Annotated in this window: 52 protein-coding genes and 1 tRNA gene (1 of these 53 running past the window's edge); 19 read left to right on the top strand and 34 right to left on the bottom strand. The window is 62.8% G+C overall.

Annotated features, from left to right (window positions below; translation table 11 throughout):
* The 3 genes in view from recC to recD are tightly spaced (each overlapping or abutting the next) and all read left to right on the top strand, a layout consistent with a single transcriptional unit that may run on beyond the window.
* Positions 1–1,272: the end of an exodeoxyribonuclease V subunit gamma gene (gene recC, locus HDE78_RS17515; RefSeq protein ID WP_179481866.1), read on the top strand. Its footprint begins 2,241 nt before the window's first position; the window shows 1,272 of its 3,513 coding nt (coding positions 2,242–3,513); its start codon lies off the left edge, out of view; it ends in the stop codon at positions 1,270–1,272.
* Positions 1,269–4,928: a UvrD-helicase domain-containing protein gene (locus HDE78_RS17510; RefSeq protein ID WP_255457883.1), complete on the top strand. Its 3,660-nt coding sequence runs from the start codon at positions 1,269–1,271 to the stop codon at positions 4,926–4,928. Before recC ends, HDE78_RS17510 begins: the two co-directional genes overlap by 4 nt.
* Positions 4,925–6,775 (top strand): exodeoxyribonuclease V subunit alpha, encoded by a 1,851-nt coding sequence (gene recD, locus HDE78_RS17505; protein WP_179481864.1) that lies wholly within the window; start codon positions 4,925–4,927, stop codon positions 6,773–6,775. Before HDE78_RS17510 ends, recD begins: the two co-directional genes overlap by 4 nt.
* A 43-nt stretch (positions 6,776–6,818) precedes the next feature.
* Here the strand turns inward: recD and HDE78_RS17500 are convergent, their stop codons facing one another.
* The 14 genes from HDE78_RS17500 to murJ form a co-directional block, all read right to left on the bottom strand.
* Positions 6,819–7,412 carry a type IV pilin protein gene (locus HDE78_RS17500; RefSeq protein WP_304624692.1) on the bottom strand — a complete coding sequence of 198 codons (594 nt, stop codon included), beginning with the start codon at positions 7,410–7,412 and terminating at the stop codon, positions 6,819–6,821.
* A gap of 4 nt (positions 7,413–7,416) precedes the next feature.
* Positions 7,417–10,737 carry a PilC/PilY family type IV pilus protein gene (locus HDE78_RS17495; protein WP_179481862.1) on the bottom strand — a complete coding sequence of 1,107 codons (3,321 nt, stop codon included), beginning with the start codon at positions 10,735–10,737 and terminating at the stop codon, positions 7,417–7,419.
* A 174-nt stretch (positions 10,738–10,911) separates the two neighbouring features.
* Positions 10,912–11,595 carry a PilX N-terminal domain-containing pilus assembly protein gene (locus HDE78_RS17490; protein WP_218862498.1) on the bottom strand — a complete coding sequence of 228 codons (684 nt, stop codon included), beginning with the start codon at positions 11,593–11,595 and terminating at the stop codon, positions 10,912–10,914.
* A gap of 1 nt (position 11,596) precedes the next feature.
* The gene (locus HDE78_RS17485) at positions 11,597–12,655 is read right to left on the bottom strand and encodes a prepilin-type N-terminal cleavage/methylation domain-containing protein (RefSeq protein ID WP_179481860.1); all 1,059 of its coding nucleotides are present in this window, start codon (positions 12,653–12,655) and stop codon (positions 11,597–11,599) included.
* Positions 12,652–13,224 carry a type IV pilus modification protein PilV gene (pilV, locus tag HDE78_RS17480; RefSeq protein WP_255457882.1) on the bottom strand — a complete coding sequence of 191 codons (573 nt, stop codon included), beginning with the start codon at positions 13,222–13,224 and terminating at the stop codon, positions 12,652–12,654. Before pilV ends, HDE78_RS17485 begins: the two co-directional genes overlap by 4 nt.
* A gap of 4 nt (positions 13,225–13,228) precedes the next feature.
* Positions 13,229–13,921: a GspH/FimT family pseudopilin gene (locus HDE78_RS17475; protein ID WP_255457881.1), complete on the bottom strand. Its 693-nt coding sequence runs from the start codon at positions 13,919–13,921 to the stop codon at positions 13,229–13,231.
* 163 nt (positions 13,922–14,084) lie between these two features.
* Positions 14,085–14,160: transfer RNA gene (locus tag HDE78_RS17470), tRNA-Thr, on the bottom strand.
* Between the two features lie 144 nt (positions 14,161–14,304).
* Positions 14,305–15,267: a 4-hydroxy-3-methylbut-2-enyl diphosphate reductase gene (gene ispH / locus HDE78_RS17465; protein WP_179481858.1), complete on the bottom strand. Its 963-nt coding sequence runs from the start codon at positions 15,265–15,267 to the stop codon at positions 14,305–14,307.
* Between the two features lie 114 nt (positions 15,268–15,381).
* Complete coding sequence (lspA, locus tag HDE78_RS17460) at positions 15,382–15,882, bottom strand: signal peptidase II (RefSeq protein WP_179481856.1); 501 nt, start codon at positions 15,880–15,882, stop codon at positions 15,382–15,384.
* A gap of 61 nt (positions 15,883–15,943) precedes the next feature.
* On the bottom strand, positions 15,944–18,799 hold the full coding sequence (ileS, locus tag HDE78_RS17455) for an isoleucine--tRNA ligase (RefSeq protein ID WP_179481854.1): 2,856 nt from the start codon (positions 18,797–18,799) through the stop codon (positions 15,944–15,946).
* A gap of 113 nt (positions 18,800–18,912) precedes the next feature.
* Positions 18,913–19,338 (bottom strand): PIN domain-containing protein, encoded by a 426-nt coding sequence (locus HDE78_RS17450; protein ID WP_179481852.1) that lies wholly within the window; start codon positions 19,336–19,338, stop codon positions 18,913–18,915.
* Positions 19,331–19,558, bottom strand: a complete 228-nt coding sequence (locus tag HDE78_RS17445) for an AbrB/MazE/SpoVT family DNA-binding domain-containing protein (protein ID WP_179481850.1) — start codon at positions 19,556–19,558, stop codon at positions 19,331–19,333. Before HDE78_RS17445 ends, HDE78_RS17450 begins: the two co-directional genes overlap by 8 nt.
* Positions 19,559–19,644: 86 nt before the next feature.
* Positions 19,645–20,598 carry a bifunctional riboflavin kinase/FAD synthetase gene (locus HDE78_RS17440; protein ID WP_179481848.1) on the bottom strand — a complete coding sequence of 318 codons (954 nt, stop codon included), beginning with the start codon at positions 20,596–20,598 and terminating at the stop codon, positions 19,645–19,647.
* A 61-nt stretch (positions 20,599–20,659) separates the two neighbouring features.
* Entirely contained in the window at positions 20,660–22,267 is a 1,608-nt protein-coding gene (gene murJ, locus HDE78_RS17435; RefSeq protein ID WP_179481846.1) for a murein biosynthesis integral membrane protein MurJ, read from the bottom strand.
* 252 nt (positions 22,268–22,519) lie between these two features.
* Between murJ and rpsT the strand changes: the two genes are divergently transcribed.
* On the top strand, positions 22,520–22,783 hold the full coding sequence (gene rpsT, locus HDE78_RS17430) for a 30S ribosomal protein S20 (protein WP_072760571.1): 264 nt from the start codon (positions 22,520–22,522) through the stop codon (positions 22,781–22,783).
* Between the two features lie 108 nt (positions 22,784–22,891).
* On the opposite strand, the gene HDE78_RS17425 is transcribed toward rpsT, so the two are convergent.
* The 3 genes from HDE78_RS17425 to HDE78_RS17415 are packed head-to-tail and all read right to left on the bottom strand — an operon-like array spanning position 22,892 to position 25,286.
* The gene (locus tag HDE78_RS17425) at positions 22,892–23,209 is read right to left on the bottom strand and encodes a DUF6587 family protein (protein WP_179481844.1); all 318 of its coding nucleotides are present in this window, start codon (positions 23,207–23,209) and stop codon (positions 22,892–22,894) included.
* A complete protein-coding gene (locus tag HDE78_RS17420) occupies positions 23,206–25,047 on the bottom strand; it encodes a ferrous iron transporter B (RefSeq protein ID WP_179481842.1) in 1,842 nt (613 codons plus the stop codon). The genes HDE78_RS17425 and HDE78_RS17420 overlap by 4 nt, the downstream gene beginning before the upstream one ends.
* A complete protein-coding gene (locus tag HDE78_RS17415) occupies positions 25,044–25,286 on the bottom strand; it encodes a FeoA family protein (RefSeq protein ID WP_179481840.1) in 243 nt (80 codons plus the stop codon). Before HDE78_RS17415 ends, HDE78_RS17420 begins: the two co-directional genes overlap by 4 nt.
* Before the next feature lie 116 nt (positions 25,287–25,402).
* Here HDE78_RS17415 and HDE78_RS17410 point away from each other — a divergent pair, with 116 nt between their 5' ends.
* The 5 genes from HDE78_RS17410 (at position 25,403) to HDE78_RS17390 (ending at position 30,535) form a co-directional block, all read left to right on the top strand.
* Complete coding sequence (locus HDE78_RS17410) at positions 25,403–26,197, top strand: enoyl-CoA hydratase/isomerase family protein (RefSeq protein ID WP_179481838.1); 795 nt, start codon at positions 25,403–25,405, stop codon at positions 26,195–26,197.
* 175 nt (positions 26,198–26,372) lie between these two features.
* Positions 26,373–28,361 carry an acetyl/propionyl/methylcrotonyl-CoA carboxylase subunit alpha gene (locus HDE78_RS17405; protein ID WP_179481836.1) on the top strand — a complete coding sequence of 663 codons (1,989 nt, stop codon included), beginning with the start codon at positions 26,373–26,375 and terminating at the stop codon, positions 28,359–28,361.
* 50 nt (positions 28,362–28,411) lie between these two features.
* A complete protein-coding gene (locus tag HDE78_RS17400; protein ID WP_179481834.1) occupies positions 28,412–29,341 on the top strand; it encodes a hydroxymethylglutaryl-CoA lyase in 930 nt (309 codons plus the stop codon).
* A gap of 30 nt (positions 29,342–29,371) precedes the next feature.
* Positions 29,372–29,860, top strand: a complete 489-nt coding sequence (locus HDE78_RS17395) for a GNAT family N-acetyltransferase (protein ID WP_179481832.1) — start codon at positions 29,372–29,374, stop codon at positions 29,858–29,860.
* A 111-nt stretch (positions 29,861–29,971) separates the two neighbouring features.
* Positions 29,972–30,535 (top strand): GNAT family N-acetyltransferase, encoded by a 564-nt coding sequence (locus HDE78_RS17390; protein ID WP_179481830.1) that lies wholly within the window; start codon positions 29,972–29,974, stop codon positions 30,533–30,535.
* Positions 30,536–30,692: 157 nt separating this feature from the next.
* Here the strand turns inward: HDE78_RS17390 and HDE78_RS17385 are convergent, their stop codons facing one another.
* Together HDE78_RS17385 and HDE78_RS21135 are read right to left on the bottom strand one after the other, a co-directional pair.
* Complete coding sequence (locus tag HDE78_RS17385) at positions 30,693–31,049, bottom strand: RcnB family protein (RefSeq protein ID WP_179481970.1); 357 nt, start codon at positions 31,047–31,049, stop codon at positions 30,693–30,695.
* A 47-nt stretch (positions 31,050–31,096) separates the two neighbouring features.
* Positions 31,097–31,309 carry an RcnB family protein gene (locus tag HDE78_RS21135; protein WP_255457880.1) on the bottom strand — a complete coding sequence of 71 codons (213 nt, stop codon included), beginning with the start codon at positions 31,307–31,309 and terminating at the stop codon, positions 31,097–31,099.
* A 24-nt stretch (positions 31,310–31,333) separates the two neighbouring features.
* On the opposite strand from HDE78_RS21135, the gene HDE78_RS21130 reads away from it, so the two are divergent.
* The 6 genes from HDE78_RS21130 to kynU all read left to right on the top strand — a co-directional run bounded on the left by HDE78_RS21130 (position 31,334) and on the right by kynU (position 37,675).
* Positions 31,334–31,510, top strand: coding sequence for a hypothetical protein (locus HDE78_RS21130; RefSeq protein ID WP_255457879.1), 177 nt, complete (start codon positions 31,334–31,336; stop codon positions 31,508–31,510).
* Between the two features lie 178 nt (positions 31,511–31,688).
* Complete coding sequence (locus HDE78_RS17375; protein WP_179481826.1) at positions 31,689–32,456, top strand: SDR family NAD(P)-dependent oxidoreductase; 768 nt, start codon at positions 31,689–31,691, stop codon at positions 32,454–32,456.
* A gap of 130 nt (positions 32,457–32,586) precedes the next feature.
* The gene (gene yeiP / locus HDE78_RS17370) at positions 32,587–33,150 is read left to right on the top strand and encodes an elongation factor P-like protein YeiP (RefSeq protein ID WP_179481824.1); all 564 of its coding nucleotides are present in this window, start codon (positions 32,587–32,589) and stop codon (positions 33,148–33,150) included.
* Between the two features lie 168 nt (positions 33,151–33,318).
* A complete protein-coding gene (locus tag HDE78_RS17365; RefSeq protein ID WP_179481822.1) occupies positions 33,319–35,424 on the top strand; it encodes an FUSC family protein in 2,106 nt (701 codons plus the stop codon).
* Positions 35,425–35,677: 253 nt separating this feature from the next.
* Positions 35,678–36,202 (top strand): hypothetical protein, encoded by a 525-nt coding sequence (locus tag HDE78_RS17360; protein WP_179481820.1) that lies wholly within the window; start codon positions 35,678–35,680, stop codon positions 36,200–36,202.
* A 168-nt stretch (positions 36,203–36,370) separates the two neighbouring features.
* Positions 36,371–37,675 (top strand): kynureninase, encoded by a 1,305-nt coding sequence (kynU, locus tag HDE78_RS17355; protein ID WP_179481818.1) that lies wholly within the window; start codon positions 36,371–36,373, stop codon positions 37,673–37,675.
* A 211-nt stretch (positions 37,676–37,886) separates the two neighbouring features.
* On the opposite strand, the gene HDE78_RS17350 is transcribed toward kynU, so the two are convergent.
* Positions 37,887–39,443, bottom strand: coding sequence for a Cache 3/Cache 2 fusion domain-containing protein (locus tag HDE78_RS17350; RefSeq protein ID WP_179481816.1), 1,557 nt, complete (start codon positions 39,441–39,443; stop codon positions 37,887–37,889).
* A 445-nt stretch (positions 39,444–39,888) separates the two neighbouring features.
* Between HDE78_RS17350 and HDE78_RS17345 the strand changes: the two genes are divergently transcribed.
* A complete protein-coding gene (locus HDE78_RS17345) occupies positions 39,889–40,200 on the top strand; it encodes a hypothetical protein (protein ID WP_179481814.1) in 312 nt (103 codons plus the stop codon).
* Positions 40,201–40,314: 114 nt separating this feature from the next.
* Here the strand turns inward: HDE78_RS17345 and HDE78_RS17340 are convergent, their stop codons facing one another.
* From HDE78_RS17340 to HDE78_RS17275, 14 genes are all read right to left on the bottom strand, one after another.
* Positions 40,315–41,130, bottom strand: coding sequence for a transglycosylase SLT domain-containing protein (locus tag HDE78_RS17340; protein WP_255457878.1), 816 nt, complete (start codon positions 41,128–41,130; stop codon positions 40,315–40,317).
* Between the two features lie 597 nt (positions 41,131–41,727).
* On the bottom strand, positions 41,728–42,984 hold the full coding sequence (locus HDE78_RS17335; protein WP_179481812.1) for a glutamate-5-semialdehyde dehydrogenase: 1,257 nt from the start codon (positions 42,982–42,984) through the stop codon (positions 41,728–41,730).
* Positions 42,981–44,144: a glutamate 5-kinase gene (proB, locus tag HDE78_RS17330; RefSeq protein ID WP_179481810.1), complete on the bottom strand. Its 1,164-nt coding sequence runs from the start codon at positions 44,142–44,144 to the stop codon at positions 42,981–42,983. Before proB ends, HDE78_RS17335 begins: the two co-directional genes overlap by 4 nt.
* Positions 44,145–44,507 (bottom strand): cupin domain-containing protein, encoded by a 363-nt coding sequence (locus HDE78_RS17325; protein WP_179481808.1) that lies wholly within the window; start codon positions 44,505–44,507, stop codon positions 44,145–44,147.
* Complete coding sequence (argH, locus tag HDE78_RS17320) at positions 44,504–45,799, bottom strand: argininosuccinate lyase (RefSeq protein WP_179481806.1); 1,296 nt, start codon at positions 45,797–45,799, stop codon at positions 44,504–44,506. Before argH ends, HDE78_RS17325 begins: the two co-directional genes overlap by 4 nt.
* Positions 45,792–47,159, bottom strand: a complete 1,368-nt coding sequence (proS, locus tag HDE78_RS17315; RefSeq protein ID WP_179481804.1) for a proline--tRNA ligase — start codon at positions 47,157–47,159, stop codon at positions 45,792–45,794. The genes argH and proS overlap by 8 nt, the downstream gene beginning before the upstream one ends.
* 51 nt (positions 47,160–47,210) lie before the next feature.
* Complete coding sequence (argC, locus tag HDE78_RS17310) at positions 47,211–48,197, bottom strand: N-acetyl-gamma-glutamyl-phosphate reductase (protein WP_179481802.1); 987 nt, start codon at positions 48,195–48,197, stop codon at positions 47,211–47,213.
* Positions 48,198–48,201: 4 nt separating this feature from the next.
* Positions 48,202–49,518, bottom strand: a complete 1,317-nt coding sequence (locus HDE78_RS17305) for an acetylglutamate kinase (RefSeq protein WP_179481800.1) — start codon at positions 49,516–49,518, stop codon at positions 48,202–48,204.
* Complete coding sequence (locus HDE78_RS17300) at positions 49,505–50,644, bottom strand: acetylornithine deacetylase (protein WP_179481798.1); 1,140 nt, start codon at positions 50,642–50,644, stop codon at positions 49,505–49,507. The genes HDE78_RS17305 and HDE78_RS17300 overlap by 14 nt, the downstream gene beginning before the upstream one ends.
* Positions 50,644–51,852 (bottom strand): argininosuccinate synthase, encoded by a 1,209-nt coding sequence (locus HDE78_RS17295; RefSeq protein ID WP_179481796.1) that lies wholly within the window; start codon positions 51,850–51,852, stop codon positions 50,644–50,646. The genes HDE78_RS17300 and HDE78_RS17295 overlap by 1 nt, the downstream gene beginning before the upstream one ends.
* A 38-nt stretch (positions 51,853–51,890) precedes the next feature.
* Positions 51,891–52,376 (bottom strand): OsmC family protein, encoded by a 486-nt coding sequence (locus HDE78_RS17290; protein ID WP_255457877.1) that lies wholly within the window; start codon positions 52,374–52,376, stop codon positions 51,891–51,893.
* Positions 52,373–52,999, bottom strand: coding sequence for an FMN-binding negative transcriptional regulator (locus HDE78_RS17285; RefSeq protein ID WP_179481794.1), 627 nt, complete (start codon positions 52,997–52,999; stop codon positions 52,373–52,375). Before HDE78_RS17285 ends, HDE78_RS17290 begins: the two co-directional genes overlap by 4 nt.
* A 22-nt stretch (positions 53,000–53,021) precedes the next feature.
* The gene (locus HDE78_RS17280) at positions 53,022–54,029 is read right to left on the bottom strand and encodes an N-acetylornithine carbamoyltransferase (protein WP_179481792.1); all 1,008 of its coding nucleotides are present in this window, start codon (positions 54,027–54,029) and stop codon (positions 53,022–53,024) included.
* Positions 54,030–54,470: 441 nt separating this feature from the next.
* Positions 54,471–55,046, bottom strand: a complete 576-nt coding sequence (locus HDE78_RS17275; protein WP_179481790.1) for a glycine zipper 2TM domain-containing protein — start codon at positions 55,044–55,046, stop codon at positions 54,471–54,473.
* A 180-nt stretch (positions 55,047–55,226) separates the two neighbouring features.
* Here HDE78_RS17275 and cysS point away from each other — a divergent pair, with 180 nt between their 5' ends.
* The 3 genes from cysS to HDE78_RS17260 form a co-directional block, all read left to right on the top strand.
* On the top strand, positions 55,227–56,597 hold the full coding sequence (gene cysS / locus HDE78_RS17270) for a cysteine--tRNA ligase (protein WP_179481788.1): 1,371 nt from the start codon (positions 55,227–55,229) through the stop codon (positions 56,595–56,597).
* A 50-nt stretch (positions 56,598–56,647) separates the two neighbouring features.
* The gene (locus HDE78_RS17265) at positions 56,648–57,079 is read left to right on the top strand and encodes a SufE family protein (protein ID WP_179481786.1); all 432 of its coding nucleotides are present in this window, start codon (positions 56,648–56,650) and stop codon (positions 57,077–57,079) included.
* Between the two features lie 163 nt (positions 57,080–57,242).
* The coding region (locus HDE78_RS17260) for a transposase domain-containing protein (RefSeq protein ID WP_179481964.1) at positions 57,243–57,671 on the top strand (429 nt) is incomplete at its 3' end.

The following is a 57,671-nucleotide window of genomic DNA, read 5'->3' as shown; positions in this document are numbered from 1 at the left end:
AACCCCGCCGCACCGCTGGCCGAGTTGCTGCAGTTTCTGGATGAGCAGCACGGTGTCGCCGACGACGAGGACGTGGACCGGCCGTGGTGCATCCACCATCCACTGCAGCCGTTCGACGCACGCTACTACGAACGCGATGCACAGGGACGACCGTTGCACGATCCGCGATTGTTTTCCTACGACGAGGCCTATCTCGCCACGCCTTCGGCAGCGAGTATTCCGCGCTTTCTCCCGATGTCCGACTTCATAGCGAATCCGGATGACCGAGAACGCGCCAGCAGCGCCGACGTCATCCGTCACGACGTTTCGCTGGCTTCCCTGAAGCGCTACTGGCGCGACCCGGTGAAAAACGCCCTGCTGCGCGGGCACGGCATCAGCCTGCAGGCGCTGGAAAGCGCCAGCTGGCACGATCGCGAACCGCTCGAAACCGGGCTTGTCCGGATTGAGCGCATCGAACATCGGCTGCTATTCGATGCGCTGGCCGGAGGCGCTACCGAACTGCCCGCCGAGCCGCCGGCTTGGTTATCGCGTTCGGGCCTGTTGGCCAGCGGCGCGATTGGCGCCGAGGCTTATCGGCGGCAGCGCGCATCGCTGCAGCCCATGCTGCAGCACGCGCGAGACAAATTCGCAGACGGCATGGCCAGGCCTGCGACGCAGGCGATCGATCTGGATCTCGGCGACGGCGTGCGCCTGGCCGGCACGATCGACCGCGTGTTTCACGCGACGAACGGTGGGCTGCTGCTGTTCGACGCCAAGCCCGTCGGCAGCGTCGGATTGCGCGAGGCGCTGGCAATGTATATCGACTGGGCCGCGCTGCGGCTGAGCTCGAACGAGCCGCTGCAAGCCGCTCTATTGGCGAGCACACCCAGCGGCAAGATCGTCGATTCCCCCCTGCTCGATCCGATCGTCGCCAACGACACGGACGCACTGCGCGTGGGGCTTCGACGCTTGATCGATCTCGCGCACGCGGCCGACCGTCGGCCCCTGCTGTTCTTTCCCAAGACGGCCCTTGCCTATGCCCTCAGCGCACCCGACGAACGAATCTATAGAACCGCCGCCGTGTGGGAGGGCAACGACTTTTCCGGCATGGGCGAGCGCGACTATGCGCCCGGCTACGCGGCCCTGATCAGCCGCGGCGTGGATCTTTTCGACGAAAAAGGTGCGGCTTATCAAGCCTTCGTCGCGGCGACGAAGGCGGTGTGCGACGTCCTCGATCCATCGCACAGGCTGCTGTTCAAATCTGTCGACATCGTCAGCGGAGCCGAGGCATGAACCACGCTGAAAAAGTACAGGTCGAGGTGATGCCCGCGCTCGAATGGCAGCGCATGCCGCTGCACGGGCGCATTCTGATCGAAGCCAGCGCGGGCACCGGCAAGACCTGGAATATCGGCGTGATCTATCTGCGCCTGCTGCTGGAGCGTGATCTGCGGGTGGAGCAGATTCTGGTCACCACGTTTACCGACGCGGCCGCGCAGGAGCTGCGCGAACGGCTGCGCCGCCGCCTCATCGAGGCCGAGCGTTGGCTGTTGGGCACAGTATCGGACAACGTCGAGTCGATCGATGAAAACTCGCTGGAAAGCTATCTCGCGTCGCTGTGCACGGACGACGACAGCCGACGCCGCGCGCTGCGCAAGATCCAACTGGCTCGCGCCGACCTGGATCGCGCGCCGATCTCGACCATCCACGCGCTGTGCCAGCGCATCCAGCGCGACTATCCGCTGGAAAGCGGCGCAGCGTTCGCCAGCGACAAGCTGTTCGACGAGCAGCAGCTGCTGCGCGAATGCGTCGAGGATTTCTGGCGCCGCCGCTATCTGGTCGACGATATCGACCCGCGCGAGGCATCCCTGCTACTGAAGGACGGCCCGGAAAAACTGCTGTGGGATCTCGCCGTCGTCGCCAACAGCCCGGACGCGCGCATCGAATCCGGCGGCCTGCATGATCTGCAGGAGCGGATCGCTGCGCTGCGCACGGAAGCAACCATCGCCGAGCTGCTGCGACTGGCCGGCGACAAAAAGCTTTACGGCTCACGTAAAACAGCACTGGCCAAGCGACTCGAACGCCTTGCCTTCGCACTGCGCGACGAAACCGGCGTCGTGCTGGAAGAGGCACTGAAAAAAGAACTCGACGACAAGTTCGATCCGGAGAACGTGCTGGAGCAGGAGGCCTCCGACACCAGCGGCACACTCAACGCCCATCCACTGATCCGCCAGCTGCAGACCCTGCGCACGCTGATGCCCCTACTCACGATCTTCACCCGCGGCGCCGTGTTGGCGGACGCCGCGCTGGCCTGCCGCGATGAACTGCCGCGTCGCGCGCAGCAGCGGCACGTGCTGACCTTCTCGATGCTGATCGATGCGTTCTACCGGCGCCTGTGCGCCGAGCCGGCGGACCATAGCCTTGCCGACCGCCTGTTCGAAGCCTTTCCCGTCGCCTTGATCGACGAATTTCAGGATACGGATCAACGCCAGTTCGCGATCTTCGACCGCATCTATCGCGAACGCGGCACGCTGGTGATGATTGGCGATCCCAAGCAGGCGATCTACAGTTTTCGCGGTGGCGATATTGCTGCCTATCTGCGCGCCAGCACACGGGCGAACCATCGCTTTTCGCTGGCGACCAACTATCGCTCCAGCCGCGCCCTGGTCGAGGCGATGAACTCGCTGTACGGCCACACCGACGGCGGTTTCGATCATCGGGAGATTCACTATCAACCGGTGTCCGCCGCCGGCAGGACCGACGAAAAACCGTATACGGTGAACGGCGCTCCGATCGCGCGACCGCTGACGATCCACGACTTCCGCGGCGAAGCCGTCGACAGCAGAGGTCAGCCGCTGAGCAGCGTCACCGCACTCGAACCGCTGGCGCTGGACGACTGCGCCAATCGCATCGTCGAGCTTCTCAACGATCCGCTGCAGCAGATCGACGGCAGACGCGTGACGCCGGGCGATATCGCCGTACTGCTGTCGACCAACACACAGATCGTGGCGCTGCGCGCGCGGCTGGTCGCACGCGGCGTACCCTGCGTAGGTAGCGGTCGAGGCAATATTTTTGCGGGCGACGTCGCGCGCGATCTCGAGCTGATCCTCTATGCCGTACTGCACGCCGACGACGATACGGCGGTGCGCGGCGCACTGGCAACCCGTTTGCTGGGCGCCACGCTGGAACAGTTCAACACATGGCAGATCGAGGCGCAGGCGTTTGAAGGCGAGCTCGAGCGCTTCGAATCCTGGCGCGCGCTCGTGCGCGCCCGCGGCGTGCTGGCGCTGATCGAGGCGTTGCTGGCCGAACGCGGCACCGCGCTGCTGGCCTTGCCCGAGGGCGAGCGCGTCGTCACCGACCTGCGTCATCTGGGCGAACTGCTGGCGGCGGAAGAAAGCGCATTGCAGGGCCTGGACGGCCTCTACGCATGGTTGGCGGAGATGCGCCAGGAAGGCAGCGACGGCGATGCCGAGGCTGCCGACGAGCGCCAGCTGCGCATCGAAAGCGATGCCCGGCGCGTGCAGCTGCTGACCATCCACGCCAGCAAAGGGCTGGAGTTTCCCATCGTCTTCCTGCCGCTGATCTGGCGCGTCGGCGATCGCAGCGGCGCACGCGCGCCGGGCGTCCTGCGCTATCACGATGACGCGGGTGCGCGCTGCATCGATCTGGGTTCGCCCGACTTCATCGATCGCCTGAGCCTGCATTTTCGCGAGGATCTGCAGGAGCGCCTGCGCCTGCTCTACGTGGCGCTGACCCGCGCCATCCACGCCGTGCACGTGTATTGGGTCGATCGCGGTCGATGGCCAAGTCCGGATCCGTTGGCGTGGCAGGTCGCTGCCATCGACCCGCTGATGGCGCAGGCCCGGCATCGACTCGGACTCGACGAAGGCGAGGCGTCGCTGCAGGCGATGGCCGACAGGCTTTCCGGCATCGCGCTGATGCCTCCGTTCAACGACGTACCCCGGCACTATCAAAAGCCCGTCGAATCGAATGCCACGCGCGCCACGCAGGCACCGCTGCCGCGCCTGCGTGCCTTCCAGTGGCTGCACAGCTTCAGCGGCCTGACCCGCTACGCGGCGGCGGCCATCAGCATCGACGGCAGCGGCGCGGCCGACGAAGCCGGTGCGGACGTCATCGATGCGGAAGCACCCTCGCTGATCGAGATCATTGACGACGCACGCCTGCTGGCGCTGTATCCGCTGCGCGGGCCGCGCTTCGGCGATGCCGTGCATCAGGTGCTGGAGCTGGCGCGACAAGGCCCGGTGTGGCCGGAACAGCGTGCGTTACTGAATACTCAGCTCACCGCGCAGGCGATCAAGGTCGATACCCTGTCCTCCGATGAGGCATTGGAGCGCGTCGGCCGCATGGTCGATCGCGTGCGCCAGAGCGATCTCGGCGATGGGCTGCGGCTCGGCGATATCGCGGCAGACCAGCGCATCGTCGAATTCGAGTTCCAGTTTCCGGTGCGACGTGTGGCGGTCGTAAAGCTGAGACAGCTTTGCATCGCGCACGGCCAGCCCGATGTCGTACCGGCCAGCCTCGATGCCACCACGCTCAACGGCATGCTCACCGGCTTCGCCGATTTGATCGTGCAGTGGGACGGCCGCTTCCACGTACTCGATTACAAAACCAACTGGCTGGGCGCACGCCTGCACGATTACACCGGTGCCTCGCTGGATGCCGCCATGGCCGAACACCATTACCCGCTGCAGGCCTTGCTCTACACGGTCGCCCTGCACCGCTATCTCCGGCAGCGCATGGATGGCTACACGGCCGAACGGCATCTGGGCGACAGCTGGTATCTGTTTGTGCGCGCCATCGGCCTGGATCCTGCCGAAAAGCCCGGTCTCGGCGTGTGGCGTCACCGTTGGCCGCCGACGTTGATCGAGGCATTGGACGATGCCTTTGCCGGCACCAAGTCCGCCGACGAACAAGGGATTGCCGCATGAACGCTTACGCGACGGATACCGGTGCAACGGAAGAGCGCGTTATCGACCAGACCTTGGCGCAGTGGGTGCTGGCTCGCACGGGTTCCGCCTTGCTGGCGAGCGCGGTGCGCGCTGCGAGCACCGCCGAAGGTCAGGGTCACTCGTGCGCGTGGCTGGTCGACCCCGTGACCGATGTCGGGTTCGATGCCGATGCGCTGAGCGCACTGCGCGATCAGCCATGGGTCGGCGACGGCCAGCGATTTACGCCGTTCGTCCTCGATGCGCAAAACCGCTTCTATCTCTGGCGCAACTGGCAGCACGAATCTAAGCTGGCTGCGGCGATTCGGCAACGATGCTACGACCGCACCCTGCCGATCCCCGCCGAAACCTTGGCGACCGATGTGACCACGCTATTTGCCGGCGCTGCGTCAGGCACTGACGACTGGCAGCGCGCCGCCGTAGCCGCCGTGGTCGGAACGCGCTTCTTCGTGCTCACCGGCGGACCGGGCACGGGCAAGACGACGACGGTAATGCACATGCTGCTGATGCTGCTTCGCCATGCCAATGCAGCCGGGCTGCCCGCCCATCCATCGATCGCGCTGGCCGCGCCAACAGGCAAGGCTGCGCAGCGCCTGGCGCAGGCGGTCGCCAAGAGCAAAGCGGATCTGCAGACGGCGTGGCACCCTGCCGAACACCACGCGTTCCGCGAACTTCTGCAAGCCATTGCGCAAGCCGACGCGCGCACCCTGCACCGCCTGCTCGGCTATCGGCCGATGGACAATAGCTTCAGCCGCGATCGCCAGCATCCGCTCGCCGAAGATATCGTCGTGGTCGACGAAGCGTCGATGGTGGATCTGGCCATGATGCGCCAGCTGCTGGAGGCGCTGCGTCCCGAGGCCGTGCTTATCCTGCTCGGTGATCCGAATCAGCTCGCCTCGGTCGATGCCGGTTCGGTGCTGGCCGATATCGTCGCCAGCGCGCCGATCAACCGGTTTCCGTCGGCCATGCATCGCCTGCTTGGGCCGCTGCTAACCACGGCACCGGAAACCACGGGCAGCGACGCAGCGCTTGCCGGGCATGTCGTGACGCTTACCCATACGTGGCGCGCCGGCAGTGGGCTGCAGCGCGGCGTCGAGTCACTGCGCACGGCGCCCGACCCGGCATGGCTGGACAACCTGCTGACACAGCGCAGCGACGGCGATCTGCATCTGCGTCGCTGCGATAGTATCGACACCTTGCGCGCAAGCGTGGATGCGTGGATCGCGCGCCATGCCGATATGTTGCAAATGCTACTCGGCGAAAATGCCACGCCAGAAACGGCGCTGCAAGGCCTGCATCAACTGCAAATCCTCTGCGCACTGCGCGACGGCGCATTCGGCGCGCAAGGCATCAATGCCCTGATGACGCGTCGACTCGGCGCACGCTTCGATCTCGACGTGACCCACGCCTGGTATCACGGCCGCCCCGTCATAATTACCCGCAACGATTACGCGCGAGGCCTGTTCAACGGCGATGTGGGCATCGCACTCGCCGGTGCGGACGGACTGCGCGTGTGGTTCGAACTCAGCGACCGCGACGGCAATAGCGGCCTGCGCAGCTTCTCGCCCCGCGCCCTGCCCGCCCACGACAGCGCCTGGGCCATCACCATCCACCGCAGCCAGGGCTCCGAATACCGCAGCGTCGCCGTCGTACTCCCACCGGACGACACCAACCGTATCCTCACCCGCGAACTCGTCTACACCGCCATCTCCCGCGCGCGCAGCCACGCTGAAATCTGGGCCACCGATGCGACGCTGATTGCATCACTAGCGCGTCCTGTGCGCCGGTTCGGCGGTTTACCGGAGAAGCTCGCACAACGGCTCTCTTAGCGGCTCTCTTAGCGCGAGCGATATCACTTTTGAAATGCGTCGATCAGTTGGCCCAGCACTGCGAAACGCCGCCCGTTCCAGAGGCATTGCGATTGCCCGCCTGATTCAGCGACAAGGTCCCACACTTGGCATCGCGAGTGGCCTGCACGCTGATTGGCGCGGCCTGCACCGAGTATGCTGAAGAGGTTGCCGAAGCCAATGTATAAGAATAATAAGAGCCAGTTTGCTGCGTTGACGCGCAATCAAAATTAAGAGTGCTGCCTGCCGTCAAAAATGGATTCGCGGCCCCCGTACCATCTGTTCTGTAATTAAGGCCTGACGTATAAAACCGCTCCATGTAATTGGCGTACTGCGACAGGCAACCCTCGGCTGCCACGCGGCGCGATTTTGTGATGTAGGAGACGTAGGACGGGTAGGCAATCGCCGAAAGAATCGCCACGATCGCCACCACAATCATCAGCTCCACCAGCGTGAAGCCGGCGGCACCGGCGATTGGCGGTGCTTTGCTGTCTGAAAACATTTTCATCGGATGTATCGCTCCATCGTTTTGCCGCTGACACAAATTCGTGCCGGTTGCATATTCGAGCCGCTTCCGGCGTTCCAAACTCCCCGACAAAAGCGACAGGGAGCTGCCCATTTCATCAATACCTGATTTCCTTCCAGGACACGCGTGACGATGCACCATCGCGCGGATAGTACCTGCTCACCGCAGCAGTACCGTTGACAGTCTGGCTCACCAGATAACTCTGCCCGTTATACGAGATCGATGACGGACTACCCACACCGTTGAGCTGGATACCACCCACTGTCGAACCATTGACCGTACCCGTGCTGCCATTGGAACCCGGGAAGAAGCTCTGCACAATGCCGCCGCCGGAAGCCGGGTCGAAGGCCATGGTCCAGCCGCTCTGCAAGCCGGCGTTGCAAGTGGAAGCTGAAACTGTCGGCGGGATGGCGGTGTTGACCACCACCGCCCCACCGATGATCGTCGGGCTGTAGATGATCTGCTCGTTGGTGGTCGGCAAATCGAACAGCCAGCCGTATTGGTTGTTGTTGGACGTGCAGGCGCTGCTGCCCTGCCAGCAAACCACCGTACCCACATTCAGATATCGATAGCCCAGCACCTGGCTGTTAGTACCCGAGCCGGTGGACGTCGAGGCGAGCGTCTGCTGCAGAAGCGCCGATCGACTGACGGTCTGCGGGCCTGCCAAACTCACGTATTGCGCGTTGGCAATGGCAGCCGCGTTCCAGGCAGTCATGTCCCAGTCCCAGATACCGTAGAACGTCTGGCTGCCGGTGGCATACACGTCGCCGCTGGTGCTGTTGAACGGCGTTTTCTGGCCCGTACCAAACATCACCATGACGCGATTACCCCCGCCTACCGTCACCGACGCAACAACGGGCGCGGTAGTGATCGGCTGCAGCAGCGGCGTGCTTGCGCCGCTCTTGGCCACATAAAGCGGCGTTATCGCGGTATTGCCGAATTTGGAGTACGCCCAGTTGCTGGCAGTTTTCGACGTCACGTCAAGGCGCCACAGATTTCCCTGCTGATCGCCCGCGTAGAGGTAATCCGTAATCTGGTCGCCGTCGAGATCTGCCGTGGCAACGTAGGCGATGCCATTGGCGCTTGACGCCGAACCAACGCCAGTGCTGTAAAACGTAAACGTGACGGCCCCGCTCGTCGAATCGACCAAACCGATGTAAATACCGGCCGCTTTTCCGCTTCCCAATCCATTGCCGAAGATGATTGCCCAGTTGCCGTTGTGCAGGCGGGTAATGACCGGAGTACCGACGGTCTGTCCCAGATTGGACAAACCGGCCGTGGCGCTGGTCCAGTCACCCATGACAACTTTGGACGCAGTGGCCTCGGTGAACTGGGTGGGGTCGGTAATATCAAGCGCATAAATTTCCGAGCCGCCGGTCCCCACGCCGCCGACCAGCCAGGTATGCCATTTGCTTCCGTAGAAAAGATCACCGGCTACCGGCGTGGCGTCTACGTAGTAATTGTGAACGTAGTTGGGGCTCGTGAGGTTGACTAGATTGGTGCTGTTGGTCGAATTAGCGAGCAGGCCGGCCGGCATGAATCCGAGGAGTTCGGAGCCATTGTTGGTCGACGCAGTGTAGGTGTTCGAGATCGCAGGGCCTGCAGCGAACGCGTGCAGAAAGCCGTCATTGCTTCCCGTGTAGACAATGTTCTGCCGCCCGCTGTTGGCAGTGACGAAGGCGCTGTACGTCTGGGCGCCGGAAGCATTTTCAGGCCTCACTGCGGAGCTTCCGACTAGGCTGTCCGTGAAAGCATCCGGATAATTATTAGCTGCCGGTGCGGCGACGAAGGTAGGGCTTGAATCGATGATATCTCCAAGTACCTGGGTTCTTGCTCGCAGCGAACCGGGTACAGGACTGTAAAGCTGTTCTGTCGAGCGATCGCCACGCAGCCAGCTGACGCGAGTGGACCCTGCGCCGTCGGTGCCGTTCAAGTTCGTCGCTTGAGTAGTAGTAAGGTTGCCCCATTGAAAGGCGACGCCGGTAGAGCCGTTCCAGGTCACGAGGTTGCGCGAAGACTGCGCGGTGACGGTCTTCGTATTGCCCGAAGAATCTGGCCCCAACGAAGGACAGGCACCGCCGGTGATATCGCAATTGGCGTCCCAGTTGGCTGTCGAGGATACGCTCAGCGAACCGTCGGATGCAGCCAATACTGAATTGGAGGTCACTGAGCCCCACCAGTTGTCTGAGGTGTACGTCGCCAGATAAACCGCAGCCCCCGCGTTGTACTGCCCGGACTGCACCGTATTGGCGCCAGCACTTGTATTGGATTGAAGCGGTGATGCCTGGAAGCAGGTTATTTCGTGAATATTCCAACTGCCGCCGGTGCCTGACGAAAAGCCGAATCGCAAAGAGGCAGGTAAAGGACCATTGGTGCTTGTGATGGAGTTGTTGACCAGCACCGGCTGGAAAACGCCGTTGTTATAGCTATAGGCAAAGTTCAGTAAGCCGCCCGCCGAAATTTGCAGCTTGTACGTGATGGGGGTTGCCTGGGCCCGTGTCGTCGCCGACTCGTTGGCGATCTTTGTGTTGTTCGGGAGCACGGCGTAGCCGCCGGCAATGGCGTTGTAGTTATATGGAATGTTGGCATACGTATTGGTGGTAGTCGTTACTTGGTTCCTTCCAAAGCCCGTGGTGGTTGTAATCGTTCCTGAAACATATTGCCCTGAGCTACATGCCGCCTTGGTTTTTGTGATATCTACGTTTCCGGAATAATAAGTGGGGTTTTGGGCCTTCAACCAAGTCCAAGTCAAATTACCCGCGCCGCGCAAGCCAATTCTCTCTGGCTGATATTGGTCCTGCCCATTTGTATACGTATTGGTGCCGTTGGTAGTAATACCCGAATAATTAGTATTCTCAATACCTGTGTTAGTGTTATCTGCGTTATTTAGGAAATTGCCGTACTCGTCAATGCCAAGACCTAAGTAAGCATTAGCCAAGCCCTCATATTGGCTATTGGTATTAGAGCAGCTATAGCCAAGACTACCGCCGAGGCCACCTGCGACGGTGGGTACCGCCTGCGTTCCGTCCGTGAGAAAGAAAGTGATGCCGTCAGCACCGTTACCTGCTGTGCCTCCCGAGTTGCCACCGTAGGTATAGGTGGTAAACGTTACCTGCAGGCCTTGGGTTAGAGGAAAAGGAGCGAAATTCGACAGGATCGCGCCAGCTTGGTTGCCTGCCGCTGGCGTCAGCCGAAGCGCACCCGACCCATTCGCATCAAACGCGGGTGAACAGGCGGGAATGACGCCGGCCGTTCCACTAGCCCCGGTACCCGCCGTGAGGCAAGCGTAGTTAAGCGCATTCCAGGACAGCGTGCTGGCGTTGCCGGAGAAATTGTCGGTATACGTCACGGCACTGGCGGAGCCGGCAAAGAGCATGGCCGCCGCTATCGCCATCAATCTCAGATATTTGAATGACATGAAGCTTCCCCATGACTGTTGGATGCGACCAACCGGCGTCCGATCACGTGAATAAAGCGGTGCTCATCACGTACCAGAGATAATGTGCCTTGAATAAAACAAGGTGTTTGAACTTCAACCTGTGCGACGTTTGACCGGAAAAACGGCCAGCGGTAAAACCTGCGCCGACAGCGCCTAATGATTGACCTTGAAAATGGACTGCAGTGTCACCGACGCCCGATCCTGCACGGTTGCCGGACCACTGAGCGCGGTCAGTCGATAAAAATAGGCAGACGTCTGCGGATTAGCGCCATAACCCGTTACTCCGGAAAGCTGTTTCACCTTTGGCGCTGGAATGGTGAAAATTCCCAGATACTCGATGATGTATTGCGGCGCGCCGGCGGCCGCCGTGCCGGGGTTGAAATAGGCGCTGGGCACTTGCTGTATAAAGCCTGCCACTGTCGTGCTGGTATCGGTAAACGGGTTGGCAAGGCATTTATTCACCGGGACAGCAGTGGACGAGCAGTCGCGAATCGTGCTGCCGACGCCTGGTGGCGTGGTTGACTGCACAACGGCCTCCGCCTCGCGAAGCCCGGCCTCGGCAGCCTGGAAAGCGAGCTGCCTGTCGTAAAAGTTGGAGGTCATTTTTTGTTGCATGATGGTGCCGCGCACTGCCGCAAGACCCACCAGGGTAATGACGATAAGCAGAATCAAGGCCACGACCAAAGCCACGCCGCTTTGTTTGGAGCGGTGTATGTAAGGACGTCGTTCGGCCGCATTCTTCCGGCAAGACGAGGCGCCATTCGCATCGGCCAACAGCGCAAAAGCAGCGACAGGCCGTGGAGCGACGGAACCGTTTGAGTGGATCGGTGGGGTCATGTCAGTTCACCCGGTTGCGCAAGGTGCTTGTGGCAGTGAACGTTCGCGAAATAGCCGTCTGCGTCGTGCTGGCGCGCTGGTTTGTACTTTGGACCGTCAGCGTTACCTGCACGGAGTCCACCGCGGCCCAGTTGTTAATTGACGATGCGGTACCGAAGGTTAAATTTGGCGCCTGATGATATCGGAACGTCATGGCCGTCACATTGGGCACCATTTCCTGGGGCGTCATGGTTGGCGTCCCCCCGTTGTTCTCCAGATCAGCGCGATAAAGCGACGTACCTACCGTGGAGTTGGGGCTGTTGCCGATAAACCAGTTGGCGGCGGACAATTTTGCAACCGGCGAATTCGCAGCATAGGTGTAGCTGGTGCCGGCCGCGGTGCATACCGTGGGAAAGGCCAGCCCTGCGGAGCAGTTGCCCGGCGTTATTCCACCCGTGGCGGTTTTGAAAGAGAGCGGATTACCCGCGGGGGCGTTGCTAATCTGGGTAATTACCGCGTGGTTAGGATCGCAAACGATAATCACGTCACCCTGAGCAAGCGTCAGTGCGGAGGCCGGCTCGTTCAAGGTGAATGTTGACGTTGAAGGGGTATGTGTCGCCACGCTGACACTGGTGTCCGACGCGCCCAATAGCTCAATGGACTCAGTGTTAGGCGTCTGGGTTACCGTCGTTAAGGCGGGGCCTGGATCGCCCGAGCTATACCCGTGAATGACGTTGTTCCAATTGGCCCACCACACCGTGCCGCCATTGTTTGGGCTGTTATTCAGAACATTGGCGACGCTGCCCGAATTGCTGTAGCAACCGGTAAGCCCCGCTTCGCGGATATCGCGCGACATCAGGTCGAAAGCTATACGTGCCCCATCCTGCACATCGCCCAATGCCTGGTTGGTGCGATAGGTCTGCTGAGTCGCCAGAAAAACGCTGACCACGCCGCCGATGACGATGGCTCCGAGCAGCAGGGCAATCATCATCTCGATCAGGGTAAACCCGAAAACTGGCAAACACCGGTGATTGGGCTTGCGCCCACGCAAGCCATGCTGGTTTGAAGAACGCGCTGTCATAGATACGCCACCGTGCTGACCGTCTGCGCTTGCGCGCCACCCGAGCCGGATCGACTGTCGTCGAATACGATGCTCACAGAGCACTTACCGAAGCTGTCGCAATTGACTGCATAGGTGGTGCCGGTCGATACACCCAGACTGGCGCCCAACTGGGTGCACCACTGATTGGTCTGCACGCTAATCAGCGTACTTCCCGCTGCGGGACAACTACTGGTACTGACCGGGCCGTTGGTAGTTGTGTTGTACAGCCCCGCTTTCGCGTTCACGCTGTCAGCCCGCATGGCGTCCAGAATCGAATAGCTCGAGATGGTCGCCATGCTTCGCGCCATGGCGCTATTGCTCGTAGACAACGAAACCGCCTGCAGCGCAGCCACGCCCAGAAAGGCGATGGACAGCACAAGCACGGCGACCAAAACCTCGATCAAACCGACGCCGGATTGCCGCGCCATCAAGCTAATTGGGCAACGAGAGCGTAGTGCGATATGCAGCAACAGCTGCGCATGATCGGGAGCGCGAACGACCGTACTGTTTGAATACCGGCAAATGGAATTTTTGATCAGGCTGCTCATAAGCTTAGGGACAAGTTCCTGATGCGGTCGAAGTCTGCAAGATCGAACCGGCAGTCATTTTTATCGTGACGTGGTTATTGGTGCTCATGGAGGCGGTGCAGATATCGGCCACTGTGTTGGCGAAAAGCGTGCTGGTGCCTGGAATCTGAGCCAGTCCAGACCCCTTGAAGCGCAGCGCGTTAGCGCCAGCGCTGCTCAGCTGGATTGATCCCGTCAGACCACTTAACGGAGCCAGCACGGTGGCCGTGGTCGCTGGCGACGTTCCATTAAGCAGAAGCAAGACGGCGCCCGTTTGCGTTCCGCACGCGGTACCAAGCGTGTCCGTCGTGTTGATCACGGTCGTGCTTCCACAAAATTGGGTCGCAGCATTGCGCTTCACTGCTTCCATGCGAGCGGAATTGATTGCGCCAACCATGTCGTTGGCAGTCGTAGTGAGCCTGTTAGAGAGGATCAACCTGTTGAAGCTTGGTATGGCGATGGCCACAAGAATGACCATTACCGTCAAGGTAACCATCAGCTCTGTCAGGGTAAATCCACGAACGAATCGCCGCGTCGTGGCATTGGCAACCTCAATTCGCCGTTGTTCCGGCAAAACAGACGGTTTTTGACCCAAAGAATCGCCGTCGACAACCCGCTGATCCCGCGCACAGATCATACGGGATGAAACCGATTCGCTTTCGCCCCATGTGGTTTGCATATTTTCCCCTCTTGCCTAGGGAAGGTAATCGATCGCGAGATTTAGGCAAGGTCGCAGCTGACTAGCGGTAGAAAACGCCCGACAAGCGGCAGGTTGAGCGGTGGAAACCGGCAATATGTGCAAAAAAAACCGCGTCAACGGACGCGGATTTTAAATACTGAGATGGTGCCGGAAATAGGAATCGAACCTACGACCTACGCATTACGAATGCGCCGCTCTACCAACTGAGCTATTCCGGCGAGCAGCCGCAAATTCTACGGTGTGGGGTCCGATGGCGCAAGCCAGTCGGGTGATTGAATACGCGCTGGGCTGGGCAATTGGTGTGGGGTTTGCTGGCGAAAGCAGCATTCCAACAACACTCGAACCTTCGCAAGCCCTTCAGATCAAAGGCTGCCCAGCGCGCTCCCGCCAACCACGCGGAGTTCCTTGGGCAGGGCAAAGGTGATGTTTTCCGGCTCGCCGTCCAGTTCGCGAACATCGCCGACGCCCCAGGACTGCAGGCGGGCAATCACGTCGCGGACCAGTTTGTCCGGTGCCGAGGCACCGGCAGTGAGGCCGATGTGTTGCACGCCGTCGAGCCAGCTGCGGTCGATGTTTTCGGCGCCGTCGATCAGGAAGGATCGAACGCCCTGCTTTTCGGCCAGTTCGCGCAAGCGGTTGGAGTTGGAGCTGTTGACCGAACCGACCACCAGCATCAGGTCGACGGCGTCGGCAAGGCGACGCACGGCGTCCTGGCGGTTCTGCGTGGCGTAGCAGATGTCGTCCTTTCGTGGCCCTTCGATGTCGGGGAATTTTTCACGCAGGCCGGCGATGATGGCCTTGGTATCGTCGACCGACAGCGTGGTCTGCGTGACGTAAGACAGCTGATGCGGGAATTTCGGCGCCAGACTGGCGACATTTTCGATCGACTCGACCAGCAGAATCTCGCCCACGTTGGCCGGATTCCACTGCCCCATCGTACCTTCGACCTCCGGGTGACCGGCATGGCCGACCAGCACCACGCTGCGACCGATGCGACCCAGGCGCGCAACCTCCATATGCACCTTGGTCACCAGTGGGCAGGTAGCGTCGAAGACTTTCAGTCCGCGTTGATCGGCCTCTTCGCGCACCGCCTGCGAGACGCCGTGGGCGCTGAAAATCACCGTCGCGCCATCGGGTACTTCGTGCAGCTCTTCGACGAAAACCGCGCCGTCCTTGCGCAGCTTTTCCACCACGTAGCGGTTGTGCACGACTTCGTGGCGCACGTAGATGGGCGCACCCCAGGATTCCAGCGCGCGTTCGACAATGGCGATGGCGCGATCGACGCCGGCACAGAATCCGCGGGGATTGGCGAGCAGAATGTCCAAGGAGGGCCTCGCAGGCGTTGCATCGTGGGGCAGCGAACCATCTCGCCGCTATCGACCAAAATCCCTGCGGCACGCCGATCAACCGGCCGCTGCAGGAATCGAATCAGCGCTGAATTATCGCACGCCGCCTGCCGGCTTGCCGGCAAACAGCCCGAACGCCACCAGCATCACCGCACCCACCGTGATGCCGCAGTCGGCGATATTGAACACCGGGTAGCTCCACTGGCGGAAATACACCTGAATGAAGTCGGTCACCTGCGCGGCGTGCAGGCGGTCGATCAGGTTGCCCAACGCGCCGCCGACGATCAGGCCCAGCGGCGCCGCCGTGCGCCAGTCGCGGCGCGGCGTGCGTGCCATCCACACGATAAGCACCGCGCTGATGATCAGCGCCAGCAGTACGAAAAACCAGCGCTGCCAGCCTGCCCCGTCCGCCAGAAAGCTGAAAGCTGCACCAGTATTGAAGGCCAGCGTCCAGTTCAGAAACCCTGGTATCGCCGGATGCGGCAGCCCCATCGGCTGCAGCGCACTCACGGCCCACAGCTTGCTCAGCTGGTCGAGCGCGATGACGGCCACCGACAAAAGCAGCCAGACGAGTGCGTTGGGTTTCTTGCTCAAGGATGTGATCTCGGTTGACCTGGACAGGACATTGAACGCCATGGATGAGTAGGACGGATCGTCAGAACCAGCGGCGGTTTTCGCCCGGGCCTTCGATATTGCCGATACAGCGGCCGCACAGTTCCGGATGCTCGGCATGACTGCCCACGTCATCACGGCGATGCCAGCAGCGGACGCACTTCTCGGCCGGGCTGACCTCGGCGGAAATCCAGACGTCGGCACCCTCCAACTCCACCTTCACCGCATCCGCCGGATGCGACTCGAGCGAGGCCAGCGTCAATTCCGACGTGATGAAGAAGAAGCGCAGCTCGGCCGACGCTTCGGTAAGGCGCGCGCGCAGGGCGTCATCGGCATAGATAGTCAGCTTCGCCTCCAGCGCGGCGCCGATCCGGTCGGCCTTGCGCATGCCTTCGAGCACGCGCGACGCGCTATCGCGAAGCGTCATCAGGTCGGCCCAGTAGCGACGCTGTTCCGGCGCATTCTGCGTGGCAGAAAGACCCTCGTACCAGGTTTCGAACAGCACGCTGTCGCTGCGCTTGCCCGGCAGCTGTTGCCATATTTCCTCGGCGGTAAAGCTGAGCACCGGCGCCAGCCAGCGCACCAGCGCCTCGGCAATGCGGTACATGGCGCTTTGCGCGCTGCGTCGGCCCACGCTGTCGGTCGGCATGGTGTAGAGCCGATCCTTGGTGATGTCCAGATAGAGCGCACCGAGCTCGTTGGTGCAGTAGTTCTGCACGCGTTGCACGATCTCGGGAAAGTCGTAACGCTCGTACGCGGCGACTACGCCCTGCTGCACATCGCAAGCCTGCTGCACGGCCCACTGATCTAGCAGCAGGCTGTCTTCCACCGGCAGCAGATGCTTCTCCGGATCGAAGCCGTCGAGGTTGCCGAGCAGGAAGCGCGCGGTATTGCGGATACGGCGATAGGTATCGGCAACGCGCTTGAGGATTTCCTCCGACAGCGACATCTCGTTGCGGTAGTCGGTGGACGAGACCCACAGGCGCAGAATATCGGCGCCCATGCGATTCATGATGTCCTGCGGCTCGATGCCGTTGCCCAGCGATTTGGACATCTTGCGGCCGTTCGCATCCACGCTGAAGCCGTGCGTGAGCAGCTGCTTGTACGGCGGCTGGCCGTCGAGCATCGACGCGGTGAGCAGCGAGGAATGGAACCAGCCGCGATGCTGGTCCGAGCCTTCCAGATACAGATCGGCCGGAAACTTCAGCAGGTCGGCGTGCGACCCGCGCAGTACGTGCCAGTGCGTGGTGCCCGAATCGAACCACACGTCCAGCGTGTCGCGATTCTTCTCGTACTGATCAGCTTCGTCGCCCAGCAATTCGCGCGGATCGAGGCTTTGCCACACCTCGATGCCACCCTCGGCGACGCGATCGGCCACCTGATCGAGCAGTTCGGCGCTGCGCGGATGCAGCGCGCCGGTTTCCTTGTGCAGGAAAAACGCCATAGGCACGCCCCACTGGCGCTGGCGCGACAGCGTCCAGTCCGGGCGTTCGGCAATCATTTTCTGCAGGCGCTGCTTGCCCCAGGCCGGGAAAAACTGGGTTTGCTCGATGCCGGCCAGTGCGGTTTCGCGCAGGGTCTTGCCGCCGTCGTTCGGCACGATGTCCATGCCGGCAAACCACTGCGAGGTGGCACGGTAGATGATCGGCGTCTTGTGTCGCCAGCAGTGCATGTAGCTGTGCGTGTACTTGTGCTGATGCAGCAGCGAGCCGGCCTGCTCCAGCACTTCGACGATCTGCGGATTGGCCTTCCACAAAAACTGCCCGCCGAACAGCGGCAGCGACGAGGCGTAAACACCGTTGCCCATCACCGGGCTGATGATGTCGTCGTCCGCCATGCCGTGGGCCTTGCAGGAAATGAAATCCTCCACGCCGTAAGCCGGCGCCGAATGCACCACACCGGTGCCCGTATCGAGCGTCACGTAATCGGCGAAGTACACCGGCGCGGTGCGCGAGTAGCCCGGGTCCACCGCATACAGCGGATGGCGGAAACGCAGATCCGCCAGCGCCTGCCCCGGCACCGACGCAATGATTTGGCCGTCCAGACCATAGGTCTTCAGGCACTCCTCCACACGTTCGGTGGCGAGGATCAGCAGGCCGCGCGCGGTATCGACCAAGCTGTAGCTGAATTCCGGATGCAGGTTCAGCGCCTGATTGGACGGAATGGTCCACGGCGTCGTGGTCCAGATCACGATCTGGCCGGTGGGCTTGGGCAGCGCATCGAGCCCGAACGCCTTGGCCACGGCGGACGGATCGTCGAACGCGAAACCCACGTCGATCGCGATGTCGGTCTTGTCCTCGTATTCTACCTCGGCCTCGGCCAGCGCCGAGCCGCAGTCGAAGCACCAGTTGACCGGCTTCAGGCCGCGATAGATGTAGCCCTTGCGCAGCATCTGCGCGAGCGCGCGGATTTCGCCGGCCTCGTTGCCGTGATCCATGGTCAGGTAGGGGCGATCCCACTCGCCCAACACGCCCAGACGCTTGAAGTCGGCCTTCTGCTTGTCGATCTGCGCGGTGGCGTAGGCCCGCGCCTTGACCTGCACTTCGGCCGGCGGCAGACCCTTGCCGAACTGCTTCTCGATCTGGATTTCGATCGGCATGCCGTGGCAATCCCAACCCGGCACATACGGCGCATGAAAGCCGGCCAGCAGCTTGGACTTGACGACGATGTCCTTGAGAATCTTGTTGATCGCGTGACCGAGATGGATCACGCCGTTGGCGTACGGCGGGCCATCGTGCAGCACGAACATCGGGCGACCGGCGGTGACCTTTTGAATCTGCGCATAGCGATCCACCTTCTCCCACTCGGCCAGCCAGCCGGGCTCGCGCTTGGGCAGATCGCCGCGCATCGGGAAATCCGTCTGCGGCAGGTTGATGGTGCTTTTGTAGTCGTGGGTCATTGCTTCGCAGTCGTCAGGGTCGCGGTGGGTGCCGCTCGCGGCCAGTTAGGTATGGTGGGTGTGCAACGTCGCCCCATCGGAGAAGACGCGTTCAACCGACAAAGGGTAGCGGATCAGTCAGCGTGATGTGCTGGCGCCAGGAACGGATTGCAAATCTGCAAGCGGCCATCCATCACCAGACCATGCTGCATGTCTTCCGAATACAGGCGGCTGCAACCGGCTAGCAGGGCCGATGATGCAATCATTGCGTCGTAAACCGACAGCCCGTAGCGCTCCGCCAATCGCCGGCCGGTGTCATGGGTCTGTGTCGTCAGGGACTCCACTGAACAGACGGCGCGCAGGCCGGCGAGCATCTCGTTGGTTTCATCCCACGTCATGCCCAATTTGCGGCGCGTCACGCTGGTTACTTCATTCAGCACCTGCACGCTGATCAGTCCGCCGTCGGCGATAACCTCCTCGGCGCGGTCCGCTTTCACCGCGTCGGCCGATAGCAGATAGAGCACGACGTTGCTGTCGATGAAAGCCTTGTCTTCACTCATGGACCGCATCGCGATCAAACACGAAATCGGCCGGCAGCCGACCACGGAATTTGCGCAACCGCTGCAGCAGCTCGTGCTTGCCAGGCGTTTTTTTCACCTCGAAAGCGCGCGCGCCGGCCACATGGATTTCGACATCGTCGCCGTCCTTCAGCCTCAGCGCTTCGACCACCACCGCAGGCAGCCGGATGGCCAGACTGTTACCCCACTTGGACACTTGCATGGCAAACCCTCGTATGGATATACGTCAACTATTGTATATCTTGCCAAAAAGTGCAGCAAACGTCTGGTATGGCGTCTCCTGGCATGTCATGCCTCGGCCAGTCGCGGATTCATGCCCAGCAGCTCGCGCGCCATGCGGGCGTCGTGATCCATCTGCGCTTTCAGCGGTTCGAGTCCGTCGAATTTCATCTCGTCGCGCAGCTTGCCGACAAACTCCACCGACATGCGCTGGCCGTAGAGATCGCCATCGAAGTCGAACAGATGCACTTCCAGCAGCGGCTCGCTGACCTCGTTCACGGTCGGGCGCACGCCAAGGCTGGCGACGCCGGGCCAGCTGCATTCGCCCTCACCCAGGCCCACGCGCACGGCGAAGATGCCGTGCACGGGACTCACGCGCTGCTGCAGATGGATATTGGCCGTGGGATAACCCAGCGTGCGGCCGAGCTGATTGCCGTATTCCACCTTGCCGTCGATCACGAACGGCCGACCCAGCAGCGGCTCGGCGCCGGCAAACTCGCCGGCCGCCAGCAACATGCGCACGCGGCTGGCCGACACGCGTGCCCCGTCGAGTTGCACCGCCGGCATCACGCACGCCGAAAATCCCAGCTGCTCGCCAAGATTCGCCAATAGGGCCACGTCACCCTCGCGCTTGTGGCCGAAGCGGAAATCGTTGCCGACCCAGACTTCACGCGCCGCCAGGCGATCCACGATCACCCGGCGCACGAAATCTTCCGCCGACATGGCCGCCAGTTCCGCATTGAATCGCAGTAGCAGGGTGTCGGACATGCCCGCGGCCGCGAAACCACGCAGCTTTTCGCGCACGCTCGACAACCGCGCCAGCGGCTCGCGCGAAAAATACGCGCGCGGCAGCGGCTCGAAGCTCACCACGATCGGCTTGCCGCCGAGCGCCTTCGCCCGCTCGCGCACCTGCAGCAGCAGCGCCTGATGCCCCCGATGAATGCCGTCGAAGGCACCTATCGCGATCACGCTGCCGTTCGGCGCCAGACAAGGCCCCGCCACATTCCTGGAAAGTTTCATCATCGCCTGAGTATAACGGCTGCACGGGCCTGGCTCGACGGCTGGGGGCATTGGCATGGTGCCGTCAGGCACCGCGCAACTCGCTCATGCGGAAGCCACCAGCAACCATCGAAACGACGTATGCCGTGGCGCCCGCAACCACCAGCACGGCCAGATGCCAAACGCGAGTGAAGACCGGCGCATGGGTCCAGTCCGGCCACAGCAGGCGGCCCAGCACCAGCACCAGCACCATGGCCGCGCACGACATGCCCAGCCGCAGCCAATGCTTGAACCATCCTGGCTGGCGCTGATACACGCCGGCCAGCTTCAGCCAGCGCCACAGCAATGCAAACTGAAAATAGCTCGACACGACGCTGGCGATACATATCGCGATGTGCAGTCCCGGCACCCGCGCGATACCGGCCAGCCAACTGCCCTGCCGTAGCGCCGGCGAAGCCCACAGCTGGTAAAGCAACGCCACAAAGAGCGCGTTGAAAAGCATGTTGGTCACTAGCGTCAGAATCGCCGCCTTCATCGGTGTACGCGTGTCCTGCCGTGCATAGAACGCAGGCAGCAGGATCTTGACCAGCGCAAACGCAGGCAAGCCGCAGCTCAGCGCCATGATCGACAGCGTGGACATCCGCGCATCGAACGCCGTGAAACGGCCGTGCTCGAACAAGGTCGCCACGATCGGCTCGCTGAGGAAAAGCAGCGCCAGCATCGCCGGCACCGAAATCAGCAGCGTAATGCGCAGGCCCCAGTCGAGCAGTTTCGAAAAGCCCTCGACATCCTTGCTGAAATGATGGCGCGCCAGCGCTGGCAGCGTGACCGTCCCCAGCGCCACGCCAAACACCCCCAGCGGCAACTCGAGAAAGCGCGTCGATAGCGAAAACCAGCTTTGCGAACCCGTGATCAGTAGCGATATGACGATCGTATCCAGCAGAAGATTGACCTGCGACACCGACGAACTGAGCAGCGTCGGCGCCATCAACTGCGTGATCCTGCGGACCTGCGGATCGCGCCAACCCCAGCGCGGCCAGGACAGCAGACCAAGATCGCGCATCGACGGCAGCAAAAACACCAGCTGAAGAATGCCTGCCGCCAGCACCGCCCAGCCCATCGCCATGATCGGCGTATGCAGTCGCGGCGCCAGCCAGAGCGCACCGACGATCATGCAGATATTGAGAATCACCGGCGCCAGCGCCGGCAAGGCAAAGCGATTGAAGCTGTTCAGCACACCGGCAACCAGCGCCGTCATCGATACGAAAAACAGAAACGGAAACGTCAACCGCAGCAGGTCGATGGTGAGATCGAACTTGCGCTGCTGATCCAGTGCACCGGGCTCGAACAGCGTCGCTACCTGCGGCGCGAAAATCAGCCCCAGCGCGGTAATCACCAACAGCACGCCGCCGAGCGTGCCCGACACGCGCGAGACAAGTCGCTTCAGATCGTCCGTCGAGCCCGACTGTTTGGCAGCGATGAAGACCGGCACGAAGGCCGTCGAAAACGAGCCTTCGGCAAACAACCGCCGCATCAGATTGGGAATGCGAAACGCCACCCAGAACGCGTCGGTCGCGGCGTTGGCGCCGAACACCGCGCTGATCGACATGTCGCGGATCAGTCCGAACACGCGCGAAACCATCGTCATGCTGCTGAACGAGAGCAGCCCACGGAACATGCTGGGGGACTTCATGCGTCTGCTGTTACCTTGTGAATCGGCGAGTGGAATGCCCCGCCTTTGCCGGACATCGGCGCATAGTCTGACAGCCGCCGCGGGACGTACGACAGCCCAGTTGTGGCAAAATCCTGACGCGCCCGCTCGTGATACCGAACCCGATTGGCGTCGGCTGGGATCCGACCCCAGCTAAACGATTGACGCAGCGGCGAATCGACCGCATAATTGGCGTCTTTTTCCACACCTCTACACCGATTCCGGAGTTCTACCTTGGCCAACATCAAGTCCGCTAAGAAGCGCGCGCGCCAGTCCGAGCAGCGCCGTTTGCGCAATATCAGCGCACGTTCCATGGTCCGCACCGCCCTGAAAAAGGTCGTCAAGGCCATCGAGGCCAAGGACAAGGCGGGCGCGATCGCCGCGTTCACCGTCGCACAGCCGGTGATGGATCGTTACGCCGCCCGCGGCCTGATCCACAAGAACAAGGCCGCTCGCCACAAGAGCCGCCTCAACGCGAAGATCCGCGAACTGGCGTAAGCCACACTCGCTCATCGTGTCGCTAAAAAAGTCGGCGCAAGCCGGCTTTTTTCGTTGCAAAAAATCTGAATACCGGCAGCAACCCGCGTCACTACAATGCCGGCGGCACTACTTGGCGCGCGGCCGGAACTCCAGCGGCATGGCAGCCGTTTTGGCAGCCGCCGGCGGCTTCGTACCGCAAGCACCGCAGGTGCTGCACCCGTCGCTGCAGTCGCCGGTAGCCTGCTTGGGCTGCAGTCGCCGGCCCAGCCCCCGCAACCACCCTGCACGCTCCGGCCGGCTCAAACGGATGGATGCAGCCGCCAGCCAGCGATTGCTGACTTTCGGCGCCAGCTTGCGAACCACCACCAGTACGCTGATCAGCAAGACCACGCCGATCACTGCGTACTGCAAGAGCAGGCTGATATCGACATGGTTCGAGCTCATGCGAAAAGCCTCGCGATCTGATACGTCAGCAGCGACGCCACGTAGGCCACGACAAACATGTAGCCGAAGGAAATCGCCACGTTGCGCCACGAGTGGGTCTCGCGGCGGATTACCGCCAGCGTGGACATGCACTGCGGCGCGAAGGCAAACCACACCATCAGCGACAGTGCGCTGGCGACGGAAAAATTGGCCGCCAGGGCGTGCGCCAATCCGACCGTGTCGGAATCACCGCCGACGGCATACACCGTCGCCAATGCGGCCACCGCCGTCTCTCGCGCCGCGAACGCCGGAATCAGCGACAGGCTGATCTGCCAGTTGAATCCCAGCGGTGCGAAAATGTACTGCAGGTAATGGCCCATATAGCCGGCGATGCTGTAGTCGATAGCCGGCCCGGTGGCGCCCGCCGGCGGCCCCGGGAAGGTCGAAATCGCCCACATGATGATGGTCAGCGCCAGAATCACGCCGGTCAGCCGCTTCAGAAAGATCGAAGCGCGCTCCCACAGGCCGATGGCGATATCGCGCGGCTTGGGCATGCGATACGACGGCAGCTCCATCAGCAGCGCATGCTCGCTCTTGTCTCGATGGATGCGCTTGATCACCCAGCCCACCGCCATGGCGCCGAGAATGCCGGCGGCATAGAGCGCAAACAGCACCAGCCCCTGCAGATTGAAGATGCCCAGCACGTGGTGCATCGGTATGAATGCACCGATCAACAGCGCGTACACCGGCAACCTCGCCGAACAGGTCATCAGCGGCGCCACCAGAATCGTGGCCAGGCGATCGCGCGGATCCTGGATGCTGCGCGTGCCCATGATGCCGGGGATAGCGCAGGCGAAGCTCGACAGCAGCGGAATGAACGAGCGTCCGGTCAGACCCACCGACATCATCAGCCGATCGAGCAGGAAAGCGGCCCGCGGCAGGTAGCCGGACTCTTCCAGCAAAAGAATGAAAAAGAACAGCACCAGGATTTCCGGCAGAAAACCGATCACCGTGCCTATACCGCCGAACAGACCATCGACGACCAGACTCTTGATGGGACCGACCGGCAGGCTGGCTGCCGCATGATCGCCGAGCCAGCCGAAGCCGTCGCCGATCAGATCCGTCATCGGCTTGCCGGCGGCGTAAACGGCCTGAAATACCAAAAACATCACCACGCCGAGAATAAGCAGGCCGAACACCGGGTGCAGCGCCCAGCGATCGAGCGCATCGTCGAGCTCCGCCGTCTGGCGCGGCATGGATACCGTCGCGGCGAGAAGTTCCCGCACCTGCACGTGCAGGTTGGCGCGGCTGGGGCCATCGTCCAGCGAAGCCGCCGCAGCGACAGGCATGTCGCCATCTACGCGCTCGACCAGCGCGGCAGCGCCGCCACGCTTCACGGCCACCGTTTCCACCACCGGGATACCGAGCCGGCGCTGGAGTTCCGGCACATCGATGACGATGCCGCGACGGCGCGCTGCATCCATCATGTTCAGGGCGAGCACCACCGGCCGGCCCAGGCGCTTCACTTCCAGCACGAAGCGCAGATGCAAACGCAAATTGGTGGCGTCGGCCACGCACACGATCAGATCGGGAGCCGCTTCGCCGGGGTAGTTTCCCTCCAGCACATCGCGGGTGATCTGCTCATCGGGGCTGTTGGCGTCGAAACTGTAGGTGCCCGGCAGGTCGAGTATCTGCAGCACGCGGCCGGACGGCGTGGTGAAACGACCTTCCTTGCGTTCGATGGTGACGCCGGCGTAGTTGGCGACCTTCTGCCGGCCGCCCGTCAGCAGGTTGAACAGCGCGGTCTTGCCACAGTTGGGATTGCCGACGAGAGCAATGCGCAGGGCCGTGGCGCTCATGCCGCTTCCTGACGCACGGTGACACGGGCCGCTTCGGTACGACGCAGCGCGAAGCGCGTCGAGCCGATCTGAATCAGCAGCGGATCGGCGCCTACCGGACCGATGGCGACCACCCTCACCGGCTCGCCGTCGACAAACCCCAAATCGCGCAGACGTTGCGCAATCGGATCCGCCGCGTGGGCATCGTCGACGCGATCGACCACGGCGGGCGCTCCTTTGGGTAAATCGGACAGACGCACGGGCGCATCTCAAATAAGAATTGTTCGCATTGTAATCCTTTGTACGTTTTGCTGCAGCATGCCGGCAACGCATCGATAACGACCGTTTATGATGACGGTCTTTGCCGGGGTACCCCATGACCGATTCCGTTCTTTGCGAGCGCCACGGCGCCACCGCGTGGCTGACCCTGAACCGCCCGCAGGTGCATAACGCATTCGACGACACGCTGATCGCGGCACTTACCGAAGCGCTGGAAAACGTGGATGCCGATCCAGCCGTGCACCGCGTCGTGCTTACCGGCAACGGCAGCTGCTTCTCTGCCGGTGCCGATCTGAACTGGATGCGCGGCATGGCCAACGCCAGCGAGCAGGAGAACCTCGCCGATTCGCTGCGCCTGGCCAAGCTGATGCGCACACTGCAGTTTCTTTCCAAGCCCACCGTGGCGCGCGTCAATGGCGCCGCGTATGGCGGCGGCGTGGGTCTGGTGGCCTGCTGCGATATCGCCATCGGCGTGGAGACGGCCAAGTTCGCCCTGTCCGAGGTCAAACTGGGCCTGGTGCCGGCGGTGATCTCGCCGTATGTCATCGCGGCGATCGGTCTGCGCGAGTCGCGTCGACTTTTCATCACCGGCGAAGTCTTTGAAGCGGATACGGCCGCGCGCATCGGCCTGCTGCACGCCATGGTCGGCGGCAGCGAGCTGGACGAGACGATCGAACGCCAGCTCTACCTCTTGGCCAAGGCCGGCCCGCAGGCCCAGCGCGAGGCCAAGCAGCTGGCGCTGCGCGTGGGCGGCAGCGACGTGGCGCAGGCCGAACGCATCGATGCGGCCAACGCTGAACTGATCGCGCGGCTGCGCACTTCCGAAGAAGGCCAGCACGGCCTCAGCGCGTTTCTCGACAAGCGCGCGCCGCGCTGGGTCGTCCAGCACTGATCAGCGCATCGTTATCGGAACAGTCGGCTACACGCCAGGAACGTAAGCCTGGCGGTTCTGGAGCAGCCACGGCTTGAGCGACTTGTCCCGTCCATGCTGCGCCGCGCTCGGTTGCGACCACGGCATCTGATAACTTATCCGGCTTTGCTAGATCGCGCACACCCGAGGATTTTGCATGTTCGAGCGCGTACTGATTGCCAACCGCGGCGAGATCGCCTGCCGCGTGATCCGCACCTGCCGGCGCCTCGGCATCCATACGATTGCCGTGTACTCCGAAGCGGACGCCGACGCGCAGCACGTGCGGTTGGCGGATGAGGCGTGGCCGATCGGCGGGCCGCGCCCAGCCGATTCATATTTGCGCGGCGACGTCATTCTGGACGTGGCAAAAAAATCGGGCGCGCAGGCGATCCATCCCGGTTACGGGTTTCTCTCCGAGAACACCGCCTTCGCCCGCGCCTGCAGCGACGCCGGCATCGTCTTCATTGGTCCAAAGCCGGAAAGCATCGACGCGATGGGCTCCAAGGCCGCCGCCAAGGCGCTGATGGAAAGCCATGCCGTACCGCTGGTACCGGGTTACCACGGCGACAACCAGGACGTCGCCCACCTCGCCGAACAGGCGCGCAAAACCGGCTTTCCGCTGATGATCAAGGCCGCCTCGGGCGGCGGTGGCAAGGGCATGCGCATTGTGCGCGAAGAAAAGGAATTTGCCGACGCGCTGGCCTCGGCCCAGCGCGAAGCCGCCAGCGCCTTCGGCGATACGCGCGTGATTCTGGAGCGCTACGTCGAGCATCCGCGGCATATCGAATTCCAGGTCTTCGGCGATACCCACGGGCACGTGATCCACCTGAACGAGCGCGAGTGCTCGGCGCAGCGGCGCTATCAGAAAGTGCTGGAAGAGACGCCCTCGCCCTTCCTCGACGAGGCTCGTCGCAAGGCCATGGGTGAAGCGGCCGTGGCAGCGGCCAAGGCGGTCGACTACGTCGGCGCCGGCACCATCGAATTTATCGTCGCCACCAGCGGCGAATTCTTTTTCATGGAAATGAACACGCGCCTGCAGGTCGAGCATCCGGTGACCGAGATGACGCTCGGCCTCGATCTGGTCGAATGGCAGCTGCGCGTGGCCGCCGGTCAGCCGCTGCCACTGCGGCAGGAACAGATTCACGCCCACGGCCACGCGATCGAAGTGCGGCTGTACGCCGAAGACCCCGACCAGAACTTCCTGCCCGGCTCGGGCAAGTTGCAAACCTTGCGCCTGCCCGCTGCGTCGGAGCACGTGCGCCTGGACGGCGGCGTGGTCGAAGGCGATACGGTCACCATTTTCTACGACCCGATGATCGCCAAGCTGATCGTTTACGACATCGACCGCATGCAGGCGCTGCAGCGCCTGCGCGAAGCGCTGGCCCGCTGCGAAATCGTCGGTCCGAAGTCGAATATCGGCTTTCTCGAACGGCTGGCGCGTCATCCCATCGTGGTCGAGGGACGCATCGATACGGGTTATCTGGATCGCCATCTGGACGAATTTCTGGTCGGCGATATCTCGCCGTCCGATGCCGTGCTGTTCGCCGCGGCCACGGCCGCGCTGCTGCGGGATGAGGCCGATATCGTCGCCACGCCGGCCGATCCCCATTCGCCCTGGGCCCGCGCCGACGCTTGGCGTATCGGCCACGCCGGCACGCGTGCGATCGCGCTGACGCTGCGCGACCGGCGCTACGATATCGAAGCCCGAGGCTACGACGGTCATTACCTGCTCCAGCATGGCGACGTGCCATGCGAGGTACATGGCGCGCGGCTGCAGAGCGACGGGCTGAGCGCACGCTTCGATGGCGAATCGCTGCGCCTGCCATTGCGCGTGGATAAGGATCACGTACTGCTGCACGACGCCGACGGCCAGCGCTACAGCTTTACCCGCGCGATCGCCTTTGCCTGGACGGCCAAGGACGCCGCCGGCAGCAATCAGGTCATTGCGCCCATGCCCGGCCGCATCGTGCTGGTGAAAGCCAAGGCCGGCGACAGCGTCGAACAGGGCGACGAGCTGCTGGTGATGGAGGCGATGAAGATGGAACTCGCCTTGAAGGCCCCGCGCGCCGGTATCATCGACAGCATCCTGGCGGCTCAGGGCGAGTTCGTCGACGCCGACACCGTGCTCGTGCGCTTCGCCGACTGATCCTGTCCGCCACCCGCATTGCACGCCACCAAGACACGTCCGGATCATGCATGAACTTCTCTGATAACGTCCGTGCCGAAAGCGTACGGACCAACCACGTCCAGATCGTCGAAGTCGGCCCGCGCGACGGCCTGCAGAACGAGAAGGCGCTGCTGCCGGCAGCGATAAAGGTCGAACTGATCGACCGACTGTCGGCAACCGGTCTGAAAACGATCGAAGCGACCAGCTTCGTCAGCCCGAAATGGATACCGCAGCTGGCCGATGCGGCGGACGTCTTTACGGCCATTCGCAAAGCAGAGGGCGTCAGCTATCCGGTGCTGGTGCCGAACGAACAGGGCTACCGACGCGCACGCGAGGTCGGGGTGCGCGAAATCGCCATCTTCACCGCAGCCTCGGAAACCTTCAGCCGCAAAAACACCAACGCCTCGATCGACGAATCGATGGCGCGCTTCGTGCCGGTGATCGAGCAGGCGCAGGCCGATGACGTCACCGTACGCGGCTATATCTCCACCGTACTGGGCTGCCCGTACGAGGGGGACATCGCGGTGAGCGACGTGGTGCGCGTCGCCGTACGGCTTTACCAGCTCGGCTGCCGCGAGATCTCGCTGGGCGACACGATCGGCGTGGGCACGCCGGCCAAGGCGCGGGCGATGCTGCGTGCCGTCGCGCAGGAGGTACCGATGGATGCGCTGGCCGTGCATTTCCACGACACCTACGGCCAGGCGCTGGCCAATATTCTGGCCTGCCTGGAAGAAGGCGTGCGGGTCATCGACAGCGCCGTCTCGGGCACCGGCGGCTGCCCCTATGCCAAGGGCGCCACCGGCAACGTGGCCAGCGAAGACGTGATCTACATGCTGCATGGCATGGGCATGACCACCGGCGTCGATCTCGACCAGATGATCGCCACCGGCGCCTGGCTGGCCGGCCAGTTGGGCAAGCAAACGGCGAGCCGGGTCACCCGCGCTCGCACCGCCAGCTGACACCCCACTCCACAGCCAATGAGCGTTTCTATGCCCACCTCGTTCTCGATCCGACCGATCAGCACCGGCGACAACGCCGCCATGGCCGCCGTCATCCGCACGGTCATGCCGGAGTTCGGCGCTGATGGCCCAGGCTTTGCCATTCACGATACGGAAGTGGACCATTTGTACGAGGCTTACACCCAGCCGCACAGCGCCTATTTTGTCGTCGAGCGCAACGGCGCGGTGCTCGGCGGCGCAGGCATTGCGCCATTACAAAACGGCGAGCCCGATGTGTGCGAGCTACGCAAAATGTATTTTCTGCCGCAGGCGCGCGGAACCGGCGCGGGCACCGCGATGATGCAGACCTGCCTGGATGCGGCGCGCGCACGCGGCTTTCGTCGCTGCTATCTGGAAACGCTCAACGGCATGGATGGCGCACAGGCGCTGTACGCGCGCAGCGGCTTCCGACAAATCGACAAGCCGATGGGTGACACCGGACATTTCAGCTGTAACCGGTTCTTCATTCTCGACCTTTGACAGCAGACACCGCCAGCGTGAAAAGTAACAAACCGATTGCCGTAACTGCGATGTCACCGTGGTGGGGCAATACCGATCCGTCGCAACGCCGATGCTGAGGACTCGCCGAGCATGATCCGCATCGCCCGCGATGATGACGCCGCCGTTATCCATGCGATCTATGCGCCTGTGGTTCTCCACGGCGCGGCCACCTTCGAGACCGAGCTGCCCGGCGTGGAAGCCATGCGCGAACGCATCCGTATGCGCCTGCCGCACTATCCCTGGCTGGTGTGGGAAGAAGAAGACCGCGTGCTGGCTTACGCCTACGCGGGGCGCTTTCGCGAGCGCGCGGCGTACGACTGGATGGCGGAAACCTCGATCTATGTTCACGCCGATGCGCAGCGGCGCGGCATCGCGCGCCGGCTGTATGGCACGCTGCTCGCGGTCATGCGGCTGCAGGGCATCAATCAGGCCATTGGCGCCATTACCCTGCCCGGCGCGGCCAGCGTCGCGATGCACGAAGCCATGGGTTTTACGACGGCGGGCGTCTGGCGCCAGTGCGGCTACAAGCTCGGGCAATGGTGGGATGTAGGCCTGTGGCAGAAAGAGCTGCAGGCCATGCAAAACCCGCCTGCTCCGGTCACGCCTTTTGCACAGCTGGCCGCTTCCTTGGATTTTCACACATTGAGTCAGTAGCCACACTTCCTCGCTCTTCCTTGACCTGCGCCCAAACCGCTCTCAGCTCGGCGCACTGGGAAATCGTGGAGAGGCTCCCAGGGAGCCATCGATAGGAGTCATGCCATGAAAAAGCCCCGCCTTCAGAGCGGGGCTTTTTCTTCCGCCCATGGCTGCATCAATGGCTGGCGATGATGCTCGCAATGACGCCGGTAGTGACCGCGACGAGCAGGAAATCACCGTTATCGCTGCGAACATAATGATAGCCGCGCGGCGGCGGACGCAGATGGTCGCGATGCCAGTCGCTCACGACATAGTCGCCACGGCGATACTCGTCCGGCACCCGGCCGCCGGCGCGATACCAACCCTCGCGATGGCCGCGGTCGTAGAACCCCCCGCCATGATGATCACCATGGTCATGATCGTAGCGCTGATCGCCATGATCGTGGTCGTGCCCGTAATCCTGCGCCAGCAACGATCCGCTGGCCAGCAGCATGGTTCCGCACAAAATCAAACTACCTAAACGTTTTTTCATGGTCACTCCTGGGAATCCTGTGAAATGTCGCTGTAGCGAAATAGGTTTTAATGGCTGGCGATGATGCTGGCGATCACGCCGGTCGTCACGGCAACCAGCAGGAAATCGCCGTTGTCGCTGCGCACGTAGTGATAACCGTGCGGCGGCTGGCGCAGATGGTTCGCACGCCAGTCGGTGACTTCGTAGGTGCCACCGTTGTACTCGGCCGGTACGTGACCCCCCTTCTTGTACCAACCTTCGCTGTGGCCGCGGTCATACATCGGATGAGATCCAGAGCGCTGATCATGGCTTTCTTGATCGTGATGGTCTTGCGGTTGAGCGGACACCGCGGTGGCACAAGACAGGGCCAATATGCCGCAAACGAACAAAGTGCCAAGCTGCTTTTTCATGGGCGTTCCTTTGATTTTCAGTCGATGAAGCAAGGGATGAAGCGGCGGCTTTACGGATCACAAAGCTACTGAGCGCACAGATAGTGAAAGTGTTCGGCAGCTTCGATGAACATTCGCGGTTGCATACCCAACGCCGTGTGAATATTTAAGTGAAGGCCAATTCACATTTACCGTGCATACCCGCGCCACCAACTACGCCGCGCGGTGCCAGTCAGTTACCATGCACGTTTGAATCGGCAGGAAACCTCGCATGCAGCTCGATCAGGTCAAGGCGATCATTACCGGCGGCGCTTCCGGACTTGGCTACGCAGTAGCTCAATACCTGGTGGCACACGGCGGTCAGGTGTCGTTATTCGATGTCGACAACGATAAAGGGCAGGCCGCGCTGGGTACGCTGGGCGAGCACGCGCGATTTTTCCGTACCGACGTCACCTCGGAAGATGGCGTCGCCATCAACGTGGCCGCCGCGCACGAGTCGATGGACGGTTTGAACCTGCTGGTCAACTGTGCCGGCATCCTCGGCTCCGGCCGCATGTTGGGCCGTGAGGGCACGCTGCCGCTGGCCCATTTCACAAGCACGGTGATGGTGAATCTGGTCGGCAGTTTCAACGTCGCCAAGGCCGGTGCCGCGCTGATGCAGAACAACGAAGCCGGTGAAGACGGCGAGCGCGGTGTGATCATCAACACGGCCAGCGTCGCCGCCTACGAAGGCCAGATCGGCCAAGCCGCCTATGCGGCCTCCAAGGGCGGTGTGGTGGCGATGACGCTGCCGCTCGCGCGCGAGCTCGCGCGCGTAGGCATCCGGGTCAACACCATCGCGCCGGGCGCTTTCTGGACCCCGATGGTCGACGGCATGTCGCCGCAACTGCAGGAATCCTTGTCCGCTTCGATCCCCTTCCCATCGCGCCTGGGCAAGCCGGCGGAGTATGCCGATACCGTCGGTTTTATTCTCCGCAACCGCTATCTCAACGGCGAAACGATTCGTCTGGACGGCGCGGTACGGCTGCAGCCGAAATAAAGCAGGAACGAGAGGCGAGTAGCGAGGGCGAAGCTTTGTCGCTTGGACTGCCGCTGCGAATGCACTGCAACACAATCTTCCGCTGCGCGCTTTTGCTACTGACTCCTAAACCCTACTTACGAGCTACCCAATGAAAGCTTCCGACGTCAAGAAAGGCAACGTGGTCGAACACGATGGCACCGTCTATCAGGTGCGCGATATCGAGCGCAGCTCGCCCAGCGCGCGTGGTGGCAACGTCACGTTCCGCTTTACGCTGTATTCGATTCCTGGCGGCCGCAAGTTCGACCTCAGCCTGCGTGCCGACGACGAGCTGCGCGAAATGGATCTGGTCCGCCGCGCGGCGAATTTCTCCTACATGGACGATGGCGCCTTCGTCTTCATGGATGCCGAGGATTACACTCAGTACCCGCTGTCGCCCGAGCTGGTCGGCGACAACGCCGGCTATATCGTGGAAGGCATCGAAGGCTATTACGTGCAGTTGATCGACGACGCACCGGTCGGCCTGCAGGTGCCCAGCAGCGTGATCCTCACCGTGGTCGATACTGCCCCGGAAATGAAGGGCTCCAGCGCCACCAAGCGCAACAAGCCGGCCAAGCTCAGTACCGGCATCGAACTGCAGGTGCCCGAGTACATCAGCAACGACGAAAAAGTCTGGGTCAATACGATTACGGGCGAATTCGCCGGCCGCGCCTGATCGTCTCCAATCGTTGAAGAAAACGGCGCCGCGCACCGTCCGGCGCCTTTTTTTGCCGCATTCATAAGGTTTTATCGATAAGCGTCGCGCAGCATTGAAGCATCGTCGCGTCAACTTCAGCCGCTGTGATGCAGAATCAGCGCTCGGCCATCTGAGTCACCGCCATTCATGCCCACCACCGGCTACTCGCTGAGCAGAAAAATGCTGGAGAGCCTGACCACGGCCAAGCGGCCGGATGTGCCGCTGTGGGTCCTGCTGCGCAATACGGCGGCGGTCATTCTGCCGCTTGGCATCGGCCTGGCCACCGGCTATATCGAGGTGGGCATCGGTATTGCAGCCGGCGCGCTCAACACGATGTTTTCCGATCAGCCCGGCCCTTATCGGCAGCGCATGCAGCAGCTGGTGCTGGCTTCGCTTGCCGCCGCCGTGGCCTCGCTGTGCGGATTTCTGATCGGCGGTCAGCTGGTGCCGCTGCTGTTCGCCACCATGGTCTTCGGATTTTTTGGCGGCCTGCTGGTGGTGTTCGGTGTAGATATTGCGCGGGTAGGCATGACCAGCATGATTCTGCTGGTGGTGACCGCGTACACGCCGACCACGCTGCCACATGCGCTGCTCGGCGCCGGCCTGCTGCTGAGCGGCGGTCTGCTGCTGACGGCTTTTTCGATCGCCGCCTGGCCACTGCAACGCTACCGGCCAGAGCGATTGGCACTGGCAGCCGTCTATCGCGGATTGGCGACGCTGGCGCGCCAGCAAACCTATGACGATGCCGACGTACCGGCGCTGTCCGGTGCCATGACGACATTGCAGCACACCCTGCTCGGCCGGCATCACGCACGCGGTCGTGCGATGGAAGCCTTCGGCGTGTTGCTGGAACTGGCCGAGCGTATCCGCCTTGAGCTCACGGCAATGGCCGAGCTGCGCGCCAACCCCACCATCCACGCGATGTTTCGCGACGATGCGGCGCGCGTATTGGCGACCATCGCCGACGCGCTCGACGAAGGCGAACCGCCTCGGCAAGCCGAGCGCATGCTGCAAACACTTCAAGCCAGCGAAACCGCGTTGCTCGGCGCCGATGCACCGCCGGACACGCTGGCGCGGCACATCCATGCACTGTCCGGCCAGCTCGCCGCCGCCGTGCGCAACGCCAACTGGGCCGGCAGCAAGGGTGAGATGCGCGCCGCCGCCGCCGAGACGCCGCTGCCTGCCGCTCTGCGCAGCAGCTCCGCGCTGGCGACCCTGCGCGCCAGCCTGACGCCCCACTCGGTCGCGTTTCGCCACGCCGTGCGCAGCGCCGTCTGCCTGAGTCTGGCCATGTTCGTCTCACGCCAACTGCATCTGCCGCACGGCTACTGGCTGCCGATGACGGCCGCCATCGTGTTGCGCCCGGACTTCGCTGCGACCTTCAACTTTGGCCTGCTGCGCGTGGTCGGCACGATCCTCGGGCTGGTGCTCACCACGGTGCTGCTGCACATCACGCCGGCCGAGCCATGGACGCATCTGGCCCTGATGGCGGTGCTGTGCATGATTTTTCGCTACCTGGCCACGGCGCATTACGGCGCAGCGGTGGCCGCGTTGACCGGCACCGTGGTGATTCTGCTGTCTTACGAGGGCGTGAACTCCGGCGCGGCCGTGCACGATCGCGTGATCAACACCGTACTCGGCAGCGGCATGGCCCTGCTCGCCTACGTGCTGTGGCCGACCTGGGAAAAAGGCCGCGTGCGCGCCGCGCTGTCGGACATGCTGGATGCCTATGCCAACTATCTGCGGGCGCTGGCGCGGCCCGAGCTTCGCGACGCCCATCGCGAAGCGCGTACGGCGGCGCGCACCGCGCGCACCAATGCCCAGGCCTCGCTTGACCGTATGCGCGCCGAACCCGGCACACCGATCGTGCTATTGGATCTAGCTAACGCCCTGTTCGCCAACGGCAACCGCCTGGCGCGCACCGCCATGACGCTGGAAGCAGTGATCGACAACGACGACGCGCTGCCGGAATCCAGCGAGATCAGTGGCTTCGTCGATCACGTGGCGATCGCGCTGCAGGAAATCGCCAACGCGCTGCGCGAGGACCGCGCGCCGCAGCTGCCATCGGACCTACGCACGCTGCAGCGCAGCCTCGCCACCCTGCTGGCGATGTCCGACAACAAGCACACTGCCGACCTGCTCAAGCGCATCAGCGACCGCCTGGTCGACAACGTCGATACACTGGCCCATGTGCTGGGGCGCAGCGCGCAAGCATCGTCGCTGGGCACCGTTGCCGGCACGGGCGTGACCTGACCTGGGTGCGGTAGCCGCCGGCACGGATAGCGGGGCGGGCGTTGCATGGCGCCCAGGCGACCGGCATCAAGCAGAACAGTCCCCGTAGCGTTTATCCTTGGAGCGTGGGGATTCCTCTGAAGAAAGCGGCGCGCGGCGTCTACATGAATCATGCTGGCGCCCGATCGTCTCAAGGCGCGGCTTTGCGAGGACGTACCCCATAGGATATTGCTTCATTAATGGCCGCTCTTTTCGGTCTATTCCAGGAGTCAGCATGAGTGTTCTGCGCACCGCCTCTTCCAGCCTCGCCGCCATCGCCACCACGCTGCTGCTGGCCGGCACGCTGCACGCCGCCGACGTCAGCATGGCCAACGGCAGCGTGCAGTTCCGCACGCCGGACGACTGGGTGGATATCCTCGATACGCAGGGCGACCCCGAAGTGCATGTGTTCCAGGTGCCCGACCGCTCGCCCACCGGCAAGGTCAGCCTGTCGCGCGTCACCGTAACGGTGAAGCAGGTCGCCGACATGAGCGCTTTTCAGCAGTACGTGGGCACCACGTCGGCCAAGGCGCTGGCGCTGCCCGGTTACAAAACCGCGGCGGTAGCGCCCGGCGCCAACACATTCGTCTATACGGCACAGGAAAGCGGCGTGCAGTACAGCTACAGCGAACGTTACTGGTTCAAGAACGGCGTCGCGGTCTCGCTGCGCTGCCTGCGCCCATCGCAGAGTGAGGCCGGCCCTGCGTGGAAAGCCGCCTTCGACAAAGACTGCGACGCCATCGCTGCCAAACTCAAGTAACGTCCGCGACCACCTTGCGCCTATCTCGCCGCGGCCTGCGCGCGGCGGCAGGCAGGCGACAACGCCAGCGGCTGCCTTCACTGTCTAGACGACGCCGTCGCGGGTAAAGTCGCCGCTGCACGAAGCGAGCGCCGGTTCGCGCTCCCGCCCATCCACAGGACAACCGAGATGCACGACGTCAGCGACTACCAGGCCACCACCGAATGGGCGCAGCAGCGCGACGCCGCCGACCCCCTGCGCGCGTTCCGCGACGAATTTCTGATCCCGCCACACGAAGGCGCGGATGGCCAAAAGGTGGACAGCGTCTATTTTTGCGGCAATTCGCTCGGGCTGCAGGCGCGCGGCGTGCGCGAAGCGGTCACGACCGAGCTCGACTACTGGGCCGAGCTGGGCGTGGAAGGCCATTTCAAGGGTCGCCAGCCGTGGCTGAACTACGAAGACTATCTGCGTGACGATCTCGCCCTCGTCGTCGGCGCCAAGCCGTCCGAAGTGGTGGCGATGAATACTCTCGGGGTCAACCTGCACCTGCTGATGGTGAGCTTTTATCGCCCGACACAGGAGCGCCCCGCTATCCTGATCGAAGCCGGCGCCTTCCCCACCGATCGCTACGCAGTGGAATCGCAGGTGCGCTTTCATGGCTTCGATCCCGCCACCGCGCTGATCGAGCTGGAAGCCGACGAACCGAACGGCCTCATTTCCATGGCCGCGATCGAGCGCGCGCTGGCTGAGCACGGTTCGCGCATCGCGTTGGTGATGCTGCCTGGCATCCAGTACCGCAATGGCCAGGCGTTCGATCTGAAAGCGATCACCGCGCTGGCGCACCGCCACGGATGCACCGTCGGCTTCGACCTTGCCCACGCCGTGGGCAACCTGCCGCTGCAGCTGCACGACAGTGGCGCCGACTTCGCGATCTGGTGCCACTACAAATATCTCAACGCCGGCCCCGGCGCCGTCGGCGGCGCCTTCGTGCACGAGCGTCATGCCGATGCCGTGCTGCCGCGCTTCGCCGGCTGGTGGGGACACGACAAGGCCACGCGTTTTCAGATGGGTCCGGCGTTTGTGCCGATCCACGGCGTCGAAGGCTGGCAGCTGTCCAACCCGCCGATCCTGTCGCTGGCGCCGCTGCGTGTCTCGCTCGACATGTTTCGCCGCGCCGGCATGCGCCAGCTGCGCGAGAAATCGCTGCAGCTGACCGGCTATCTCGAGTGGCTGGTCAAAAACCAACTTGTCGATGTTCTCGACATCGTGACCCCCAGCGATCCCAATCGCCGCGGTGCACAGCTTTCCATCCGCGTCGTCGGCGGCCGCGATCGCGGTCGAGCACTGTTCGAGTACTTGATGGACCACGGCATCATCGGCGACTGGCGCGAGCCCGACGTCATCCGCATATCGCCCGCCCCGCTATACAACCGTTTTGCGGATTGCCTGGCGTTTGTGGCGGCGGTGCGGGAGTGGTCAACGCCAGCAAGCTAGTCCTTGGCGTCGTCATACGAACCTTGCCGTAAAACCATACCGCGATAGTTCGACGCGGAAAGTTTCCGCCTCGAAAGCCGCTCATCGCTTCTTCGATATTTCCACGTTCTTCCGGCGCGATCGACGGTATGCTCACGGCCGGCAGCGTTGGCTTAGAACCTCTTATTCATGATCTCCACCTGCCTCGCGCAGGGAGATCATGAACAGGTTCTTAGTGGGCGGTCTTGAAAACCGATACCGCTTTGCCGAGAACAGCCGCCTGCTCCTCCATGCTCTTCGCGGCGGCAGCGGATTGTTCGACCAGCGCTGCGTTTTGCTGGGTCGCCTGATCCATGAGTTCGATGGCATGCTTGATTTCGGCCAGACCCTTGCTTTGGTCGTCGCTCGCCGTTGATATCTGCAGCATCAGCAGCGAGGCCTCATGGATCGATCCGGCAATCGCCTTGGTGGCAATGCCCGTGAGATCGACCAGTTCGCACCCGGCATCCACCGTTTCGACGGAGGCGGCGATCAACTGTTTTACTTCCCTTGCCGCGGCGGCCGAGCGCTGGGCGAGCGTACGTACTTCGGTAGCCACCACCGAAAAACCTCTTCCCTGCTCGCCTGCGCGAGCAGCTTCGACCGCGGCGTTGAGGGCGAGGATATTGCTTTGAAAAGCAATGCCGTCGATCAGGCCGATGATGTTTTCGATGCTGTGCGCCTTGAACCTGATTTCGGCCATGGTGGATACCACCTGGCCGACCATCTCGCCGCCATCCTGGGCCAGCGTAGCCGCCGAAGCGACCAGTGCGCTGGCTTCACCTGCATGGATGGCATTCTGTCTTACCGTGGAAGCGAGCTCCTCCATCGCCGAGACCGTTTCCTCAAGCGCAGCCGCCTGCGTCTGTGTGCGCGTCGAGAGATCCGATGTACCTGCTGCGATCTGATGCGATGCGGTGTGCACACCATCGCTCGCCTGGCGTACTTCGCCGACAACATTGGCCAGTCCCACGCCGATTCCATTAATGGCCTGAAGCAGTTGACCGACATCATCACGGCGGCTGACGTGCACCTGCGCGCTCAGATCGCCGGCGGCTATCCTGCCTGCGGCCGTACGACAATCTGCCATCGGTCGACTGACGTTCCTGACCATCAACACATAGACCGCAAAGGCCATGCCCAGGCAGGACAGCAGGCCGAACCGGATCAGCCAGTTTTCGGCGACCACGGACATCATCGGGCGGGTCAGCCAACTGAATACCAGAAATGCGCCGCTATAGAGGCATGCCGTGATGGCGGCCGCGCGCAGCGGCACGCCAACAATACGCATATGACTGACATCCAGCCCCACATAGCGCACCCCGATGATCCGTCCGTCCGGGTCGATGATCGGGTCGTACTGTGTCATGAACTGCTTGCCGAAAATCGTGGCGTAGCCGAGGTAGAACTGGCCGGCCAGCAGCGGCCGATAGGCGGGATGCGATCGATCCAGAATCGTTCCGATGGCCCGTTCCCCATCCTGCTTTCTGACGGACGTGGTAACCCGGACAAAATCATCGTCACGGCGCACGAAAAGAGTTGCGGTGCCGCCGGTCGCTTCAGTGAAACGATCGGGCACCACGAAATTCAGATTCATCGATTTACCGTCAAGGCGCAACACCGGCGTTGACTGACCGGCCACCATGATCGAGTTACTTTCATCGAGCGAGAAGTCTCCTGGCAGATGCTCGGAAAATGTTCTTGCCAGCGAATGAATGCGTTTTTTGAGCGGTGTTAAGAACGAGATCATGGAATGCCTCGTACCGAATAAGTGACACTCCATCCAATCCGTTGCGATGCGTCTACTCGCTTGAGAACACGCTTTTCAGCCTAAAAATCTACCGGAGCTGCAACGGATGAACGGGCCTTAATGACCTGGAATCGGCCGCTCAAATCACCCCGTCATTCCCTAATGTTATCGCCTCCAGCGGGAGAAACTTGAGTTTGTGTTGGAATCGAGTAACCGTTTGGTGACCGCAGCAATATTGCTGCGACTGCACAACATGACCATGAACGTCGACGCGATTGAGCACATGGCCAAGGCATCTGACGATCATTTCCAGCTCCCACACGCGACGGCGAAGCTCTGCTGTTGGCAAACGTCCTGCTGACAAACGATCCGCTGGTGACTTGCAGCAGACACGCGCTAGCGCCAAGCTGCAGCGGTGAGTAACTGCGGCTCAATGAGCACATCCATGACCGACGCCATCAAATATTCTTTTTCGCACGAAGAGCTGCTGGTCATTCTGTTGAAAAGCGCGGGCATCCACGAGGGGCTTTGGATGCTGTCGATCAACTTCGGGCTGTCGGCGACGAATATGAGCAACTCGAACAGCGGCGAGGAAAATCTGCGCCCGTGCGTGATGGCCTTCGTCGAGAACTTTGGACTGATGCGAGTCGAACGCGCTCTGAAAGGGCTGACACTGGATGCAGCGATCGCTAATCCGGTGCCGGTAACGGCCGTAGCAAAACGGTCTGCACCGAAAAAGAAGGCCGCGCCGGGCTAATGCGTTCTACGGTGTGATTCGACGAAGCGCAGCGGCGGGAGAGCAAGCGCGCTATTTCCCTAGCCTTGCCAGGTGACGCTGGGTACCGGGATTTGCAGCGCAAGCAAGTCCAGACTAGCGCGCCACGACCTGCCCATTCTTCCCCGATCGATACACGCCCTTGAGCCGCTGATAAACCGTCATCACGGCGGTGCCGTAATCTCTCGCCAGCTGCTGCGTATGGCTGTGGTAATAGCCGACGCCAAGCACCGGATCGCGCGTTTCGTGCATACCGTCGTGCAGGATCTTCGCGGCGACGGAGATATTGGTTTTCGGGTCCAGCAAGCTCAGCGGATCGCGAACCGCGCTACGGTGCATCGGGTAATACACCTGCATGATGCCCACGTCCTGTACGGTAGCGTTGAACTGGCTCGCGACAGCCATTTCCATCTGCACGTGGTGCCGTTCGCCAACTACCAAATGGTCGTTCACCCGAAACAGCCAGGGTGTCGGGCCCACGTCCCCACCCGGATGCAAAGAGCGCGACTCCACCAGCGCAATGCTGTAGAGCAACAGCGGGTCGACGCCAAACTCCCTGCCCACCTGCGTCCACAGGCTCTGACGCGAGGCGATGTTCAGATCGGGCTCGGCGATCGGCATCATCAAGTCCATCGTGCTGACATCCGACAACAGCGCGATGGAGGATGGCGACTCGGAACGCATCGCCGGGATCGCCTTCGGCAGCACACCGATCGATTCGACCTCACGCTTTTTTTCAGCCGAGGCCGGCGGCGCAGCGGTCGGAGCAGCCACATTTTTTGCCAACGTCTGCGCCGTCACCGGCCCACTGAGCACCGCATGACCGTCGAGCTCCGGCTGCGAATGCGCCACGCCCGACACCAGCGGCACGGCAATAGCGGCGAACGCCGCGCAGCAGGAAAGCGCGGTCAAGGTGCGGCGCTTATGTCCCTGATCCCAGCTTGCCCACGAGCGCTGCGCCGCCTGTGCCCTATCGATAACCAGGGCGTTTGCACGGTAGAAACCGCGTCGCGCTAAAAGCGTCGCTGTGGAAGAGCGGCCGGCGAGCGAAATGGCGAAAGTCCAACCTTTGCTCCAATCCACGCGGTGCCGGTCAGCGTTCGAGACCGAATCGGTTTTGAACGGCTTATCCGACCAAGAGCAAGGGGCCGGTGCGATGGTCGACCAATCGATCGTTGCGCAAGCCCGGGCAGACTTCCAGCGGGCCGGCGGCACGAGATAGACCCGCCGCTGACGTCGCGCGCGCGGCTTCGCTGCGGCATCGGAGCCAATCGTGTTTGGCGAAACCTCCAGAGGCAACCCATCGGTAGTGCTTTCAATCAAACGATTCACGGCTTCACTTCGAAAGGAACAGCTTTGACAACGTCCCTGAGCTTCATTCGCGCCTTCCAGCGGTCGAACGGCCTGTCGAAAAGCGCCGCGGCGGTTGGCCATCATAATCGACTGGCGCCTTGAGCGAGTTATCCAGCCTTGAGAACCCATTTTAGAGCCTGTCCACGATCTCCCGGATCAGCCAGGCAAATGCCTGACCTGACCAGTCCCCCGCACCACGAAACGCTCGATGGTGAGCGACTCGGCGCCCATCGGACCATAGGCATGCAGTCGCGTGGTGGAAATACCGATTTCCGCACCGAGGCCGAGCTGGCCACCGTCGGAGAAACGCGACGAGGCGTTGACCATCACGACGGCCGATCTCAGCGCATGCACGAAGCGTCCGGCCACCGTCTCGTCGGCTGTCGCGATGACCTCGGTGTGGTCGGAGCCGTAGCGCTGGATATGCGCGATGGCATCGTCCAGATCATCGACGATGCGCACGGCGAGGATCAGGTCGAGAAACTCGGCTGCGTAGTCGTCGTCGGTCGCTGCTTGCATGCCGGACACCAGCTGGCAGCTGCGCGCGCAGCCGCGCAGTTCGACGCGAAGCTCTTGTAGGGCTGCCGCCGCCATCGGCAAAAAACGGTCGGCGATATCTGCATGCACCAGCAGCGTTTCCAGCGCGTTGCAGACACCCGGACGCGTGGTCTTGCCATCGATCAGCAGATTCAGCGCGAGGGTCGAATCGGCAGCGCGATCCACATACAGATGGCACACACCCTTGTAGTGCTTGATCACCGGCACACGCGCGTGTTCGGCGACGAAGCGGATCAGACCTTCGCCGCCGCGCGGAATCGCCAGATCCACGATATCGGTGAGCTGCAGCAGCTCGATCATCGCCTCGCGGCTGAGGTCGTCGATCAGGGTCAGCGCCGCCGTCGGCACGTCATTGGCCTGCAGCGCGGCCTGCAGCGCCGCCGCGATGGCGAGGTTGGAACGCAGCGCTTCTGAACCGCCGCGCAGGATCACGCCATTGCCGGCGAACAGACACAGCGCGGCCGCATCGGCGGTGACGTTGGGACGCGCCTCGTAGATCATCGCAATCACGCCCAGCGGCACGCGCACGCGTTCGATGCTGAGGCCGTTCTGTCGGCTCTCACGGCGTGTGACCACGCCGACGGGATCAGAAAGTTCAGCGACTTCGCGCAGCGCATCGGCAATGGCCTGCACGCGCGATACATCCAGCTTCAAGCGATCGAGCATCGCGCCATGAATGCCTTTCTCCATGACCAGCCGCATGTCCTCGGCGTTGGCTTCGAGTACGGCATCCGTTCGCGATTCGAGCGCGCACGCCATGGCGAGCAGCAGTCGCCGTTTGGCGGCTGTATCCAGCGCAGCCACCGATCGCGCCGCGTCACGACAGGCCAGTGCTAGCGCGCGTATCGTATTCATGTCGCGCTCTCCGTGGTGCCGACCGTCGCCATATCGTCACGGTGTACCACTTCACCGCCGTAGCTGTAGCCGAGCAGCGCCGCAATCTCGCGGCTGTGGTGGCCGGACAGCCGGCGTACTTCGACGGCACCGTATTGACTGAGGCCACGCGCAATGATGCGCCGACCGGCGTCGACGATTTCGACCATGTCACCGCGATGGAATTCGCCCTCCACGTCCACCACACCTCCCGGCAACAGCGAGGCACGGCCGGCCGCCAGCGCGCGCGCCGCACCCGCATCCACCACGATACGTCCTGGCGCGGCTGGCGCATGGCGCAACCAGTATTTGCGCGCCTGCATGCGGCTGCCCGGCGCATGCACCAGCGTGCCACGCAGCGTGCCCGCACCGAGTGCCTGCACGGTCGTTGCGTCGCTGCCGCAAAACAGTGCCGTGGCAATGCCGGCGGCGGCGGCCTTCGTGGCCGCTTCCAGTTTGGTACGCATGCCACCCGTACCGATGCGACTGCCGCTGCCGCCGGCCATGGCGAAAACGGCAGGTGTGATTTCGGGCACGTCGGCAATCGGCGTCGCCGAGTGATCGAGGCGCGGATCGGCGGTATACAGCGCATCGACGTCCGAAGCGATCAACAGCAGGTCGGCATCGACCAGTGCTGCCACGATGGCGGCGAGGTTGTCGTTGTCGCCGAGCTTCAATTCGTCGACGGCTACGGTATCGTTTTCGTTGATCACCGGCAGCACCTCGAGCGCCAGCAGCTCGCGCAGTGTGGCGCGCGCGTTGAGGTAGCGACGACGATGGCGCAGATCGTCGTGGGTCAGCAGCACCTGTGCCACCGGGCGCGTCGATAGGCTTTGCCACAGCGCGATCATCGGCGCTTGCCCCAGCGCCGCCAGCGCCTGCCGCGCGACCAGATCGCTGCCGCCGACCGCATGCTCGCGCAGCAGCGCGCGTCCCGCCGCCACCGCGCCTGAAGAAACCAACACCACTTCTTTGCCCTGCGCATGGCTAGCAGCGATGAACTGCGCCAGCGCCGACGCATGACGTGCGGTCAAACCGCCGCCATCGGCGGCGAGCAGGTTGCTGCCGACCTTGAGCACTGCGCGACGCCAGGGCGGCAACATCTGCACCGGGAGAGCATGAATGGACGCCTGAGTTCCCATCTACTCCACCTCGTCCGGCGGCACGAGTTCGCGGTCACCGTGACTCTTCGGCGCAGAGATGACCATGAACCGCAAGTCGACAGTGCATTGGTTGCACATCTGATGCGCCGTGCCCGGCGGAATATGCAGCCCCTCCCCTGCCTTCAGTGAGTAAGTCACACCGCCAGCCTCCAAGGTGGCTACGCCGTCCAGCACATAGAAGAACTGCCGGGCACGTGCATGACGGTGACGCAACTCGGTCGCGCCGGGCAGCATACGTTCCTCAATCACACTGAGGTCATCACCGGCCAAAAGATGCCAACCGTCGCAGACTCCACCCCAGCGATAGTGGGTCGCGTTGTGGGTGGAAACCGATGCGTTCATGCGTCGATCTGTGCCAGTCGCTCAGCCAGGTCATTCAAGCGCAAATCGTGCCCTGCGCCGGGCGACGTGCGCGCCGCGAGGCTCGACTCGGGTGTGCGGCCTTCGCCGGCACTCGCCGCAGTATCAGCCGCCGCACGGTAAGCCTCGCGGAACGGCACGCCGGCGGCTGCCTGCTCGATCGCCACGTCGGTGGCATACATGGCTGGCTCGATCGCCGCGCGCATGGGCATCTCGTTCCACTGCAGTCGCGCCAGCAGATCGGGCACCAGCGACAACGCCATCAGGCCGTGGCGGCAGCCGTGAAACAACGAGCCCTTGGAAAACTGCAGGTCGCGCTGATAACCCGACGGCAGCGACAGCAGCTGCTCGATCTCGGTACGCGCCGCGGCCACGCTCGCGTAACTGGCACGCAACAGCTCAACCACGTCGGGGTTGCGCTTGTTCGGCATGATCGAGCTGCCGGTGGTGTACTCCGAGGGCAGGCTGACGAAATTGAATTCCGCGGTGGTGAACAGCGACAGGTCCCAGGCCAGCCGCCGCAGGTCGAGCAGTGCGCTGGCGATGGCCTCCAGCACGGCCATCTCGAACTTGCCGCGCGACAGCTGCGCGTAGATCGGCGACACCTGCATGCGCGCAAAACCCAGCGCCTGGGTAGTGTGCTCGCGATCCAGCTTGAGGTTGACGCCGTAACCGGCCGCTGTCCCCAGCGGATTGGCGTCGATCCATTCGGACGTCTGTCTGGCACGCACGGCATTGTCGATAAAGCCTTCGGCAAAGCCGGCGAACCACATGCCGGTGGACGACACCACCGCGCGCTGCAGATGCGTATAGCCGGGCAAGGGAATGGCCGGCTGTGCAGCGCGGTCGAGGCAGACCTGCGCAATCGCGCGGCAGTGCGATTGCAGCGTGGCGAGCTGCTCTTTCAACCACAGGCGCGTGGCGACAAGGATCTGGTCGTTGCGGCTTCGACCGGTGTGCACACGCCGACCGGCATCGCCGAGACGTTCGGTGAGACGCGCCTCGATCGCCGAATGACCGTCTTCGTAGCGATCGTCCAGCACGAAGGTGCCGCTGCGAAAGTCTTCGGCCAGCGTGTCCAGTTCTCGCTTCAGTGCCGCGGCTTCGTCAGCCGTGACCACATGGATGTTGGCGAGGCCTTCGACATGCGCCTTGCTGGCCGTGATGTCGTGCAGGAAAAATTCGCGATCCAGCAGGACGTCGTCACCGGCGAGAAACGCCATGACGCGTGCATTCGTCGCCACACCCGCCTTTTGCCACAGAAGATCAGTCATGAGCTTTTTCACCCGAATAATTGGCGACAAGATGGGTATGCGCTGCGGTCAGCCATGGCACGGCGGCCTCGATCGAAAGCTCCCGCCGATCGCCATTGACGCGATGTTTCAGTTCTACCACGCCCGCGTCGAGCCCACGCGGCCCCACGATGAGCTGCCAGGGCAGCCCGATCAGATCCATCTTGGAGAACTTCGCGCCGGCGCGGTCGTCGGTATCATCGTAAAGCACGCTGATACCGGCTGCCTGGAGCTGCGCATAAAGCGTTTCGCAGGCCTCGTCGGAACGCGTATCGCCGCATTTGAGGTTGACCAGACCGACGTCGAACGGCGTCACCGAAGCGGGCCAGACAATGCCGTGCTGGTCGTGACTGGCCTCGATGATCGCACCGATCAGGCGAGAAATGCCTACGCCGTAACAGCCACCGTGAATCGGACGAGCTACCCCGTCCGATCCGGTTACCGTTGCCTTCATCGGCAGCGAATATTTGGTGCCGAAATAGAAAATCTGCCCGACTTCGATGCCGCTGGTCTGCACGCGATGCGTCGGCGCCACCTCTCGCTCGAAGCGCGCGGCATCGTGCACGTCCTCGGTGGCGGCATAGCGTTCCGTCCATCGATCGATCACCGGCTGTAGATCCCCGGTGTAATCGATATCCGATGCCGGCACCGGCAGATCGAGGACGTCGCGATCGCAATACACGGCTGACTCGCCGGTCTGCGCCAGCACGATGAACTCGTGCGACAGGTCGCCACCGATCGGGCCGGTTTCCGCGCGCATGGGAATCGCCTTCAGGCCCATGCGCGCGAACATTCGCAGGTAGGCGACGAACATCCGCCGATAGGAGCGCTTGGCGCCTGCTTCGTCCAGGTCGAACGAATAAGCGTCCTTCATGAGAAATTCGCGTCCGCGCATCAGGCCGAAACGCGGGCGCTGCTCGTCGCGAAATTTCCACTGCACCTGATAGAGGTTCAACGGTAGGTTGCGCCAGGAGCTGACGTGGCTGCGGAAAATGTCGGTGACCATTTCCTCATTGGTCGGCCCGTACAGCAATTCGCGTTCGTGCCTGTCGGTGATGCGCAGCATTTCGGGACCATAGGCATCGTAGCGACCGCTTTCACGCCACAGGTCGGCCAGCTGCAGCGTCGGCATCAGCAGCTCGACTGCGCCGGCCCGATCCATTTCCTCGCGCACGATACGCTCGATGTTGCGCAGCACTCGCAAACCCAGCGGCAGCCAGGCGTAGATGCCGGCGGCTTCCTGCCGGATCATCCCTGCGCGCAGCATCAGACGGTGCGAGACGATCTGCGCTTCGGCGGGATCGTTTTTCAGGGTGGGTAATAAATAGCGGGACAAACGCATGGTGGATCTCCGGAAGTAGACGTAGGCGACGATGCGAGCGGCATTGCCGCTTCACGGTCGTGCCGTCGCCTCCGGATCGATGCCGGCCAGCTCGGCGCAACCGATGGCCAGGTTGATGTTCTGCATCGCCTGCGTGGCCGCGCCCTTGAGCAAGTTGTCCAGCGTCGCCACGATCACCACGCGCTTGCCGTCGACGGACAAGGCGAAGCCGCCGATCTCGGCATGGTGACGGTGCGCGATGCGGCTCACCCACGGCGCCTCGTCGAGCACGACGACCAGTGGCTCGGCGTCGTAGGCATGACGAAAGCGCTGCAGCACTTCCTCGCGCGTCATCTTGCGCGACAGATACAGATTGGTGGTGACGGTAAGGCCGCGAAAATGCGGCGCCACGTGCGGCATGAATTCGACCGGCACGCCGAGATGACGCGAGGCTTCCTTCTCGTGCATGTGGCCCGTCAGCGCGTATGGCATCAGATTGTCGCGCAGTTTTTCAGGATCGTTCTTGTCCGACGGCGTGGTGCCCGCGCCCGAATAGCCCGACACGCCAAAGCACACCGGCGGGGCGGCAAGCAGATCCTTCAGCGGCGCGATGGAAAGCTGCATGGCGGTCGCATAGCAACCGGGATTGCTGATGCGCGTCTGACCACGCCACTTGTCGCGGGTAAGTTCGGGCAGGCCGTAATACCAGCGCTCGTCGAAGCGATAGTCGGCCGAGAGATCCAGCACCAGCGCCTGCGGGTGCGCTGCTTCGATTGCCTCGACGTACGGCGCCGCCTTGCCATTGGGCAAGGCGAGGATCACCACGTCCGCCGCCTGCCCTGCCACCGCCGGCGCGTCGAGACTTGCGTAGCGCAGCTCACCGATATAGCCGTCCACATGTTCGGCCACGCGCTGACCGTCCAGCTCGCGCGACGACACGAAAGCCAGCTCCAGCGACGGATGGGCGGCGACCAAACGGATCAGCTCGACGCCGGTGTGGCCGCGCGCACCGACGATGCCGATGGATTTTTTTTCTGCAGCGTTGTTCGACAAGCTCATGGCATCAGTCCAGCAGCGTCGGCTGCCGCGTGGCGCAGTGCGCGACGCAACGGGCGATGGTGTCGAAGTCGGGCAAGCCATACCAGAAGACTTTCCAGCGCGGCTGCTTGAGGCTGCCGTCGGACTCGGCATAGTAGAAATGGTTGACCACGTTGCCGTGGCGCGAGCGCCAGAACAATTGCGGATTTTCCTCGCGCATCACCTGCCACACCGCGCGGCCAAGGCCCTCGCCCTGCGCGTCGTCGAGCACGGCGAACTTGTCCAGATAAGCCAGGCCTTCTTCGTCGGTGAGAATCATCGCGGCCCGATAGTTTTCGCTGAGATAGACACGCCGCGGCGTCGTGCGCTCAAAATAATCCGGCACCAGCGTGCGGCCGAAACTCGATTCGATCAGCACGCGCATGCGTGCCAGATCGATGCCTTCCCAAGAGTCAAACGTCAGCACGCGCTCGCCGCGCCGTACCAAGGTACCGGAACCCTTGTGCGTGAACAGCTCCTTGGCCAACTCGGCCGGGCGCGTGATCGAGACCGACGACGTCAACGGCAGATCGCTCAGCAAATCGGCGATCTGCTCGATCTTCACCCGCATGCCGCCGTTGATCCACGGCTGCGCCATCAGATGCTCGAACTCGGTGCTGAGGTTGATCGAATCGATCACCGCGCCCTTGTCGTCGAGCAGGCCGCCGGTGCCAGTGAGAAACACGATTTTGTACGGCTGCAGCACGCGCACCAGCTCGTTGGCGGCGAAATCGGCGTTGATATTGAGGATCTGGCCCTCTTCCGTCTCGCCCAGACTGGCGATGACCGGGATGGAACCGGCCCGCAGGCTGGCCTCGATCGGCGCCAGGTTGATGCTCTGCACCTTGCCGACCAGGCCGTATACGTCCTGATCGAGATAGGTCGAGGTGAACACGCCCGACGGCACCGACGTCGCGCGCGTATCCATCGACTGAAGCGCCTCGACCAGACGCAGGTTCTGCTGCTGGAATACCTTGCGCACAATGGCCAGCGCCCGCGGCGAGGTCACGCGCAGGCCGTTGACGGTCTGTTTCTCGATACCGGCCGCGGCCAGCTCCTCATCGAGTTGCGGACCCGCGCCATGCAGCACGATCGGCGTGAGGCCGACCTGCTGCAGAAACGTCAGCGACGAGGTCAGCTCGGGCAGCTCATCGCGCAGCACGGCGCCGCCGACCTTGACCACGGCAAAGCGCTTCGCATCGAGCTGCGAAAAGCGCTTGAGGTACTGCTGAATTTCCTTCGCGCTGCCCATGCTTTCCAGCAGGCGCACGATGGTCTGGCGGGTGTTTTTATGCTCTTTCACGATTGACGATCCGATCAATGGTTTCTGCGTAGTGCTGCAACTGGGCCAGCGTCACCCATTCGTCGGCGGTGTGTGCCTGCGCGATGTCACCGGGGCCATAAACGAAAGCGGTGTAGCCGGCGGCGGAAAACAGCGCGGCCTCGGTCCAGAAATCCACGGCGTTGCCGACGGGAATGTCCAACTCGTCAGCCAGGTCGCGCGCGGCGAGACGATTGGCTTCCGCATTCGCGGTGTCACCGGCAGGCAGCGAGGCGCCACGAAAGGTTTCCTCGAATTCGGCCGGCTGCGGTTCCACCAGCGTGCGAAATTGACGCAGCAGCTGATCCGGGTCCATCGTCGGCAGCGGCCGAAATCCGAAGCGTACTTCGGCCGATGGCGCGATCATGTTCGCCTTGATGCCGCCTTCGACGCGGCCGATATTGAAGCGCAGTCCCGTGAGTCCCCCGAAGCGCTCGTGCGCCTGCGCCGCCACGAAATCGAGCGCCGCATCGCCCCAGCGCATCACCTGATGCAGCGCGCTGTCGCTGGCCTTCTGCTCGCCCGACGCATGGCCGGCATGACCGGCAAATCGCATCATCACTGAATGGATGCCCCGATGCGTCAGCGCGGCCTCGCCCTTGGTCGGCTCGGCCACGATGATCGCCTCGTAGGGATGCGATTCGCCGAGGAAGCCGGCAATGCAGCGCGCGTCGTTGGCCTCTTCGTCGGTGGAAAACAGCATCGCCATGTCGCCGTCACCCGCGTTCGCCACCGCGATCAACGCCGCCGCCGCGCCCTTGATATCGCAGGCACCTAGCCCGATCGCCCGGGTTTCGGTAAGGCGCAGCGTGTGCGGATCCGCCGTCCAGTTCGGCGAATCGGGCACCGTGTCCAGATGCACGTTGAACAGCACTTTCGGCGTACCGCGCACGGCATGCAGCGTCACTGCACCCGCGCCGTAATCGGTCAGCGTCAACGTAAAACCTGGCAGCTGCGCGCGCAGATAATCGAACAAGCCATCCGTGCCGATCGCGCGCGGTGGATTGCGCGTATCGAACGCGACCAAGGTTTTGAGATGACTCAGGGTCGCCTGCAGCAGATCGCTACCGCGTTCCCCGTTCCCTGTTCCCTGTTCCCGGTGGCTCATCAGCGATTGATCTCCGCCCACAGCGTGCTGCTCATGCCGAACAGCTTGATGAAGCCCTCCGCCTCGGCCACGCCCCAGTCGGCCGACTGCGCGTAGACCGCACCCTTCGCGTTGAGGATATGCGGCGACCGCACTTCCACCGCGGTGACCTGCGCGCCGTAGGTTTCCAGCACCACTTCACCGTTGACGCAGCTCTGGCTGGAGGCGAGGAAAGCTTCGAGATCGGTTTTCAGCGGGTCGTGATAGAAACCCTCGTACACCAGCTCGACCCACTTGCGTGCCACCTCCGGCTTGAAGCGGTTCTGCTGCTTGGTCAGCACGGCCTCTTCCAGCGCGCGATGCGCGGTCAGCAGGGACACGATGCCCGGCGCCTCGTACAGGATGCGTCCCTTGAGGCCGATAGTGGTGTCGCCGGTGTACATGCCGCGACCCACGCCGTACGCGGCGAAGAGCTCGTTGAGCTTGACCAGCAGCTTGTCGCCTGCCATTTTCTGGCCATCGATCGACACCGCCTCGCCCTTCTCGAAGCCCAGCGTCACGCGGAGTTTTTCGGACGGCCATTCGGCGCGTGGCTTGCACCAGCCGCGCGCGCCCTCTCCCGGGGTTTTCCAGTGATCGATTTCGCCGCCGGACATGGTGACGCCCAGCACGTTCTCGTTGATGGTGTAGCTCTTCTGCTTGGCGCGCACTTCGAAGCCGCGCTCCTCCAGATACGCCTGCTCGTAAGCACGGGTCTGGGTGTGCTCTTTCTGAATTTCGCGGATCGGCGCCACGATGTCGTAGTCGCCTAGCGACTTCACCGCCAGATCGAAGCGCACCTGGTCGTTGCCCATGCCGGTGCAGCCGTGCGCGATGACCTTGGTGCCCAGCTCGCCGGCGCGCCTCAACGCCGCCTCGACGATCAGATAGCGATCCGATACCAGCAGCGGATATTGGCCCTGATAGCCTTCGCCAGCCCACACGAACGGCTTGACGAAGCCTTGCCAGATTGCCGGACCGCCGTCGACCGTAAGATGCGAGGCCACGCCCAGTTCCGTGGCGCGCTGCTCGATAAACGCGCGCTCTTCCGCGTCGACGCCGCCAGTATCGGCAAACACCGTGTGCACAGCCCAGCCACGCTCCTGCAGGTATGGCACGCAGAAGCTGGTGTCGAGGCCGCCGGAAAAGGCGAGGACGATATCTTTGTTGGAGGCGCTGGCTTGGCTCATGAGGTGCGAATCCTTGATGGGAAAAGGGTCTGTGGGTTCTAGGCGACTTCGACCACAATGCGTGGCTCGCAGTGCACCGGAAAATTGACAGAGCTGGCGATAAAGCAGGCGTGGTGCGCGTCGACATGCAGCGCGGCGGCTTTCGTCGCGTCGCTGGTCGCGCTGATGGTTACGGTGGGACGCAGCACCACTTCGACAAAGCGGCCACCGTCGGCGTCGGTTTCCATCATGCCTTCGGCGGCATCGCTGTACGCCGTCACCACCACCTTGGCGGTCGCTGCCAGATGCAGATAGGCCAGCATGTGGCACGAAGACAGCGCGGCAACCAGCAGATCTTCCGGATTGTGGCGCGAGGCATCGCCGCGAAACGCGGCATCGGATGAACCGGCCAGCGCGGGCTTGCCCGGCACGCGAATCTCGTGGCTGCGCTCGTAGCCGCGGTAGCTTTGGGTGCCGCTGCCGAGATTGCCGGTCCAGTCGACGTCCACCCGATACCGATGCTGATGTGGCATACCTTGACTCATGATCGGCCCTCCTGGGTACGCAGCATCAGCTGCGCGAGTTCGCCATCGCCGTCGGCATCGCGCCGGCGCAGGCCCTCGACGACGCCCGCCTGATTGCGCGCCGGGTGATTCTGGCTCAGCTTGAACTTGCCTTCGATGCGCTCGATCGTCACCGCGATGCCAACGATCGCCTTCAGGGATTTTTCGATGTGGTCGGCCGGCGCATCGGCCACACGCCACGGCGACGGCTGGCTGGCTTCGTGGTGATCGGTGAGCGCGTCCAGCAGTGCGAGTTTCCATGCGGCATCGTCGATCACCTGCAGGCGGCCGTGCACGTGGACCACCGCGTAATTCCAGGTGGGCACTTCGCGGCCGGTCTCGTGCTTGCTGGGGTACCAGTTCGGACTGATGTAGCCGTCCGGCCCCTGAAAGATCAGCAGCACGTCGGCGCCATCCATGCTTGCCAGCTCGTTGCCGCGCGCCACATGGCCATGCAGCAGCGCGTCGCCGATCACTTCGAACGGCACGTGGTTGGCGACGAATCCGTTCGTGCCGTTGGCCACCACCGTGGCAAACGGATACGCGCGCATCAGGTCCTGCAGGACGTCGATACGCGATTCGCGAAAGGAGGCTGGCGTGTACATGCATCAGAGCCTATGCATGCTCTCAGCGCTGGCCGATCAGCGACGCCATCACCGCCTTCTGCACGTGCAGGCGGTTTTCGGCCTCGTCGATGGCGATGCAGGCGGGCGAATCCATCACCGCGTCGGTGGCCTTGATGTTACGGCGCAGCGGCAGGCAGTGGCTGAAGAGGCCGTGGTTGGTCAGCGCCATCTTGGCCGAGTCGACGATGAAATGCTTGCTCGCCTCGCGCACCGGCTTTTCCTTGTCCCATTGGCCGAAGAACGGCAGCGCGCCCCAGCTCTTGGCATAGACCACGTTGGCGCCGCGATAGGCTTCCTCGATGTCGTGGCTGACCTTGAGCGAACCGCCGTTCTGTTCGGCGTTCAGACGACCGTATTCCATGTAGCGCTCGTCCAGCACGTAGTCCGGCGTCGGGCACAGCAGGGTCACGTCCATGCCGAGCTTGGTCGCGATCAGCAGCGCCGAGTTGGCCACCGCCGTATTCAGCGGCTTGGGGTGATAGGTCCAGGTCAGCACGTATTTCTTGTTCTGCAGATCGCCCAGGTGCTCCTTCAGCGCCAGCGCATGGGCCAGCTCCTGGCAGGGGTGGGTAATCGTCTCCATATTGATCACCGGCACCTTGGCGTACTGCGCGAAGGCCTTGATCACGCTGTCCTGCCGGTCCACCGCCCAGTCCTGGAATTTGGGAAACGCCCGCACCGCGATCAGGTCGACATAACGCGACAGCACCCGCGCCACTTCGGCGATGTGTTCCTCGGTATCGCCATCCATCACCGAGCCCACCTCGAACTCGATCGGCCACGCGTCCTTGCCCGGCGACAGCACGATCGCATGCCCCCCCAGATGGAAGGCACCCAGCTCGAAGCTGGTGCGCGTGCGCATCGAGGGGTTGAAGAACAGCAGCGCAATCGACTTGCCGGCCAGCTGCTGACCGCGCGGCGAGCGCTTGAACTCCGCGGCCTGCACCAGCAAGGCATCGATCTCGGCGCGGCTGTAATCCTGGGTGGTGATGAAATGCCTGATGGACATGGGTCGTGGCTCGTCTATTTGAAATGTCCGGCCATGGATGGCCGGTGCTCTTGCGGACGGATCCGCGTCTGGTTGTATCTGTGCGGCCATGGATTGCCGGGGTTTGGCTTTTTGCAGATGGACCTGTACAAAATCAACTTCAAAAACAAAAAAACCCGGCGCATGGCCGGGTTTTATCGTCGATACACATGAAACGCGTGCGACAGCCTACCCGGCCGAATGTCGATACAGCGGTCGGCGCGCGCGCGAAGTCATGCCAGCAGCCATGCGGGCGCTAGTCAGGACATTGGCGGTATAGACGGCTGCGGACATGAAGATTCCAGCGGGTGAGTTCACATAATGGCGAGAATTTCGCTGCCGCGCAACAGAAAATTCGGTGCCCTAACGAGGATCGCCGCCCGAAGGCGGCGATCCCATGATGCATAGCTACCAATCGAGCTATCAATCGGCCGGCTGCACCTGCACGCGAACCCTCAGGCGCTCGCCCGGGTCATAGTTCAGACGCGAGGTGTAAACCTCACCGCGATAGCGGTACTCGACGTCATACCCAATGATCCGGCGCTGATCGCTGACCGTATTGACCTGCTGGCAGTTGGTCTGGGTGGTGGAATAGTCCCCACCGTGGTCAGACACGTGGTTGCCGACCGCGCCACCGACGACCGCACCACCGACCGTGGCGGCTACCCGGCCGTCACCTTTGCCAATGGTGCTGCCCAGAACGCCACCGACGACCGCGCCTAGCACGGTACCGACGCCGCTGTTGCCGGGATCGTGCTGCACCACTTGCTGGTTGTAGCACTGCTGCTGCGGTACCGTGGTGCGGACGATACCCTGCACCGGATCGGCGCGCAGCACGTCCGCCCAACCGTAATGCGCGTTGTCATCGGGGCCCGGACCAACCGGCCCTGGCGCGCCCGGCGGCGGCGGCGGCGGCTGGTCGGAGTAACGCACGTCCTGCGCGTGGATGCTGGTAGCCACAAGGGCCAACGCCAGCGTGGAAAGCCATAACCTGGTCATTGCGACCTCCAATCTCGGGACGTGGAGCTCGATGTGTGCTCCCTCTTGTCATTGCATCAAGTTCACGCTGAATACAGCCTTAGAATTAACGTTTCGCAACCGTTCCACTTACATCTTGTTAAGATGTTGGGCTAAGTTTGCCTGCCCAAGCACGACGCCTTCGTTGCGGATTTTTCGCCCATGCCGATTTCGCTCTACAACAGCCTGACGCGCCGCACGGAGCCGTTCGCACCGCTCGATCCGCAGCGCGTGACGATGTACCTCTGCGGCCCCACGGTCTACAACTATGTGCATATCGGCAACGCGCGCGGTCCGGTAGTGTTCGACGTGCTGGCACGACTGCTGCGGCGCCATTATCCGAACGTCGTCTACGCCCGCAACATCACCGACGTCGAGGACAAGATCAACGCCGCCGCGCAGCGCGAAGGCGTATCGATCGGCACGATCACCGATCGCTACACCCACGCCTATCACGAGGACATGGCCGGGCTGGGTATCGTCCCGCCGGATCTGGAGCCGCACGCGACCGCGCATATCGGCGAGATCATCGCGATGAACGAGACGCTGATCGCCAATGGCCACGCCTACGCCGCCGAAGGCCACGTGCTGTTCGATGTCGATTCGTATCCAGCCTACGGCGCGCTGTCCGGCCGCGATACCGAGGAACTGATTGCAGGCGCCCGCGTCGAGATCGCACCTTACAAAAAGAACCCCGCCGACTTCGTGCTGTGGAAGCCGTCCACGCCCGACCTCGCAGGCTGGGACAGCCCCTGGGGCCGCGGCCGCCCCGGCTGGCATATCGAATGCTCGGCGATGTGCGCCGCCCAGCTGGGCGAAACCATCGACATCCACGCCGGCGGTGTCGACCTGCTGTTTCCGCACCACGAAAACGAAATCGCCCAGTCGACCAGTGCGCACGTTGGCAAGACGTTTGCACGATGGTGGATGCACAACGGCATGCTGACCTTCGACGGCCGCAAGATGTCCAAATCGCTGGGCAACGTGCTGCTGGTGCATGAGCTGCTCAAGCTGCATCCGCCCGAAGCGCTTCGCCTGCTGTTGCTGCGCGGACACTACCGCCAGCCGCTGGACTGGTCGGAAAATGCCATCCAGCAAGCGACCAGCACGCTGGACGGCTGGTATCGCGTGCTGCGTGATCTGGCACCTATCGACATTCCCAGCGGCGGCCTGCCGGTTCCCGAGCGCATCGAAGCCGCGCTCTGCGATGACCTCAACACGCCGCAGGCGCTGGCCGAGCTGTCGCAACTGGCCGATAAGGCGCGGCATAGCGGCAGCAGCGAGGCCAAGGCTGCCCTGCTCGGCGGCGGCGCCCTGCTCGGGCTGCTGCAACAAGATCCTGATGCGTGGCTCAAGCGCGGCGAGAACGCGGTGGACGCCGCGCACGTCGACGATCTGCTGGAGCAGCGTCGCGTCGCGCGCGGCGCCCGTGACTTTGCCCGCGCCGATGCCATCCGCGACGAGCTGACCGCCATGGGTATCGTGATCGAAGACGGCGCGCAAGGGACGCGCTGGAGCGTGCTGAAAGGCTGAGGCATTCGGACACGCCCCGGATTTCACCCGAAGCGCGCGATAATCCACGCATGACTACGACCGCCACCACCAGCGCCGACGAAGCGCAGCGCGAAATCGCCGAGGAATTTGCCTTTTTCGGCGACTGGACCGAGCGCTACCAGTACCTTATCGATCTGGGCAAGCAGCTGCCGCCCTTCCCTGAGGAATGGAAAACCGAGGACTACCGCGTGCACGGCTGCCAGTCGATGGTGTGGCTGGTGCCCGGCGGGAATGCGGCGAGCATGCACTTCGATGCGATCAGCGACTCGGCCATCGTCTCTGGCCTGATCGCTCTGGTGCTGCGCGTGTACTCGGATCGTTCGGCGCAGGAGATCGTGGATACCGAGCCGGCGTTCATCGGTACCATCGGGTTGGCCAAGCACCTGTCGCCGACGCGCTCCAACGGTCTGGCAGCCATGCTAGCCCAGCTGAAGCGATACGCTGCGCAAGCGTTGAAATAAGTCGCATCGTTCGATGCCTGCCTGACGCCAGCTCTGGTCAACGGATACCTGAAATAAAAAGCCCCGCTCTAAGCGGTAATGCTGTTCACTTAAGCATTGCATCGTAGCCAAGGCGTCCCAAGAATCCGGCCTTCACCTGTTGAAGGCCGGATTTTTTGTGTCCCTGCAAAGTGTTCTGTTTGATATCGATGAGCTGCACTCGTTCTCTGATCTGAGTACCTTCGCGCAGCATATTCCTGTCGAGTGGGTAGCCTCGGCGCTGGCTCTTTCCTCCTCGGCCACGATTCGCCGCCGGCGTTTGCCGTCGGATCAAGTGCTGTGGCTGGTGCTGGGTATGGCACTGTTTCGTAACGAGCCGATCTCGGAGGTGGCTCGTCGGCTGAACATCTGCGCACAAGGCTTGGCCAGCGACAGTCTGTTGGCGCGCAGTGGCGTCTCCCAGGCGCGTCAGCGCCTTGGCGCCGAGCCGCTGCAATGCCTGTTCCGTCAGACCGGCAAGTGCTGGGGCAAGGAGCGCTATCCCGGCGATGACTGGCACGGCTTGCAAGTGCTGGCCGCCGACGGCGCGGTGTTGCGCACCCCGGACACCCCG

The sequence above is a fragment of the Rhodanobacter sp. K2T2 genome, from assembly GCF_013408815.1.
Lineage (GTDB): Bacteria > Pseudomonadota > Gammaproteobacteria > Xanthomonadales > Rhodanobacteraceae > Rhodanobacter.
Note: the sequence above shows the minus strand (reverse complement) of the source record. Positions and strands in the feature narration are given on the sequence as shown.

Bases quoted from the DNA above. Each gene is read 5' to 3' on its own strand.
- HDE78_RS17510 (WP_255457883.1), top strand. From the start codon at position 1,269: ATGAACCACGCTGAAAAAGTACAGGTCGAGGTGATGCCCGCGCTCGAA.
- recD (WP_179481864.1), top strand. From the start codon at position 4,925: ATGAACGCTTACGCGACGGATACCGGTGCAACGGAAGAGCGCGTTATC.
- HDE78_RS17500 (WP_304624692.1), bottom strand. From the start codon at position 7,412: ATGGGCAGCTCCCTGTCGCTTTTGTCGGGGAGTTTGGAACGCCGGAAG.
- HDE78_RS17495 (WP_179481862.1), bottom strand. From the start codon at position 10,737: ATGTCATTCAAATATCTGAGATTGATGGCGATAGCGGCGGCCATGCTC.
- HDE78_RS17490 (WP_218862498.1), bottom strand. From the start codon at position 11,595: ATGACCCCACCGATCCACTCAAACGGTTCCGTCGCTCCACGGCCTGTC.
- HDE78_RS17485 (WP_179481860.1), bottom strand. From the start codon at position 12,655: ATGACAGCGCGTTCTTCAAACCAGCATGGCTTGCGTGGGCGCAAGCCC.
- pilV (WP_255457882.1), bottom strand. From the start codon at position 13,224: ATGAGCAGCCTGATCAAAAATTCCATTTGCCGGTATTCAAACAGTACG.
- HDE78_RS17475 (WP_255457881.1), bottom strand. From the start codon at position 13,921: ATGCAAACCACATGGGGCGAAAGCGAATCGGTTTCATCCCGTATGATC.
- ileS (WP_179481854.1), bottom strand. From the start codon at position 18,799: ATGACCCACGACTACAAAAGCACCATCAACCTGCCGCAGACGGATTTC.
- HDE78_RS17450 (WP_179481852.1), bottom strand. From the start codon at position 19,338: ATGAGTGAAGACAAGGCTTTCATCGACAGCAACGTCGTGCTCTATCTG.
- HDE78_RS17445 (WP_179481850.1), bottom strand. From the start codon at position 19,558: ATGCAAGTGTCCAAGTGGGGTAACAGTCTGGCCATCCGGCTGCCTGCG.
- HDE78_RS17440 (WP_179481848.1), bottom strand. From the start codon at position 20,598: ATGATGAAACTTTCCAGGAATGTGGCGGGGCCTTGTCTGGCGCCGAAC.
- murJ (WP_179481846.1), bottom strand. From the start codon at position 22,267: ATGAAGTCCCCCAGCATGTTCCGTGGGCTGCTCTCGTTCAGCAGCATG.
- HDE78_RS17425 (WP_179481844.1), bottom strand. From the start codon at position 23,209: ATGAGCTCGAACCATGTCGATATCAGCCTGCTCTTGCAGTACGCAGTG.
- HDE78_RS17420 (WP_179481842.1), bottom strand. From the start codon at position 25,047: ATGAGCGCCACGGCCCTGCGCATTGCTCTCGTCGGCAATCCCAACTGT.
- HDE78_RS17410 (WP_179481838.1), top strand. From the start codon at position 25,403: ATGACCGATTCCGTTCTTTGCGAGCGCCACGGCGCCACCGCGTGGCTG.
- HDE78_RS17405 (WP_179481836.1), top strand. From the start codon at position 26,373: ATGTTCGAGCGCGTACTGATTGCCAACCGCGGCGAGATCGCCTGCCGC.
- HDE78_RS17400 (WP_179481834.1), top strand. From the start codon at position 28,412: ATGAACTTCTCTGATAACGTCCGTGCCGAAAGCGTACGGACCAACCAC.
- HDE78_RS17395 (WP_179481832.1), top strand. From the start codon at position 29,372: ATGCCCACCTCGTTCTCGATCCGACCGATCAGCACCGGCGACAACGCC.
- HDE78_RS17390 (WP_179481830.1), top strand. From the start codon at position 29,972: ATGATCCGCATCGCCCGCGATGATGACGCCGCCGTTATCCATGCGATC.
- HDE78_RS17385 (WP_179481970.1), bottom strand. From the start codon at position 31,049: ATGAAAAAACGTTTAGGTAGTTTGATTTTGTGCGGAACCATGCTGCTG.
- HDE78_RS21135 (WP_255457880.1), bottom strand. From the start codon at position 31,309: ATGTATGACCGCGGCCACAGCGAAGGTTGGTACAAGAAGGGGGGTCAC.
- HDE78_RS21130 (WP_255457879.1), top strand. From the start codon at position 31,334: ATGGCTTTCTTGATCGTGATGGTCTTGCGGTTGAGCGGACACCGCGGT.
- HDE78_RS17375 (WP_179481826.1), top strand. From the start codon at position 31,689: ATGCAGCTCGATCAGGTCAAGGCGATCATTACCGGCGGCGCTTCCGGA.
- yeiP (WP_179481824.1), top strand. From the start codon at position 32,587: ATGAAAGCTTCCGACGTCAAGAAAGGCAACGTGGTCGAACACGATGGC.
- HDE78_RS17365 (WP_179481822.1), top strand. From the start codon at position 33,319: ATGCCCACCACCGGCTACTCGCTGAGCAGAAAAATGCTGGAGAGCCTG.
- HDE78_RS17360 (WP_179481820.1), top strand. From the start codon at position 35,678: ATGAGTGTTCTGCGCACCGCCTCTTCCAGCCTCGCCGCCATCGCCACC.
- kynU (WP_179481818.1), top strand. From the start codon at position 36,371: ATGCACGACGTCAGCGACTACCAGGCCACCACCGAATGGGCGCAGCAG.
- HDE78_RS17350 (WP_179481816.1), bottom strand. From the start codon at position 39,443: ATGATCTCGTTCTTAACACCGCTCAAAAAACGCATTCATTCGCTGGCA.
- HDE78_RS17345 (WP_179481814.1), top strand. From the start codon at position 39,889: ATGACCGACGCCATCAAATATTCTTTTTCGCACGAAGAGCTGCTGGTC.
- HDE78_RS17335 (WP_179481812.1), bottom strand. From the start codon at position 42,984: ATGAATACGATACGCGCGCTAGCACTGGCCTGTCGTGACGCGGCGCGA.
- proB (WP_179481810.1), bottom strand. From the start codon at position 44,144: ATGGGAACTCAGGCGTCCATTCATGCTCTCCCGGTGCAGATGTTGCCG.
- HDE78_RS17325 (WP_179481808.1), bottom strand. From the start codon at position 44,507: ATGAACGCATCGGTTTCCACCCACAACGCGACCCACTATCGCTGGGGT.
- argH (WP_179481806.1), bottom strand. From the start codon at position 45,799: ATGACTGATCTTCTGTGGCAAAAGGCGGGTGTGGCGACGAATGCACGC.
- proS (WP_179481804.1), bottom strand. From the start codon at position 47,159: ATGCGTTTGTCCCGCTATTTATTACCCACCCTGAAAAACGATCCCGCC.
- argC (WP_179481802.1), bottom strand. From the start codon at position 48,197: ATGAGCTTGTCGAACAACGCTGCAGAAAAAAAATCCATCGGCATCGTC.
- HDE78_RS17300 (WP_179481798.1), bottom strand. From the start codon at position 50,644: ATGAGCCACCGGGAACAGGGAACAGGGAACGGGGAACGCGGTAGCGAT.
- HDE78_RS17295 (WP_179481796.1), bottom strand. From the start codon at position 51,852: ATGAGCCAAGCCAGCGCCTCCAACAAAGATATCGTCCTCGCCTTTTCC.
- HDE78_RS17290 (WP_255457877.1), bottom strand. From the start codon at position 52,376: ATGAGTCAAGGTATGCCACATCAGCATCGGTATCGGGTGGACGTCGAC.
- HDE78_RS17285 (WP_179481794.1), bottom strand. From the start codon at position 52,999: ATGTACACGCCAGCCTCCTTTCGCGAATCGCGTATCGACGTCCTGCAG.
- HDE78_RS17280 (WP_179481792.1), bottom strand. From the start codon at position 54,029: ATGTCCATCAGGCATTTCATCACCACCCAGGATTACAGCCGCGCCGAG.
- HDE78_RS17275 (WP_179481790.1), bottom strand. From the start codon at position 55,046: ATGACCAGGTTATGGCTTTCCACGCTGGCGTTGGCCCTTGTGGCTACC.
- cysS (WP_179481788.1), top strand. From the start codon at position 55,227: ATGCCGATTTCGCTCTACAACAGCCTGACGCGCCGCACGGAGCCGTTC.
- HDE78_RS17265 (WP_179481786.1), top strand. From the start codon at position 56,648: ATGACTACGACCGCCACCACCAGCGCCGACGAAGCGCAGCGCGAAATC.